Source organism: uncultured Pseudoteredinibacter sp., assembly GCF_947500695.1.
Classification (GTDB): Bacteria; Pseudomonadota; Gammaproteobacteria; order Pseudomonadales; family Cellvibrionaceae; genus Pseudoteredinibacter.
Window position 1 is genome coordinate 1 of record NZ_CANMSS010000011.1, and the last position, 57,671, is coordinate 57,671.

Genomic DNA, 57,671 nt, shown 5'->3' on the forward strand with positions numbered 1-57,671 from the left:
TTCTCTTTTTGGTCTGTCCCATACTATACCTCTTTCATTGACAAAATTACTGTCCATGAAAGTGGTTACAGATCAGATGGTTTGGAGCGCAGCGGAAAACCAGTCCGACAACATGCGCTTGTTATAGCCTTACCACGGTATTTTGCTTACGTGGTTTGAGCAACTTTCTTTCTTGATCTGTAAATTGATGCTCTGCATCAACTTTATCCGAAACGTTTCTGGCAATCTCATTCATGAGCTCCAGGCCACCACCAAAGTTGAATAAATAAAGAGGCAAATATTCATTAGCTGATAGTTTTAATGTCAGAGTGCAACTATACATCGCGTCAACCATAGCCTGCTCTTTCAGTCTATGCTTGCCACCATAAAAGAAATTATGCCATTTTGATTTGGGCAATCCCGGTATAACTTTTTCCAAGGCTGAAAGATCTACACTCAGGTTCACTGGTGCGCCTCTACTGAGTATGCCTCGATCCAGGCTCCATACCTCTTTTTCTTTATATTGCCTTAACCTGAAGTAACCAAAGGTCAATGCAGTCACTAGAACTATGCAACCAGCCATTATTTGACGAGTTCCAATGGCATATTCAAACCCCATATATTCAAAGAGTGTAATTAGTCCTCCTGAGAATACGACTGCACCGAAGAATATTGAAACTAGAACAAACTCTAATAAGAGAGAAATCCCAACTCTGAATGTGATTTTTGTTTTCATACTCTACTGCTATAACGCTCAAAGCAGAGGTGGCGGAGCCATCCTGCCCGCAGGGCTTTACTGCCTTTTCTTGTTAAGTATTTAAACGCCACTAACTGTCCTACGTAAATCTTCCATATATGCCCAATTGGCTAGAGGGAACTCTTCATCTACAAGGGTTAGGAATATCCTTGTTTCTGCTGTAGATAGCTGCTCGAAATTCCATCCCGTGTCTGCGTCATATCCATGATCTAAAAGATAGTTCCATCGATGCTTATCACACAAAACCTCACCTGGAAGCCCAATTTGTAGAAGATTCATGTGGTTCAGCCTTAGCCAAAACACCAATTCCTTTTCGCTTGTCTTATTCTTTATATAGCCCATATCAACCAACTATATACTTAACGCTTACAGCAGCGGGCTAATTTGGAGCAAGGCGGAAAATTGGTCCGCCTGCCTGTACTTGTTAAATATTGCCATCGCCGCTCTCAGTCGCCTTAAAAATATGGTACGCCCAAAATCCACCAACAAAAATACTACTGGCATAAATAGATAAGATTATTAGGTTATACTCTCGCTTTACGTCACCAAAAAAGTACCACCACAAATACCCACCACAAAAAAATGCTAGAGCAAATCCAATGTTGGCAACAACTATAGGCAGAGCTACAAAGATACTCTCATCATAAAGCTCACCCTTAAACGACATAAAGTTAAGCGCTACACCCACTGCCATCGCAACTAGCAGACCAGCAAGCCCTATTCGATTTAGAAGGTTAAGTTTCATCTATACCTTACCAACTCCGTAGTATTTAACGCTTTTAACAACGGTGGTTTTGGAGCTGCGAAGCAGCGGAAAAGCCGTCCGGCCCCAACGGGGCGAATTGCTTAAACTTGTTAGCTGCTACTTCCAGAATTGCCACCATTTTTTTGAACTGACGGCTCTCATTGCTTCACCTTCGGCTTTCAGCTCTTGCCAGTTGGATTGGCCATCCTCTCCATATACTTCACATTCATCTCCTTGTACCTTTGCATTGAGTGCAACAGCTATCTGATACATTTTTTTTATGATTTCATCGTCGGGGTTTTTAACTTTTATGTTGCCCTCAGAATAATCAAACCAAGCCATATTCCCATCTTTGTCATGACCAGAAAAACCAGTCCAGACAGCTAGGCCTTCGCTTTCCACTCTTAAAACCCCATTGGGAGTCTCTGCTTCTGCGTATCCGTCTAGCCTCATATCTGGTGAAGAATTTACAAAATTATTCCATTCATCAAGCGTTATCTGATCACCCTCTTCTTCAAACCATTCTTCTTTTCTGGTGATGTGTAGATCGTATCCCATGATTCTCCTCAGACAGCTAACGCCGCCAACAGCGGCCGAACGCTTTTCGTGAGGTCCAGCACAAGTGTTTTTTGCTTGTGCGCTGTTGCTTGGCCTTGTTATGTGACGCTATCAATGAACATGCCCCGGTTCCCAAAACCAGTGTTTATGAGACTGGCTATTAACCTTATCGCTTGTCGCATCATATCCGGATCCAACGTGTGAATATGGAGTAAACCCGATCCATATTGCCAAAACAACAGAAAGAGCATAAGAAAACCCACTCAAAATCAACTTCTTTCTGTATGACTCACAAAGTAATCTCGCAGAAACAACAAGGATCGTGAGTAGATACAAAAACGCTATTGGGCCACCAAATACTAATAGGATCATTGGCAACCAAATGATGATGACAAAGGGCAATGCCCAAGTTAAGGCCAGCCTTTTCATCGCCATTGCCTTGCTACTTTTACACATAACGCTCAAATTTGCGGCGAACGACAGTGAGTCCGAGCGCCTTAGCGCTGAACAACATTTTCTTGTTAAATGCCACGTTCTACCACCTTGTTGCTACCTATAAATTCTTGGGCCTTTTTGAGGGCTTTAACCACCTTAATACGCTTTGACTCTTCCCGAAGGTAGAGCGGAAGGCGCTCATGCCATCGTTGAACCTCCCAATGATCAGCCGCGCCTATATATTCACTTGTACTACCTGGGTGCTTAGTTTCGTAGTATGCCAGGCACTCTGAAAGTTGGTCAGTGTTTAAAAACTGAAAAGTGAACCCACAAGCTTCAACGAAGTACACCCAGTTATCTCGGATATTGTCAAAATCCGACCTAGATTCGTGGCAGGCAGCTTCGCAGCCATACATGGCATTACCATGATGTCCTTTAGTATATTTTTCCTTCCAGATTGCCATAGCATTTAACGCTCAAATTTGCGGCGAACGATAGTGAGTCCGAGCGCGACAGCGCTGAACAAGATTTTCTTGTTATGACTCATTTAATTTACAAATCTCCTGGCCTGCCTCAACAAATTGACCGCTTGAGACATAAATTTCTTCGATAGTGCCATCACAGGGCGCTACAACTTCAAATACATGTGAGGGTGTATCAATTTCAGCTATTATTTGGCCTGCCGATATGTAGGCCCCCGAGGTTATAAGCACTTTACATTCAGGTCCCATGTAAACTTCACCATGAGGATTTGCCGGCATTTCAAAGAAATCTGGCACTCGAACAATTCCCCCTTCTGGGAAGTACTGCTCCTCTTGCTGTATATCTACAGAGCCTTGCTGCCCTAAAGCTCCGCTTAACCATTTAAGTAGCTTATCTTTCACTTTTCACCATATTTAGAGTCATAACGCCGGTAGCAAAGGCGAGCGATAGCGAGTCCAGGCCGCGTTTTTTGCGGCCGATTTTGCCTACCCTTGTTAAATGTTTGCACTACTTTATACCTTGTAAGTAACTAATGACGTCCTCAGGGGTATTGAACAAACCGCGCCCTTCTACGTAGCCGATACTATCCGAGAATTCCAGTAAGGAAATTGATTCTGGGAAAGGTTTTAAATGATACTTACCAGAAACAACGGAAAATCTACCTCTCTCGTTTGGTACCGTAAACTCAACGGATAAACCGATACCATTTTCATCCCAGAAAACCCACAGCCCATCCTCTACGTCTATGCCTTCGCAATATGCGATTGCCGCCTCCCTTGTAGGGAAGATTTCTAAACCACGATCATCTGTTGAGAATGCGAATGTGATCATCTTGGACATTTAACGCCCAAAGCAGCGGCGCGCGATAGCGCGTCCAGCCCGCAGGGCGATGCTGCCTTTGCTTGTTAAGTTTTTGTATTTAGTTGAACTCATGGTCGCTATCTATTACTGCCTGGGCATCTTTGACTTTTGCGAGCATTTTGCACCTTGGGTAATTGACACTAGGGTCGTTTTTCGACCATGTTAAATGCACAAGCGCATACCCCATTTCCCTTACCTCAAAAATAACATCATCGTTACTCTCATTCTTTGCAACAGCTTTGAACTGGCCCTTGAACTTATACAAGTGGCTTGATGGATGAAGCTCTCGATCCAACTCCGTTTCCAAAGCATCTGAATTGACAGGGATATTCCACGGCTCTTTTAAATGCAACATCGATGCTCCGTAAACTTAACGCCCAGCACAATCGTCGGCTAAAGTGGCACGTAATTGCGCAGCAATTTGAGTGACACTTTCGACGGTCGGTTGCTGCTGCTTGTTAGGCATTTACGCCCTCAATAAATTCTTCGACTTTTAAAATGTCAGATCCCGATATTGTCTTAACTCCAAAATCATCTTCGCAAAGGATATCTGCAATATTAGAACCAGATAGGAATCTAAAATGCTTGATTTTACTTAATCTACCCTGAGTCCTAAATTCTCCAAATTCAGCAAGCCATTCGGATTCAATAACTTCAAGTGCTGGATAATATGATCCACTTTTAGTTTCCGGTGGCTTAGCCGTGTCTTTAGACTGATCCATTGTGGGATGAGAGAATTCATCATGTATCGAGTAAGCTAAGGCCCCGTAAAAAGAGATTTGAAGATGATCTTTGTCTTCCCCGCAATCACAGATTATCGTCAAATTATTATCACATAAAGACAGAACCATAATGCCAAAGAGCATATCTGGCATATCAAAATCGATCTCTAACTTTCTATAATGTTGGGCCAATACTTGCTCCTATGCCTAACGCCTTGCTCACCAGCACATACTGCAGAGAGCGTTTTTGTGTGAAGATGGAGCGCAGCGACAGACACAAAAACGAGCGTAGCAGTATATGTCAGTGTGCAGCAACTTGTTATATTCCTTTTACTCCAGAAACAAAGTTATGGTAGGCAGACCATTCAGGATCATTTTCCATCTCTATTTGTATCGGGTACACTTCATGCTCGGCTAAAAGCTCGTTAAGCTTACCCATCCATTCGTTGGAATCTTTAACGTACCATATCCATTCTTTGCGTCCGTTGCCAGTTACAACCAGCATCAAATGCGATGTGCCGTTTATGTCAAGTGATGCTATTGCATCTTCAAAGGTGACCTGTTTCTCGTTCGTATTTTTATCAGGCATACCATTATTTTCTTCCTTTTCAAATGGCCAATATATATTTATCAAAATAGGAAAATCTGATTCCTTTTCTCCATCGGGAACACTTTGCATACTCCTATAAATGACAGGCTTTCCTTCTTGCTCACCTTTTGCTGTGAAATATATGTTTTCGGCATCTGCACTAGACATAAAAAATAACCATATTAAAAGGGTACTAAAAATCTTCAATTTCCACTGCCCTCTCGATGGAATATAACGCCCGGCTTTGGGGCGCGCGTTTTTAGCGCGTCCTGCCGCGCAGTTCAGCGGCGAACAACAGCCACTTGTTATACAGTCACTTACTGCAACTGTAAGCATGACCAATGATGCTAGCGGTAGTACCACCTAGCTCGCTTTCACTCTGCGTTGCTTGCTGGACATGGACATACGTAGCTCCCAGATCAAAAGCTTTATTTCGAAGATCGTTACGAGAACCTTGAACAGCTGCATGGTTGGACGTGATATCATCTGTCCACCAATTGCCTTGACCTCCAACTACTTCTCCTAGGTAAGTGCACTCAGCTGATGGTTTTTCATTACTAATGAATACTACCGACGCGCCGGGCTTAATCGGCTTCGCCGAACAAGCCGACAGAAGCAGTACAATGATCGATAGTCTAAAATAATTCACTATATCTTCCTTGTGTATAACGCCCAAAGCAGCGGCGAGCGTTAGCGAGTCCAGCCCGCGCGCTTTTTGCGTGGGCGATGCTGCCTTTGCTTGTTATACGATTTTTTTGATTATTGCTCATACTTTATAGCCGTATTGGCTTGTAGCTAAACACTTTTTCGGCATAACCATCTATGTCGAAGCTACCATCCCTATTATTAAATTCATCAGAATGGTATATGTAGTCTGTGTACTCTGGGTCAGGAGAGATTAGATCAAGTCTCTCAAGGACTTCAGATTCCCGCTCCTCACTTGGAATTGCAAGAAGTTCTAAAATCAAAGCCTTGAATTCGTCCTTAACTTGTTTCATTCCACTCTCACTGAATTATTTGACTCGTATAACAGCTAAATAAACAGACAAGCAGAATTACAAGCAAAAAACAGACGCGTCTTATTAATACGGGGATATCAGAAATAATAGGATGGTGTCCGTTTTAATGCCTAGCTGCATTCCTTTGTCTAAAGCTCTAATTTATTGTTTTATCTGGGGTTTTACAAGTACTAGAAGAATCATACTTAATTAACGAGACCTGGCGCTTAAGTCGTTATTTATTGGCCGTTAAATTGCTTTTTCTCTTGTGTAGCGGATTAATAGAACGCAGCTAATTCTCGTATGTGGTTGATTAACTTATAGCTTTGAAAGGGTTAATTGTTAATTCCCCAATTAATAGGAAGGTGTACGGCTAATGGTTTTAAATTTAAACCGGTATTTCAATCCATAAACCGTGAGTTTCAAGGCGTTTGCTCGCTTGGGGAAAGCTTTAGATATGGCGTTGGTCTATGGTAAATACTAGGGGTTCAGGCACCTGGCACCTTTTTAAAAAGGCACCAAGTACAAGGCGATAGCTAATCAATAAAGCCAAACAACACTAAGCTGCCTGTGTTTTATTATCACTAAACTCATCGGCAATGCGCACAAACTCGGCTTCGCAATCTATAAAGGCTTGGATTACATCGGGGTCGAAGTGTTTGGCGCTGCCTTCTAGGATGATGCTTTTGGCTTTTTCGTGGCTAAAAGCGGGCTTGTAAACTCTGGCGCTGATTAGGGCGTCATAGACATCGGCCAGTGCCATTAGGCGGCCGGATACTGGGATGTCTTCACCGCTTAGGCCGGCTGGGTAGCCGCTGCCGTCCCATTTTTCGTGGTGGCTTAGGCTAATTTCTTTGGCGATTCTTAAGAAGGAGTTACTGCCCAGTTGGCGCTCGGCGACGGCTAGGGCCTCGGCACCGATCTGTGGGTGGCTTTTCATAACTTCAAATTCTTCATCGGTCAGCTTGCCGGGTTTTAGCAGGATATTATCGGGAATGCCTACCTTGCCTATATCGTGCAGCGGGGCCGATTTATAAAGCAGTTCTATGGTGTCGTCATCCAGTTGCTCGCGGTATTTTGGATTTTTGCGCAGCTCTAGTGCTAGGACTTTTACGTAGTTTTGGGTGCGCAGAATATGCCCGCCGGTTTCGTTGTCGCGGGTTTCGGCTAGGCTGGCTAAACCTAAGATGCTGGCATCGCGGGTGATGCTTAGCTCGCGGCTGCGCTCGGCCAGTGCGGCAATGGTTTTATTGGTGTGTAATGCCATAAGGCCAAATTCATCGTTGCTGCTTACTGGCACTTCGGCTTCTAAATCGCCTTGGGCGACAGCGGCTAGGGCGCTTTGCTCCATGGTGATAAACATTTTTAAATTATTGGCATAGGCAAAAATAATGCGCAGCACGTACACCATAATTACGGCCACGACAAAAGAGACCTCGGTAAGAATATAGCGCTGTGCGGTGGCCAGTGGCAGATCTTCACCTACCTGTTGCAGCCAATGTAAATCTTTATTGATCACCATAAACACTACGCCAATTACCGCGATAGCACAGGCGCAGGCAAAGTGACTGAATTTATGGGTAAGCGGGTAAGGGTCGCAATCTGGGGTGATATGCTCGCCGGCATCGGCTAGCTGCTCGGCAATTTTGCGCTCTTTCAGCAGGGCTTGATCGCAGGCGATAAAAAAGCCAAAGATCGCCATGCCGATAATAACCTTTAAGCCGCTTTCTAGGGGGGATTGGTGTAGCAGGCGAAAGTAGGCGGCTAGGGCAAGGCCGGTAAATAAGAATAGGCCCATATCCAGAATAAACTGGCGTTTAACCTGCTTTTTAAGCTCGGCATTACTAATTTGCCCATCGAGCAAGTAGCGCCCAAGGCCAATAACGGCAAAGCTCAGCATTATAGGAATCAGCAGTGCGCCCAGGCTCAGGCTGTCTAAAAAGGGGCACACTTGTACGCCGTATAGTCCAAATAGCGCGGCCGCGACCAGATAGTGTTGTCGGTAGCTTTGTGTCATTATTCAGCAAGCCTTTCAGGTATCAATACACAGTTTTAGATTATGTCGGCGGTTTTTAGGCAGTCTTGAAAACATTGTGTTCAGCTCAGTCAACCCATAGCGGTAATGCCGCAAGGAGTCAGCATGGCGAAGGTATTAGGTGTCGGTGGTATTTTTTTCTTCTGTGAGGATCCCAAGGCCCTGGCGGCTTGGTATCAAGAGCATCTGGGCTTGCCGATAGATCCAAGCTATGGCGGCTGCGCTTTGCAGCCTGCGGATATGCCCGAGCACGGCTACACCGTTTGGGCGCCCTTCAAACAGGGCAGCGATTATTTTAAGCCTTCCAGCAAAGAATTTATGATGAACCTGGTGGTGGATGATTTGCCCGCTGCACTTGAGCAGGTAAAGCAAGGCGGCGCGGAGCTTATCGGCGAGCCGGAATCTTTCGATTATGGCGATTTTGGCTGGTTTATGGATCCGGCCGGTAACAAGATCGAGCTTTGGCAGCCCAAGGGCTAGCTTATCTCTCTTAGCAGCTTCCACTAGGCGCCGCTAGTCTGGGCGGCGCTTGTTCAGGCTGTTTTCTAGGCCGCTTTCAGCTAGCGGCTGTAAAAGCCCCTAGCTTTACAGTTTTATGGCAGTTTTCATTGATTTTATCGCCTCTACACTCGTCTTAGCTCTATGAAGCGGCGGTAATGCAGTAATACCCATTGTTAATAAATATTGTTAAAAAATAACGATATGCCCAGATAATAAGAGAGAAACATGTCTGAATACCCCTTTATCCCATTAGATTTTCAACAGCAAAGCGAAGCCGAGATGGAAGCCAATGCCCTTAGCTTCTACGAGATGATCAAGCGCCGTCGCACCGTGCGCGATTTCTCGCCAGAGCCAGTGCCGCGCTCGGTAATTGAAAATGCTCTAAAAGCCGCAGGTACGGCGCCCAGTGGTGCTAATAAGCAACCGTGGCACTTTGTGGTGATTAGCGATGCGGAAACCAAAAAAGAGATTCGCCTAGCTGCCGAGGAAGAAGAGCGCCAGTTCTATTCCGAGCGTGCTACCGAAGAATGGCTAGATGATTTAGCACCTTTAGGCACCGATGATAAAAAGCCCTTCTTAGAAACAGCCCCTTATTTAATTGCCATCTTTTTGCAAAAGTTTGAATACGATGAAGAAGGCACCAAGCATAAAAACTATTACACGGCAGAATCGGTAGGTTTAGCTTCTGGCTTTTTAATTACCGCATTGCATCAGTCGGGCTTGGCGACTTTAACCCACACCCCAAGCCCAATGAAGTTTCTCAATAAAATCTGTAAACGCCCAGAATACGAGCGCCCTTATATTTTATTGGTGGTGGGCTATCCAGAAGAGGGTGCCCAGGTGCCAGATATTACTAAAAAGCCCCTAGCAGATTTTACAACGTTTATTGAGTAACACGGATTTTCTCACTTTTTAAAACACTACAAGACCAGCACTATGAAAATACTAAAATTTATCGCTTACGGTTTGCTGTCTATTATTATTCTGGGTGGCAGCTTTGCGGCCCACGAATGGTATGCCAAGCCATTTTTTATTAATAATTTCTTTAATCGCGAAATTCTTAAGCAGGCATTAAAAAGCCCAGAAATGCTAAGCCAGCTACATATGCTGGAAAACATTGGCATTCGAGGGCACAACAGTAAACTGGATGACGATAGTATTGCCGCTGGCGATGCCATGATTGCCGATCTAAAAGCTGCCAAGGCGGTGCTGGATGATTACGCAGTCGAAGATCTAAGCGAGGCCGAGCAGTTATCAAAAGCCATTGCCGATTATCTCTTTGCCTCGGTGGATGATTTCGAGCGTTATCGCTTTCATAACTACCCGGTAAACCAGTTATTTGGTGCGCAAAACGGCTACCCAAGTTTTATGGAATCTACCCATGAAATTAAAATAGCCGAAGATGCTGAGAACTATATTTCACGCTTATCGGCAGTGGGTAAAAAGTTTGATCAGGTGCTAGAAGGCCTAAAAGAAAGGGAAAATCGCAATATTCTGCCGCCACGCTTTGTAGTAGATCGTGTGCTAGAAGAAATGAATAACTTTGTTGGCACGGCCCCAAAAGAGAATATTCTTTATACCAATTTAGAAAAGAAATCGGCAGAAATCGAAGGCTACGATAATAGCCAAGTGCTGTCCGATGCTGAAAAAGCGATTCAGGCTGATGTGTACCCGGCCTACCAAAAGCTGATCGATTACTTTACCGCACTGCGCGATAAAACCACCGAAGATGATGGCTTCTGGAAATTACCGGAAGGCGAGGGCGCTTATAAAGCGGCGCTGCGTTTATTTACCACCACCGATTTAACCGCCGATGAAATTCACAATATTGGTTTATCGGAAGTTGCTCGCATCCAAGCTGAAATTTTGGCGATCTTAGCTGGCGAAGGCTACGATGTTAGCGCAGGCTTTAGCACCGCTATTGATGAGATGGCCAGCAAGGAAGAGTTTTATTACCCTGATACCGATGAAGGCCGCGAGCAAATTATTGCTGATTATCAGGTGATCCTAAACGAGATTGATAAGGGCTTGGGGCAGGCCTTTAGCTTGCGCCCAGATACTGGCGTGGAAGTAAAACGTATTCCGGCCTTTAAAGAAAAGACCGCACCTGGCGCCTACTATCAGCCGCCAGCTATCGATGGCTCACGCCCTGGGCAGTTCTTTGCCAATCTCTACGATATCAAAGCCACGCCTAAATACAGCATGCGCACCTTGGCTTACCACGAGGGCATTCCGGGGCATCACTTTCAGGTGGCCATTGCTATGCAGCTAGAAGGCATGCCTTTGTTCCGTCGCTTCTCGCCATTTACTGCCTATGTAGAAGGCTGGGCACTTTATGCCGAGCAAGTCGCTTGGGAGATGGGCTTTCAAAAAGATCCTTTCGATAATATTGGCCGCCTACAAGCGGAGCTATTCCGCGCAGTGCGCTTAGTAGTCGATACCGGTATTCACGCCAAGCGCTGGACTCGCCAAGAAGCCATCGATTATATGATCGCCAATACCGGTATGGCCGAATCCGATGTCGTTTCCGAGATTGAACGCTATATCGTCATGCCAGGCCAAGCGACCTCTTATAAGATTGGTATGATGAAAATCTTAGAGCTACGTGAAAAAGCCAAAACCGCGCTGGGCGATAAATTTAACCTCAGCGATTTCCACGATGTGGTGCTTAAGAACGGCGCTGTGCCGCTGGATATTCTTGAGCAGTTGGTGGATGAATATATCCAGGGGAATCAAGCCTAGCTCCATATTAGCAACTGTTTATCTACAGGCCGCCTTATGGGCGGCCTTTTTCGTTTCTGTATCCCTGGTTTTTTACATCTTGTTTCTGGTATTACCTGTTGCCGGTTTTGCCTGTCGCTGGCACCGCCCTTATCCCACACCATTTGAATCTTGTCGCGATCAACCTGGCCATTATCGTTTTCAGCCGCTTGAGTATGATTCGCTTGGCAGTTTGCTGGGGTAGGCTCTTGTTTGATAAATGATAATAATTAATAATTGCATTACTATTTAATAACCGTGTTTCTATCTAATAAATACACGCAGCCCTAAGCTGCTGCGATTCACTGATCAAGGCCGATTATGTTCTTCCATCTTATGCCCTTGGCGTTGGCAGCCCTGGCGCCACCGCTGTGTTATGGGCAGTTAGTTAGCAATAAGATTCCCCTTATTATTCAACGTTTGTTAGCACTTGCTTGCTCGCTGGTAGCTGTAAACTATTGGGCTGCCGCTCTTGGCTGGGAATGGGCGATTCCCTTTTTGCTGTGCTCGCTGATGCTGGCAGGCTTTGCTTGGGTGCTGATACTGCGTCGCTATGAGGGCTTTAAAACCCCTTATCAATGGCTATGCCTTGGCCTAGCGGCGGCGGGTTTGTTGCTCAATCTGGGAGGGCTTTGAGATGGGATTTTCAGCTAGAGCACTTACCGCGGCTATCGTTCTGGGCTTAATCTTTGCCTTGTTTGCAGCGGTTTTTATGGCGCAGTTCTTACCCTTAGAAAAACCTTTGCACCGTACCTTCTGGGCTGGCCTTTCGGTGCCTATCACTTGGGCTTGGGCTAGCTTGTGGCTATTTAGTCGCGAGCGATTTTCTCGCGGCGCATGGATTTTATTATCTGTAGCCTGTGGTCTGTTATTGCTAGCCATCGGAGGTATGCAGTTGTGAGCGATCAAAAAAACAAACAGCGTGCTTTCTTTCAAGGCTTAATGCGCAGCCACAAGCAGCTGGGCGCAGCCCTTGGTATTTTTATTTTTGTGCTGTGCTTTAGTGGCACAGTCAGTATCTTCCACGGCGAAATCGCCATTTGGGAAAGTGCTAAGCTTTCCAATGCTTATGGGCCCGTTGCTGGCCGTTTTGATGATGCGCCGATAGATAAAATTATGCAGCGTGCCATTGCCGATTTTGGTGGTGAAGATGGTCGCGATGTCGAGGTCTTCAACGTTCGCCAAGATACCCCTGGGCAGCGCTTCTTGGTGAGTAACACCCATACCGAAAGCGATGAGGCTTGGCATTTAAGTTATTGGGATGGCAGCACTGGTGAGCTTATTGCGCACCAACAAATGGGCATCAGTAAAATTGTGCGTGAGATCCACACAGATTTTTATCTGCCCAGCCCTTGGGGTCGCTACGCTATTGGTGTGTTGGGTGTCATTTTTATGATGATGGCTGTCGGTGGTATTTTGATTCACCGAAACTGGCGACGCGAATCCGATCAGTTACGCTTCGATCAAAAAGATCGTCACAAGTGGAGCGATCTCCATAAGCTATCTGGTTTTTGGGCGCTACCTTTCCATATCACTATTGGTTTCACTGGGGCCTTGCTGGGCTTGCTGGGTGTCATTTTAATTATGATGGCACTAGTGGCCTACGGTGGCGATCAAGATGCTGCCATTGCGGATATCTTTGGTAAAGATCCTAAAATGTCTCACGAGCAGGCGCCTATTCTGGCCATGCAACCTTTTGTGACGAAGGCCCGTGAGGATATGCAAGCAGGTTTTAATCCTCAGCGTGTTACGGCGGTTTATCCTGGCGATAAAAATATGTTCGTTTTAGTGTACGGCAGTTATCCGGAAACTTTGGGTATTGATAGCTTTGCAAAATACCGTGCCGATACTGGTGAGCCAATTAAGTTTGTAGATTACATTCACGATAATGTTGCTTTGCGAGTCTACTCAGCCTCTGTGCCTTTGCACTATGCAACTTTTGGTGGCCCTATGATGAAGTTTATTTACTTTGCTTTGGGTATTCTAAGTTGTTTGCTGCCGGCTACGGGTCTTTATTTGTGGTTGCGCCGTCGCCCATTCGATTGGCAGGCTCGTGTAGTTTATTGGGGTTTACTCGCGGTTCCAGTTGCCAGTGCCTTTGGTTTTGCGGGAGCTCTCTTCGTTAAGTGGCTACCGGCCTTTACGTCACTAAGTTTTGCGGCAAGCTCTATTTGGTATTCCGGAGCTGCTTTTGTACTAGGCCTTCTATTTGTCGCTTGGCAAGCTTGGCGTGGTGATAATATGCAAGCAGGCTTTGTTCAGTCGATGGCTCTGAGTGCTATGTTGCTAGCGCTTACGGCTGTGTTTGATATTGTGTTGCAAGCAAGTCAGGGCTTTTCTTTGTGGGCGCCACAAGCTTGGGGTACCGATGTGGTGTTGCTGTCAATGGCTGCATTGGCGTTTTATTTGAAGCAGCGTTTGCAGCTGAAGTCAGATGTTGCAGATGAGGCTGTAGTGTTGGCTGGTTAATGCCTGCAATTTTAAGTCATAAAAAGGCGTGGTTTATTCACGCCTTTTTTATATTTGTATTGTGCAGATTGGGCCGCCTGCCATGAGTCAGAGAGGCAGCGCAGGGTACGCAAAAAGCAGCATCCATGCTAGCTCGGATCCTCTTGGATTCGCACCGTCCAGGTGCTCAGCCTGCGGCCAAGCCCAAAATCCCTCCAAGGGATTTGGTCGAGTCGGAGACGCCCCTGCACAGCCTCTCTGACTCATGACATTCTACTATTGCGATATTTTTGAAAACGGATAAGTTTTTTAACTTTAAGGCGAACTGATTATTCAGCTTCAAGTGGTTTACAGAGCTATTCGAATATCGCTTTGTAGATTTCATGTCATAGGGTAACGGGTCAGGAACCGTAGAGCAGCATGACAAATCTCTCTGGAAGAGATTTGGGCTTGGCCGAAGGCTGAGCGCCCGGACGGCGCGAATCCACGCTGCGAAGTCGAGCGCCCCGGATGGTTTAAGCGTGTTCCAGGCCCGTTACCCTACGGCCTGAAATCGGTCAGTTCTAATTGATCTCTTAGAATCCCTATAGAAAATTCGATTGATTAAACTAGGATCCACTTTCTCTACTAGGCACCGTCACACCACAAACATCAACAACACCCGGTTGCTCTACAAACCAATCCTCAGGTCGGTTAGCTCGCGACAGAATCAGCTCCTTAAAATCTGCAGAATCGGTCTTCATAACTTGCCAATTCTTTTGCTCGGCCTTGCTTAGATCGGCTGCCACTTTCACAGAGCGGATAGGATTGTATTCCTTGCTTTCATCTTTCGGCTTATCACGCTGTAAAGATAACAAAGCCCCCATGCCGGAAATCACTCGACCAAAGACCGTCACATTTCTATCTAAATAACGAGGGGCATGGCCAAGAACAACGTAGAATTCCGTACCGCCACTATCAACCGGATTGTTTCTGGCCATCGCAAACGCACCCGGGCAATGTACCATCCAACTTTCACCTTTCGAATTCTTAGCCGCCGCAAAGCCCGTTACAAAACCCGTGTCCTCAGCAAAACTGTCTTTAAAGCGTAGCGGAGTAAAATCTACTTTATTGTTCGTGTAGCGCTCGCTCTTAATCGCACGCTTAGCGTTCTTGATAGCCTTCTCCTCAGAGGCATCACCACCCTGAGCAACAAAGCCTTCAACAAAACGGTAAATACTTAAACCATCGTAAAAGCCTTCACGTACCAAAGCCTTGGTGTTGCTAACATGGTTTGGCGCAAATTGCGGGGCTAGCTCAATCCAGACCGTGCCGGTATCAAGTTGCATGCGTAGCAGGTTTTCATTATCGATATCACGCCAGCTACTGTCCTTGGCTTGAGCGCTAATCTCGGAAGGGGATCTAGGTTTAGAAGTCTGCTTATCAGTGCTCTTATCAGCAAAAGAACTGGCGGCACCCAAGCATAAAGTGGCGGCAGTTAGAGAGCAGATTAGCTTCGCGGTAGTGTTCAACTTCGAGTATTTATTGTTTTTCATATTGGCTCCTGCGCTTGGCTAGAAGATGAGCTCGGTAAGCTCCTCAGATTGCCGATTGAGTCTTTGCTCGATAGTAACATTAATGCTAATGTTCGTATATTGTATACAATCTGTATTCTTAAGCGTGCAGCTAACTCTGTGTCGAAATGGAGCCCCTATGAAGAATTGTCTTTCCTTTCTAAAAAACGCTAGCCCAGTAAAAACGAAAGCCATAAAGCCCGTGGCCCTACTGGCGGCCTTTTGTGTGGCGCTGACTTTGAGCTGGCAAACGCAGGCCGAGACCAAACGTCGCCATGCCTATGCTATCAACAACGTTACCGTGATTGATGGCAATGGCGGCTCGCCCCTAAAGCGCCAGAGCGTATGGGTGGAGGATGGCGTGATTAAAGGCCTAGGGAATGCGGGCAGCTTGAGCTTGCCAGATTACGTACGAGTGATCGATGGTCGGGGTAAATATTTACTGCCGGGCTTTATCGATACCAATGTGCATGCCTCTATTTACGGCAATGCTCGCCGTAAAGAAACCGTTGTGAAATACGGCGAGCGTAATGATGAGCTAGTGCTGGAATTTGTGCAGCGTCAGCTTAAGCGCGGCGTTACTACCGTGCGTGATAGTTACGGCTCATTAATGCCACTAATGCAGGTGCGCGATGATATTGAAGCCGGTAAAGCCGTGGGGCCTCGTATGTTGGTGGCCGGGAATATTATTGGTTGGGGTGGGCCGTTTTCCTTAACCTTCTCGCTGATTAAAGAATCTGATCTGACCTTGTTCCAGCAAAAATGGAATGACAGCATTGCCCAAGGTGTTGGTGAAGAAACCATGGATATGGGGCCCGAAGAGCTGCGCAAAGCCATTAATGAATATTTGGATAAAGGGCCAAACTTTTTGAAGTATGGCGGTACCAGCCACTTCGGTTATCCGTCTTTGATTGGCTTCTCGCCGCGTACACAAAAAGTGATTGTTGAAGAAGCACACAAGCGTGGCTTGGTTGCCGAAACCCATGCGACTAGCCCAGAAGCTCTACGAATGGCGGTGGAAGCAGGCATCGACTTAATTCAGCACCCAGAAATTTTAAGCCGCCGCTACCCGCAAGATTTAATCGACATGATTGTGGAAAAAGATGTGATCTGTGCAATGCGCAGTAACACCTTTACTGGTGATATGTGGGAGAAGCATTTGAAGCGTCGTAATGCAGCGCTGAAAGCCTTAGAAAATGCACCCGCCCCATTGACCAGCGCCGAGCAGCGTGCACGTAATGGCCGCCTAGGTGAGTTTTATGAAATTGAGCGCGACAATGCTATTCGCCTAATCAAAGCCGGCTGCCGTGTTACCATCGCAACAGATAACTACCAAGGTAAAGCACCAGAGTTTCGTAAATCTCCAAAGAGCATCGATCAAGAAGCGGGTATTGGTAGCTTGCTCGCGATCGAAGGCTTGGTGGAGTTAGGCATGAGTGAAATGGAAGCTATTGTAGCGGCGACTAAAAACGGCGCTATCGCAGCACGCAGCCTAAAACAATTCGGCACGGTAGAAGTGGGTAAGTCCGCAGATCTACTATTGCTAGATGCTAACCCGCTAAAAGATATTCGCAATATTCGTAAGCAATCTATGGTGATGGCCAAAGGTAAAGTGATCAATACCGAGAAATTGCCCCAGCAGGTGATTTTCTATACCGGTGTTTAATATCGCTGCTCGAGCTAAAGCGAACTATAAAATAAGCCTGTAAGCAAACAGGCAGAAATACCCAAAAAATGGCAGCACTGACCTGTCTATTCAGGGTATATTGCGGCTTCTCTACTGTAACAAACATTCCAAAACTATAAGGAGAAGCCGCGATGCCAAAAGTGTATGGTGCAATTTTATCCCCCTATGTTCGCAAAGTGCTTTTGGTGCTAGAGGCCAAAGGTGTAGCCTACGAGAATGAGCAGGTTTTCCCTGGCGCCTTGCCAGAAGGCTATACCGACGTCAGTCCATTAGGAAAAATCCCAGCGTTGAGTGATGGCGATTTTAACCTATCTGATTCCACTGTAATCAACGAGTACCTTGAAGAGCGCTACCCAGAGCCTAGCCTGATGCCATCTTCTGTGGAGGCTCGCGCCGAAGCCCGTTGGCTAGAAGAGTTTGCAGATACTGCATTGGTAGAGGCCTTGTTAGTGCCTTTCTTTCAGCGTGTGGTTGCGCCAATGCGTGGCTTAGAAACCAATGAAGAAGCTATTGCCAAAGCCGAAGCGGGTAGCATTCCTAAAGCGCTGGACTATGTTGAAACGGTAGTGAATGGTGCCGAGTTCTTGGCCGATGGCAAATTAAGCATTGCCGATATCGCCATGGTTTCCCCGTTTATTAATGCCGAGATCGGTGGCTATAAATTGGATGCCTCGCGCTGGCCAAAAACAGCGGCCTATGTAGCTTTTGTACGCAGCCAGGAAGTTGTACAGCAGCGCGAAGCTCAAGAAAAAGCATTGCTTGGCGGCTAACCTCAATTTATTGATTGATAATAATTATGAAGTTAAGTGTTCTCGACCAATCTCCATTGCGCAAAGGCGGCAGTGCCGAGCAGGCCTTTAGTGAAACCTTACGTTTAGCCAAGTATGTAGAAGAGCTTGGCTATCATCGCTTTTGGGTTTCCGAGCACCACGGCACTGATGCTTTGGCCGGCAGTGCTCCAGAGGTTTTGCTAGGAGCATTGGGTGCGAGCACTGAGCGTATTCGAATTGGCAGTGGCGGCATTATGTTGCCTCACTATACGCCCTATAAGGTCGCCGAATTAGGGGCGAGCTTATCCGCTCTTAATCCAGGAAGAATCGATTTAGGTATTGGTCGCGCGCCGGGTACCGATATGGTAACGGCGCGTTTGCTGGCGCAAAATGGTCAGCCAGACTTCTCGCGTTTTCCTGAGCAGACAGCCAAGTTACAAGAAGTTCTTTACGATAAAAACTTTCAGCCCAAACTTAGACCTCAAGCTGAAAGTCCGCCTGATCTTTGGATGCTAGGTTCTAGCCCAGACAGCGCCGCCTTGGCCGGGCAGTTGGGTTTGCCTTATAACTTTGCTTTGTTTATCAACCCAGCAATGGATGGTCGCATTCTGGCTTACTATCGCCATTGTTTTCAAAATGAGGCTGGCCCTGGGCGCCTATCTATGCCTCATACATCTTTAACCGTCAATGTGTTGGTGGCGGATACCGAAGAGCAGGCCCATTATTTGGCCCGTAGTCGTTTGGTGTCCTATCTAAAGTTTATTGCAGGTAAAAGCGATACTGAAATCTGTTCGCCTGATGAAGCCGCAGCGTATCAGCTTAGTCCTCAAGAAGAGGCTTTTGCAAATCAGCGTATGCAAAGCTCAGCCATTGGTTCGCCTGAGCAAGTCAAAGCAAAGCTGCTTGCACTGGCCGATGAATATGGCGCTGATGAATTGATGACAGTGAGTATTTGTTACGATTTTAATGATCGTTTGAGGTCGCACAAATTACTAGCGGAAGCATTCGAGCTTGCTTGAGTTCTTGCCTGAAGTTTTTTGGCGCGCTAAGAAAAAAAAGCCTTTCAAAGAAAGGCTAAAGCGAACTGAACTTTGTAATCAGCGGAGTTAGTAATTCTGAGAATTTCTCTGGCTCTTCGAGCATCAAGAAATGATTGCTCCCCTCAACAACAGTAAGATCAATGCGCTCGGAGAAGGCGGGAATAAAGCGTTCTTTTTCAATGGCGTATTTGTTTCCATCAACAATAGCAGCAACTTTTCCCGGGTAATTGTCTAGAATGCTGCCCATATCGTAACTTAAAAACATCGCCAGAATTTTTATGCCGTCTTCTGGCTGGCTACTTCTAAACTCCCTCAATACTGACGATTTAATTGATGGGTGGCAGTTTTCAGTAAGATAGCTGCTCCCCAGCTCCATCAGCGCACCTTGATAATCAAGGCGGATGTACGCCAGCATTTCATCGATTTTTTCTTGGGCTTGCTGTGGATACAGATCCATGTGGATAAATGAATCGGCCCCAATGACAGCGCGCACCTGTTGTGGGCGAAGTTGGCCGATAGCAAGTGCTAATAAGCCGCCATAAGAGTGCCCGATGATAATGCACTGCTTTATATCTTCTTCATCTAGGATGAGACATAAGTCTTTAGCAAGCTGATCAACAGTGCGTGTACCCAGTGGTAAAGCCGAATGACCAAAACCAGGGAAATCAATATTTAAGGTTCTAAAGTTTTGTGCCCAGTACTCGGCATGGTAATCCCATACCCAGCGTGAGCCGCCCCAGCCGGGTAAAAAGCAAATGGCTATTTCACTGGCAGGGCCATTACGGGTGTAATGGATGTTACTGCCGCGCAATGCAATATGCTTTTCTATAGGGCGGTTGCTGGACATAGTCAGATACCTTAGAAGTTCATTTCAAATGTTAGGCCGTAAGTGCGCGGCGGTGCGAAAAATTGCACGGTACCGATTAGGCCATCTACGCGAATGGAAGATTGAACCACTTCTTTATCGGCAAGGTTGCGCCCCCAAAACGAGATGCGCATATCATCACTTAAATCATAACCCACGCGGGCGTTGATGATAGTGTTCTGATCACGTTCTACGGCATTGTCTTGGAATGGGTCTAAAAACTGCTCGCTCTCATGGCGAACATCGACTCTTGCTGTAAGTGGGCGATCAGCAACTTGCCATTCGTATTCGGCACTAAAGCTTAAGCTAAGCTCTGGAGCGCGAGGCATGCGCGCGCCTGAACGATCCACTTCACCCTTATCAACCTCATTTGGGTTGAGGGCTGAGAAATCTTCGAAAGTTGCGTCTAGGATTTGCGCCGAAAAGTTTAATTCCAACTCATCCACTGGAAAAATAGTAGAACTGAACTCAAAGCCCTGCACTTTGGCGGCGGCTGCATTAATCACAATCTGAAAAGTGCCAACCGCTGAGCCTGGTGGAATGGTGTTTAGCTGTAGATCATCGTAATCATAGTAAAACACGGCAGAGTTAAACTGCGCGCGCCCTTCCCATAGAGTCGACTTTAAGCCTAACTCATAAGCCCAAACATATTCAGAATCGAATGCGTTGGACTGAAAAGTGTTGGTGCTAAAACCGCCGGCTTTGTAACCGCGCGAGATCGAAGCGTAGGCTAGGGTGTCCTCGTCTGGCGTATATTCTAGAACTAAGCGAGGGGTTAGCGCTTCATAATCGGCATCCTGCTTTAGCTCATTGTTGGCTAAAACTTGTCTAGTGCTGGCCGTCATGATGGTTTGTAAAAAATCCAGTTCCCGTTCGTCTTTGCTGTAACGAAGGCCGGCACTCAAAGACCACTCATCCGTGAAGGTGTATTTAGCGTTACCAAAAATTCCAAATGACTTGGTGACAACATTGCCATCTGGTTGATCTAGCAAATCTGAAAGCCCGGGAACTGGGAAAGTAAGAGCAACGTTCAGCTGTTGGTCTGCCTGCTCTTTGAGGAGAAATATTCCTGTCACCCATTCTAAGTTACTGTCATTGTCTGAAATCCACTGCACTTCTTGGGTAATGGTTTCAGAGCCAAAGTTGGGTGAGTTAGAAGCATAATCGAGTTGCGAGCCATCTAAGTCCAAGTGTACTTCAGCTTCCGCATCGCGATAGGAAGTGATCGACTTAATAATACTGCCATCCAATTGCAACTCAGCGCTTAGATTAACGCCAAGAGATTCCGAGAAGTTTCTGCTGTTTTCGTTAATGGCGACTTTGTAGGGATCGTCGTAACGAATAGCACCAAAACCATCAGCAATGCTTGAGCCGCTGCTGGTATCTACATAGATGCCCAAATTACGAGTACTGTCTTCACGGCTGTAGTTAACGCTTAGAAGCAAGCTTAAGTCATCACTTGGGTAGAACTGTAGATGACTACGAAGGCCAATATAATCTTCATCATCCAGAGTGGTACCGCTGTGTAGGTTTTCCACATAACCATCACGACGGCTGGTCATACCGGCAATGCGCCAGTTCAGCTTATCTTCGATTAAAGGCACATTAAGCATGCCCTCGATACGTTGCTTGCTGTAGTTACCAAGGCCAACCGAAAGCTTACCTTCTAGCTCATCACTTGGTTTGTTGGAGTAGAAGCTAATGGCTCCACCAGCGGCGTTACGACCAAACAGCACACCTTGTGGGCCTTTAACCACGTCTACACGTTGAACATCAAAGAAATCCTGCAGCGAAGAGTAAGAACGCGATTGGTAAACATCATCGATAAAGGTCGCAATACTGGACTCAGCGCCAGGGGAGAAAATATCGGTACCCACACCGCGCAGATAGGGCTGGCCAACTACTGAGTTAGTGGTGAATACCAAGCTTGGATCAATCACTTGTAGATCCATGGTGTTCTCCACACCGGCTTGCTCAAGTTTATTACCTGAGTAGGCACTGATGGCGATGGGGATATCCTGTACGTTTTCGGCGCGTTACTGCGCGGTAACCACTACCTCTTCGATGAGATTGGCGGCTGGCGCTTGGCTGCTTATCGCTGTGGCCAAAGCCAATGCGCTGAGCTTAAAGCTTAAAGGGCGGCTATTGATCATGGTGCTTATCGTTCTCACAGGAATATCCTCCGATATTATCTTGCCAGCATTTCATGTTGATTAGGGCTGGCGGCTAAGTCGTCCTCGGGTATCTATTTCACAATAAATACCGTCCTGGATAATTATTATGCTTTACAATGTAAACTAATATAGTTTACTGTGTAAACAATAAATTTGAGAAAACAGAGATTTTCAGAAAAAGCACTTAAATGGCGAAGCTTCATCCTTCTTTATAATGGAAAGCTTGTTTTGAGGCTTAAACGCTATAAGTAGTAAAAATATAAAAACAAAATGTTATGAGCGACTGAATATGACAACAGAAGATCAGCTAAACCAGCAGCAGGATTTTGATATCGACAAGTACATCCCTTTTCAAATTGTTCTGACCGAAATGCTTATGTATCGGGTGGGCAAACCCAATCAGGCTAAGGATGTGGCCGCGGTAGAAGCGCTTTCTCAAGGTGAGTCTCGAATCTTGACCTTTATTTATTCGGGTAAGGCTTCATCACCCTCGGACCTTATCGAGCACTTGTATATCGATAAGGCATTGGTGACTCGCAATGTAAGTTCCTTGGTTAAGAAAGGCCTACTAGCTGTAGAGCAAGATAGTCAGGATCGCCGCCGAAAAAATTTGGCGGTCACCGCGAAAGGGGAAAAGGCGGCTCTAGCACTTGTCGATCGAATGCAGGATTTCGAGCGTCATTTGGATTCAGCTATTAGTGCTGAAGAAAAGCAAACCTTGATGAGCACACTGTCGAAATTAAATGATCTTTGCCACAGCTACAAAATCAAGGACTAAGTAGAAAGGTTTTGGATATGAAACTAGCCCAGAGTTACCAGGCTGCCCGCGAAGAATTTCTATCGCTTTGCCAAGAAAGAGAATTGTATGTAGAAAGCTATGTTATGCCTGATAGTTTGGGTATTAACGGAGAGAAGCTCGCTATCGATGTCGCTTTTTACGGGCGCTTTAGTGCGAATCGTTGCTTGCTGGTTTCTTCTGCAGTACATGGTATCGAGGGCTACTGCGGATCCGCAATTCAGTGTGCTCTGTTGCGCTCAGACTTTCTCGATAGCTGCCCAGAAAATACTGCGGTAGTGTTTGTACATGGTTTAAATCCTTACGGTTTTTCTTATGGTCGTCGGGTCAATGAAAGTAATATCGACTTAAATCGAAACTTCGCTGACTTTTCAGTCACTCCTGCTGTTAATGAAGCCTTTTTAGCTATGGCTCAGGAAGTTTTCCCTGGTAACTGGCAGGGCAGTGATCTAGACGCGATTCACAAAAAGGTAGAGGGTTACATTGCCGAGCACGGTAAGACAAATTTTCAGGCTGCAATGATGGGCGGGCAATACGATCGCAGTGATTGCACTTTTTATGGTGGCGCAGCCGAGAGTTGGTCGCGTGACAACTGGCACCATATTGTTAAATCACTCTCAGCTCGCTATAAGTTTGTTGTTCATTTGGATATGCACACTGGCTTAGGAGAGGCGGGTGAGTGCGAGGTTATTTATGCTGGTCGACCAGATGAAGCCGTGGTGGCATTGGCGCAAGCTTGGTTTGGAGATGTGTTTGTACCGGGCTCAGCGCAAAGTAATGCAGAGGCGATACAGGGTAATTTGGGGCAACACCTTGATGAGCAGGGGATCGCCAATGTCTCGGTAGCTTTAGAGTTTGGTACCCAACCTTTCGAAAAAGTCGCCCGTGCGCTGATTGATGATAACTGGCTCGGTTTTAATCCTCATTGTGATGCAGAATTAAGACAGGAAATTAGTAAACGATTGAGGGCAGCATTTGCAATTGATCACCCTGCTTGGGAAGCCGAGGTTTGGCAGCTTGCGCTGAAGCACTGTAAAAGAGCCGTGCGAGGACTTGGTGGAGTGAGTTTGGGTTAGCGTTTTAGCTTGCGGCTAAAATTGAAGATGTATCTGAAATAATCCGCCGCGACAGAGCGTCGCGGCGGTTGAAGAGGTTTGTCGACTTACTTATTTCTCAAAGTAAAAAGCTTCACGCTTATTGTCGCGATTACCGACTTCATCCATAGTCTCTGCATTGAACAAGCGACCATTAACCATCACCAAATCAACACGATCCGTTTGGCGAATGTCTTCCAATGGATTGCCATCGATTACAATCAAATCAGCAAGTTTGCCTTTCTTGATAGAACCAATGTGCTTATCTAAACCAAGAGATTTAGCCGGGTTGCTGGTAGCCGTTCGTAAAGCTTGCATAGGCTCCATGCCACCTTGAGCATACATCCAAAGCTCCCAGTGAGCAGCTAAGCCTTCACGTTGACCGTGTGCGCCAATATTGGTGAGGATGCCAATGTCGTTCAGTTCCTTAGCGGTTTTAGCAACCGTAATATGGTTGTAGTGATGATGAGGCGCGGTTGGTCGGCGCATGGCGCGCTTAGCTAAAACGTCGGCCGGTACATATTTGCTTAGGCGTGGGTGCTTCCAAACTTCGGTTTTATCGTACCAATAGTTTTCGCCCCAAATACCACCATAGGCAACCACCAAGGTCGGCGTGTATGCCATCTCGCCCGCTGTCCAGAATTGTTTAATATCGTCGTAAACTTTTTCTGTTGGGATAGAGTGCTCTAAGGTTGTGTGACCATCGGCTACCATGCTTAGGTTATGTTGCAGCAAAGACCCACCTTCAGGCACGACCATCATTTCTAATTCGCGCGCTGCTTGAATAACTTGCTGGCGTTGATTGCGACGTGGCTGGTTATAGCTCTTCACTGAGAAGGCGCCCGCTTTCTTTAAGCGCAGCAGGTGAAATTTGGCATCATCCAAACTATCCACATGGGAGGTGTAACCTGGGCCAGAGGCGCCGTACAAAATAGTACCGGTAGAATAGAGGCGCGGGCCTACAATCTTACCGGCTTTTTGTAATTCGCTAGCGCTGAAAAACTCGGTGGTGTCATTTGATGGGTCGTGGATTGTGGTTACACCCAATGCTAGGCCAGCGTAGTTCTTCCAGTTTTGCTGTGGAATGATTTCATTGCTGCCTTGTGAACCATGGGCGTGAGCATCGATCAAGCCTGGCATAATGGTTTTGCCAGAAATGTCGATAGTTTTTGCGTTATTAGGGATTTCCACTTCACCCGCTTTGCCAACCGCAACAATGTGATTGCCATCAACGAGTACCACACCATTGTCGATAACTTTATCGCCATCTTCCATAGTGAGTACTTGGCCGCCAACAAAGGCAATGCTACCGCTAGGAACATCAACCTTTTGATTAAAGCCAATGGCGGTAACGATAGGTTCTTTGTTTAAGGTCTCTTTGTTTTTAGCATCGGAGGAGCCTACATCAAACAAACCTTGTAGCTCGGCTTGGTAAAGGTCGGCACCTAGGCTCCAATATAGCTCATTGCTTTTGGCGTTCCAGCTGATGTTTTCGCCAGCGCGTACGGAGAGCTTTCTTACTGGAAGATTTTTCGCTTTCGGGCCAATGGTAATTAAGTGGCCACTTTCTACAAACGGCGTTACAAAGACTTTAAAGCGCTCAGCGAATGCCAAGTACTTACCATCAGGTGAAACTTTAAACTCGGTAGCGTATTTACCTTCGTATAAAGACTGCTCTTTTTTGTCTTTGATATTTACGCGAACCAGGGATGGCTTCTCGCCATGGCGCATGGCATAAATGCGATCATTGGCTGAACCGTACTGAGGTAATACGCCTTTTTCGGTAATTAACTCAGCTTTGCCGCCTTTGCTGCTTACACGATAAATGCCGGGGTTTAGGCCCCACTTAGGATCAGTAATGTAACCGCCTTTAGCTTTGCGATAGACGATATGCTTGCCGTCAGGTGAAAACGCGGCTTCAACATATTTGCCAGGCTCTTTAGTGACGAGCTTGGCTTTACCGCCACGGGCCGACATTACCCGAATACTGCCTTGCTCCTGGTCATCCCAAGTGCTAAATACAATCTTCTTACCATCGCGAGAAAAGCTCGGCTGCAATTCAAAGTGATCGCTTTGCTTGGTCAAACGGCTCGGTTTGCCATTTGGTAAATTGCGGCTGTAAATATGACCCAAGGCTTCAAAAATAACCTGCTTACCATTCGGTGAAATCTGCACATTGCGCAGCATATTCACGTCAAAGTTGTCTTGATCAATGTTCTGATCAAAGCGCACAGTGGTTTGCAGCTTTTTAGTGGCCTTAACATGGAATGGAATATTCTCAGCTTTTAGGCTGTCGATGTTGAGTTTATGCAGTTTGCCTTTGGCCCAAAACACGAGATTTTTATTGTCCGGTGTCCAAGCCATGCTTGGGTATACACCGTGAATGGCCCAGGTTTCTTGCATATCGCGCTCAAGCTTGTCATAAAGCTTACGCTTCTCACCGGTTTTTAAATCCAGTAAAAACAAAGTGGTCTGAAAATCTTCACGGGCAATATAGGCAAGATAGCGACCGTCTCTAGAAGGGGTTGGGCGAATAGCGCCACCACGACCAGAAAGAATCACTCTGATCTCGCCGGTTTCGCGATCATAGCGTTTTATTTTATAAATGCCTTTTTCAGAATCTTTGCTGTAGTGGAAGGTTTTTCCAGGGGTGGCATCTTGTGAAAAATAAACGTAACGGCCATCCGGTGAGAAGGCTGGCTCGCCTAAATCTTTTTGCTGATTTGGGCGCTTGGTAAGCATCAAGCCTTTGCCACCAGCTTTGTGATACATCCAGACTTCGCCGGCGCCCAATGAGCGTGTACCCGTAAAGTGCTTACGAGCCACTAGGTAGTCGCCATCTGGGCTCCACGCTGGGCTATTTAGCAAGCGGAAGGTTTCATCGGTAACGGCGGTTTGTCCGCTGCCATCGCTATTCATAATCCAGATATTGTCGCCACCGCCTTGGTCGGAGGTGAAGGCAATGTGTTTGCCATCTGGGCTGAATTTTGGCTGCATCTGCCAAGCGATGTCGGTCATTAGTGCAGTCGCTTCGCCACCGCCAATCGGTAAGGTATAGATATCTCCCAGCAGGTCGAAGGCAATGGTTTTACCATCGGGGCTGACATCGATGTTCATCCAGGTGCCTTCACGCACGTCGATATTGGCATCGATAAACTCACCTTGGGGGGCGTTAACGTCCCACTTGGCTTTCTCGTCTTCTTTGGCTTTGTCGGCCGCGTGGGCCAGAGGTAGGGTTAAGCTGCTGCACATCAGGGCTGCGCTAATGCCGGCAGCCAATAAGCGGAGTTTCATCATAGTCTTCTTATTGCTGTTAGAAAGTCGAGCTTATTATGGCGGCAGGGATAATGTGGCGTCCAGCCGCTTACCGAAGCCGTAGTTGCTGCTATGGTCTTCGGTTTGGCTGGTTGAATATTCTGTTTGGAGGGTTTTTGCCGAACTTTATGCTTCTGATCTTAAGGTCTTACGCCAAAGCTCTTTGCCAAGGCGGTTAAAGTGCTTCACTGTCATGGTATTCTCAAAGCCATCAATTTCAATCTCACCAAAGAACTGGTAGTTGTCTGATGGTGGCGAATTGGGCGGCATATCGTCGGGTATGCCTTTAAATATCAATTCTGGGCCGAAGGTGTTATCCAGCTCGCCGGGGCCAAAGCTGCCCGCATGAAGGGGGCCGCTGACAAATTCCCAGAAGGGCTTGAAGTTTTTGAACTGCGCTTTGTTGGGGTTGTAATAGTGGGAGGCACAATAATGCACGTCGGCGGTTATAAAGTGCACATTGTGAATATCTTTCTTGGCAATAAACTCCAGTAAGTGTGCTATCTCTAATTCGCGCCCTAGCGCTGGGCCATCGCCATTGGCAGCATTCTCGGCCACTTCACTTTGCCATTCTGTAACTCTCAGCCCGAGGGGCATGTCGCTGGCAATAATTTTCCAGCTGGCTTTTGAATCAGCTAGCGATTGCTCTAGCCACTGTAGCTGTTCTTCTCCTAAGAAGGCGGTTTCTGCTGAGGCTTTCTCTTGTCGGTTTAAGCTATTGGGGCCGCGATAACTGCGCATATCCAAGAAGAAGATATCTAACATAGGGCCGTGGCTAACCTTGCGATAAATTCGTCTTGGATCTTTGGCGTTTAGGCTTATGGGGTTACATTCTAATAATGCATGACGTGCGCGTTCGGCCAGTAGTGAGGCGCTTTTTACGGTGTAACGCTTATCATCGAGTAGTTGTTCGCCGGGGTACCAGTTGTTAACAACTTCGTGGTCATCCCATTGTTGGTAGCTAGCTACTTGCTGATGAAACTGGCGAAATTTGGGATCAAGAAAGTTGTAGTAATAGTTTTCCCGAAACTCTTGGGTAGTTTCGGCAACTTTGCTTTTGCCTTGGGTTTCTACATTCTTCCAAGTGCTGCCATCTTTTAAATTTATCTCGCTGGGGATGGGGCCGTCGGCATAAATTAAGTCACCACAATGCACTAAAAAATCGGGCTCGCGTTTTAACATTTCAGCATAGCTGTGCATGCCGCCTCGACTACTATCAATTCCGTAACCTTGCCCGGCGGTATCTCCTGACCAACAAAAGCGAATGCGGCCGGTATCTTTATGGGCTGTTTTAAATTGCCCTTGATGTATATCACCAAATAGGCCCGGTTTGTCTAGGCTTTCGAATTGCACGCGATAAAAATACTGCTGTGCCGGGTTTAAACCTCGTAGGTAGGTTTTGGCGTTAAAGTCAGTTTCCTTTAATGCAGCGGTGCCGGCGAAGCGTAGGCTCTGTTTGAAATCCGGATCTTTGCTAAGCTCTACCCACATTAATGATGGCTTTTCGGTACGCCCCCATATTACGGCACCATTCTGACTAACATCACCACTGCTGATGCCGGTTTGTATTTCCGGGCGCTGTGATAGGGCGCTAATGCTGGCGCTGGCCGGTACGCTGGCGATTCCAATACTACCAAGCTGCAGAAACTGTCGTCTTTTTATCATGTTGAGGCTCTTGTATCTTCAGGCTCTATAATCATCTTAATAACGGTATCTTACAGTAATATGTTGGGGATTGTTCTTTGTTGTGTGTTCCCTTCGAACCGGTAAAGAGTCCATATACCCATGCAAAACGCGCCGTGAACCCATCCCTGGGGGCTCTCCAAAAGCGTCCTTGCTTTTGAAGGTTTTGCATGGGTATATGGACTCTTTACCTACCTGTGTGGGTTTATATAGCCTAAGTAGATTTTAGTTCCTACAAGAGCTGATCTAGAACCGTAAAGCGGTATGGACACCGCGACCCGAGCGCCCGCGGATGGTTTAAGCGCGTTCTAGGGCAGCTCTTGTAGGGACTAAAAACGGTCAGGCCTCATTGCTGCTTGTTTCAAACATCTTGGCTAGTTATTGTTAAACTTGAAAATATATCAACATCACAACTCGGCGAGTAAATCAATGAAAATCAAAGAAGTCAGCGAATTTACCGGCATTAGCGCGCACACCATTCGTTACTATGAAAAGCAAGGCGTATTGGAACTGCCAAAAAAGGACAGCAGCGGCCATCGTAACTATTCAGATACCGACGTAGAGTTGATTAACTGGGTGGCTTGCATGAAAAATTCTGGTATGTCACTGCGAGATATCAAAGGCTACGTAACAGCCTCTATAGAAGGGCGCAACGAAGACGCCTTAGTGGCATTGAGAATACATCTAGAGAAATTAGAAGAACAAAAAAAGAATATCGACCACTATATCGACGTCACCGAAGAAAAAATAAATCGCCTGTCTAATTAAATGTATTACCAAAACCGCAAACTCAAACGACAAGTGAGCCCCTATCTGCAAAGATATGCAATTTAAGGCCTAAGTTTTATCAAGGCCTTTGACTTAGAGTATGCTCTAAGTTGCTAGTCTACAATGGCTCGTCAGCACTACTTCAAATACCACTGTTGATCAAACCGAATGGTGCTGGCGGGCACTTACTAGATCACCCGATGCTTGCTAAAAGGTAAAAAGCGAGTAAGTAAATTGTAGAGGAAACGCCCATGAATATTGATGTCTCGATTGTAAATGCCTTTGTAGTAGATGGGCGTGGCGGCAACCCAGCTGGGGTAGTCTTAGATGCGGATCGCTTTTCAAAGGAGCAGAAACTAGAAATCGCCGCACAAGTGGGCCTATCCGAAACGGCATTCGTCTCGCACTCGGATGTGGCCGACATCAAATTGGAATTCTTTACCCCTACCCGACAAATTGCCCACTGTGGTCATGCAACGGTTGCCACCTTTAGCTATCTGTCCCAGCAAGGCTTATTAAAAAATAGTGAAAGCTCCAAAGAAACCATTGATGGTAACAGGGCTGTTAAGCTGGTTTCCGGTGCCGCATTTATGGAGCAGATAGCCCCAATGTTTGTTTCGGTTAATAAAGACAGGCAAGAAATTCTTGCGGCTTTGAACATAGCTGAAACCAAGTTGTCTTCAGAGCCCTTGATCGTCAATACCGGAAATAGCTTTTTGATTGCCGAAGTGGATAGCCAGGGCACATTGGAACAACTGAATATCAATCAAGAGAAAGTTGAAGCACTATCAGAGAAATACGATTTAATCGGTTTTTATATCTTCAGTCGTGAAAGTTATACCGGTTCCGCAGATGCCACTGCAAGAATGTTTGCTCCGCGTTATGGAATTGAAGAAGAATCGGCAACCGGTATGGCGGCAGGGCCTTTGGCTTGCTACTTGTATGAGAAAAAGGCTATCGATAAAAGTGAGTTTTTGATCGAGCAAGGCTATGCCATGTCTCCGGCATCGCCCAGTCAAATCACCGTCAAACTCGAGTTACATCAAGGTAGTATTCAATCATTGATGGCTGGTGGTCATGCGGCCGTATCTGAAACGAGAAATCTCAATGTTCAGTAAAATTGATATAGTGCTCGCCTTTCGGGATTACAGTGCCTATGTGGGTGCTGTAATTATACCCTTGTTCTTTAAGCGAATTTATTAAGGCCTCAGATTTATCTGCAGAAACAGACATTAACAAACCACCGCTAGTTTGTGGGTCTGCCAATATTTCTGGGGCATTGCCAGCACAGTGTTTTGTTATCTCACGCATATTCTGGGGGTACAGACTGCTACGAACCCCTTGTTCAATAAGGCTGTGCGCACCTTCGAGATAGGGCAGTTTAGAGCTGTAAATATTTGCGCTAAGATTACTGCTGCTCAGCATTTCTAATAGGTGGCCGCCTAAACCAAAGCCGGTAATATCCGTGCAGGCTGATGCGCCGTATTCGATCGCGAGTTGGGCTGCATTAAAATTCGATTGCAGCATTTGCTCAATCGCTGCATCTAGCCATGGACCTTTGCTTGTTAGGCTTTGTTGGCCGGCAAAAATTAAACCGTGACCTAGGGCTTTACTTAGGATTAGTTGCTCGCCCTCGCGCAATTCTGATTTCAATAGCTTGTTGTTTTTTTCGGTATGGCCATTAACCACCAATCCTATTTGGCTGTTTTCTGCCAAACTACTGTGCCCGCCAATCAATAATGCCTTGTGTCTCTCTAATTCGTAAAGAACACCTTGCAGTATTCGCTTAAGGTCTCGATTTACAATATTCTCACCGGCATGGGCGATGCTGATTAAGGCTTGTACACTGTGCGCTCTGCCGCCCATAGCAAAGATGTCGCTCATGGCATGTAGGGTAGCGATTCGCCCCTGTTCAAAAGGATCGCTTACTAAACCGTGAAAGCTGTCGACACTCTGGAAGATTTGTTTTTCTGTGTTGATATTTAAATGTGCAGCATCTTCACCAAGGTTGCTTTGATCGAGTGCGGGGCTAGTTTTAAGTTGATTAAGAATCTTACTTAGGGCATCGCCGGCTACTTTGGCACCGCAGCCGCCGCAGTGCATATCGGGTAGTCGCTGGCTTTCAGGAATATTTATCTTATGTTTGCCCTTTTTCTTGTGGCTCGGCATCTGAGCTGGAAGCTTTTCAAACATCGCCATAAATTTTCGATCGATGCGGTTTTTCCATTGCCACACTAAAGATTCCGTCGTGCCTGGCTTGGATACAGATTTATCCCCACGGCTGGCAGCTGCTGATTTTTTACCTAGGCTGATCAGCTTTAAGAATTCTTTTTGGGGTTTGTGCTGCTTAAGTTTTTTCCCTTGGGCGATACGCTTTAAGTTTTTAAATAGAGTTGGGCCCTGACGTACGGCAAAGACTCCGGCCTGGGGCCTTGGGTGCTTAATTTGTTGGGCGGTGTCGCCCGCTGCGAATAACCAAGGGTGGCTGATCGACTGCAAACTATCGTTCAGTAAAATAAAACCTTCTTCGTCGCACTCTATACCAGATTCCTGTGCCCAATTCGCTGGTTTGGCTTGAGTGCATAGTAAGTGAAAATCTGAGGAGAGATTTGTTGTTTCGCCATTTAACGAGCATTCGATGCTTGATGCAGTAAAACGATTGACGCGATGATTAGGAAAACACTCTACTTGGTATTCTTGCAGCGCTTTTTGCAAATGTTTGCGTAGCTTGTCTGGTGCATTGGGCAGTAGCTGCTGCTGCGGATAAATCAGTTGCAGCTCGGCAGTCTTGTTTTCTTTTTTGAGCCGCTCCGCCATCGCTAAGCTAAGTTCAATACCCGCGATACCGGCACCAACAATGCTGATGACGCTGTGATCATATTGTAAAAGTTGCTGCCATTTCTGATAAAATTGACTGATCGGTTTTACCCCTATGGCATATTCTTTCGCCCCTTCGATATTGAGGTCTGGAGTAATACCCGTGTTAATTGAAAGGTAATCAAATTCGAGATCGGGTTGTGCTGCAAGGCTTAAGCTTTTCTCATCACAGTTAACGGCGAGAACCTGCTCATTGATATAACGTACATTGGCCCATTGGCAAAGGCGCCTTAAATCAATATGACTTTGCTCAAAGCTGTAATGCCCAGCAACCAAGCCTGGTAGCATTCCAGAGTAGGGGGTGTAACTGCTGGGGCTAATTAAGCTGAGCCGAACGCCGGGCACAGGCTTCATGCCCCACATTTTAATAACTTGGGCGTGGGCGTGACCGCCGCCGACGAGAATAATATCGATATAGTTTGCACTGTCCATGACTGGATTATACGACAGTGCAATCAATAAATGCTTGATCAAGACCGATTAGAACATCGGCCCTTGCTGATAGGCTGCTTAAGGTTTAAGCAATAGCGTATGCGCTCGGCAGCTCTTTAACGTCTTGGCTTGGAATGTCGAACAAATAGCTGTACAAAATATCAACCATGTTCTTGTTGATGTATTGCTCTAGGGCTTCTAGTGTTTGGAAGGGGGGAGAAACTTCTACACTGCTGATATCAAGATATTCGCGCGTACTTAATAAGTAGGCACCCGCTTGCACGACGATTTTGAAATCAAAATCTTGCTGCATGCGCAGTAACATTGGGTAAAGAGCTTCCTGCTGACTATTGAACGCGAATTCCGTTTCCGAGTTCCAACTTCTATCTAAAGTGCCCATCGATGGCCCCTTGTCATTTTTATCATTGGCGGATCGGTTAAGGCCGCAAATTACAACATGAGGCGGCAATTACTGACGTGACTAGCGTCACATAAAATCTAATACTTATTGATTTTCAATGAACTGGAGCTTAATGCTTAGTAACTAGCTTAATGCTCATTTGTTGATCAGTCAGCGGAATAAGTGTGCAGAATAGGACTGCTAAGGCATGAGCTGGAAATTAAGGTAGAAGAAAAAATCAGATCGAGGAAAGGGGTTTCGCGAGGGAACGACTCGTCCCCCGCTAGGATTGGTGCCTATTAAAACTTAGGCGACACTTTCTTGGGCTTCGGCCGGAAAACGCTCACGTAGGTAATCGATGATATCGTTGGATTCATACAGCCAAGTGCTGTTTTCACCTTCATCGATACGTAGGCAAGGCACTTTGATGCGGCCGCCGCCATGCTCTAGTTCAGAGCGGTAAAGCTCAGAGCCTTTGGCATCACGCAGTGGCAGCTCTAAATCAAGGCGTCGCAACTCGCGGCGTACTTTTACGCAGAATGGGCAGGCCGCAAATTGGTATAGCGCAAGATTGCCAGCTGCAGCTTGTTGAGCGGCTTTCGCCTCTGGGCTCAGTGGGCGCTTACTGGGGCGGAATATGGCATTCAATAATAGAATAATGCGACCTAAGATCCAGCGAATGAGGGCCATGTTTACTCCTGCTTATGTGCTTAACGTCTTGCTTGTGCCTTGCGGCGTTTAAAGGTTCTGCTCGCGACACCAATCAACCAGCTCTTGGCAGCGACCGCGGAATAGTACTTGTCCCTGCCGCTGTTGCAACTGGTATTTGTACATTGGGTCGTAATAATCGCGAAGTAACTGCTCAATGGGGCCATAAAAGGCGCTGGCTTCTTGCTGTTTAGACCAGCTTTGGCAGGCTTGTTCGAACTCTTTTTGCAGTGCCTGATAGCGTAAACCGCCTAGGCGCTTGCGGATACGGTACAAATTAGCACTCAAGTTGTGGCTAAATTCCTCTAGCGAGATATGTTGCAGCGGGCTTAGCACGTAATCTTCAATCACCCACTGGCAACGTTGCTCTAAAGGTTCCTCTATTTGGACTAGAGGGGCCTTTTGCATGGCGGCTTGTAGGTAATCCGGCAGGTTCAGGCGGCCAATTAAGCGACCTTCGTCCTCCATAAGCACCGCTCTCTCTCTGCCGAGCTTAAGCCAACGCTGGCTGATATTGTTTTCAAAGCTTATCTGAGCGGGTTGCTGAGCGTTAAGCAGTTGCCCAAAGGCAGAGCCTCGGTGACAAGCCTCAGCTTCTAAATCGATGCAGCGCTCGATTTGCTCTATCGCCTTAGTTTTACCGCTGCCCGTAGGGCCGGCAATAATGATTAAGGGTGCTTCTTGGCAAGCTTGTTTAAGCTCCTGTAGCAAAAATTGGCGCATCGCCTTATAGCCACCTTTAACGATCGGGTAGTCGATGCCATGTTGCTGGAGAAGTTGCTGACTAAAGCGCGAGCGTAGGCCTCCGCGAAAGCAATACAGGCAGCCTTCGGGGTTTGCTCGGGTAAACTCGGCCCAGTGATTGATACGCGCTTCAATAACTTCTTCGGTGGCCATCTGCCAGCCCATCTCAATGGCAGCGTCTTGTCCTTGCTCTTTGTAGCATAAGCCAATGCTCTGCCTCTGCTGGTTATCTAGCAAGGGCTTGTTTTGGGCGTGCTGGAAATGTCCTTGCTCGAACTCTATTGGCGCGCGAACGTCCAGCATGGGGCGATCCGATAGAAAAATCTTCTGATAATCATCAACAAACATAATGCGCTCGAGCCAAAAAGCGTAATTGTAACAAGGCTTGTACCAGACTCGCTAATGGGGCTGAATTGACTTCAAATGAGTAGTCTATGTTACACTTAATTTATTAATAGGATAAAAAGAGTAATAGGTGATGGTACGTATAGAAAAGAATGGCCCTGTCAGCACCATAATCATTGACCGCCTCCATGCTAAAAATGCTGTGGATGGTCCAACCGCTAGAGCATTGGCCGAAGCCTTTATGGCCTTTGAACAGGACGATGAGGCCAAGGTGGCCGTGTTCTATGGGGATGGTGGCTTCTGTGCTGGCGCTGATCTAAAAGCTGTAGCGAGTATGGACGGTTCTAACCCGATGGTAGATCCTGCGCCTATTAAGGGCGAAGCTGTCAGCTTAGATGATAGTGGCCCGATGGGACCTTCGCGTCTATTGCTTAGCAAGCCTGTTATTGCGGCCATCGAGGGGCATGCCGTGGCCGGTGGCATGGAGTTGGCGCTATGGTGTGATATGCGTGTTATGGAAGAAGACGCTGTCTTTGGTGTGTTCTGCCGCCGCTGGGGTGTTCCCCTTATTGATGGTGGTACCCAACGTTTACCGCGTCTTATTGGCTTAAGTCGCGCGATGGATTTAATTCTTACTGGCCGCCCAGTAGATGCTCAAGAATCCTTGCAAATGGGCTTGGCGAACCGGGTAGTGGCAAAGGGTACTGTGCGTGAAGAGGCTGAGAAATTAGCGCTGTCTATTTGTCAGTTTCCACAAGAGTGTCTGCGAGCTGATCGCCTGTCGGCTTATCAAGCATTCGATGGCAGTATTGAAGAAGGTTTAACTCTGGAGTTTAATCGTGGTCGCCCGGTGGTAGATCTTGGCTTGGCCAGCTCTGGTGCAGCGCGCTTTGCATCAGGTAAAGGTCGTGGTGGAGATTTCTCGGATATCTAAATTTGATATTTTAAGGAAAACCGCTCATCCCTGAGCGAATAGTGTTATTTGATAACTTGGTAATCCTGTTCGCTCAACAAGTCCACTCCGCATTTTAAATTGCTAATCCATTTTAAGAATTGTGCAATCATGGTACGGCCAACAAATGGTCGGCCATGCTGTGGCACGATCATTTGTACGTCTAACTGGCTGACCATTTTTGCCCACAGTCGGCAGGCTTTGTTGCTGGTCATATAACGGCGGTGAAAGCCTTCCATTAATTTAGTATGAGCGGCAAAGTCATCTACTGGCTCGGCAGCATCGCTATCGACCATTGACGCACCCATATCCCCAGAGAACAAAATTTTACTCACTGGGTCGTAAAAGTTTATGTTGCCCACTGAATGTAAAAAATGTGCAGGTAGACAAATAATTTCATTGCGCCCAAAAGGAATCTTTTGGCCTTCATCGGGCACGGCAATAATTCTATCGTCGACGGTGGAGCTGAGTTTGTCGGTAATAAAGCTAGATGCCAAGTGCGGTAAAAATCGCGACCAAAGTTTTGGTGTGACTACCTTACAGTGACTGTGCATCATCCAGCGTGGCAATGAGGCGATAATATCAGGGTCTTGGTGCGACGCAAAAATATAATCCAAGTCTTGTAGACTGACGTGTTTGCTGATTTCAATCGACAGCGGCGTATAGGTTAAATCGCCGCCGGGATCGATCAATGCGGTGTGGTTTTCATCAATAATCAAAAACTGGTTGGCCTGGACGCCATGACCTTCCACCAGATCTGAAAATACGATGCAGCTATGGTTATCTTTCCGGTAAAGAACCGTCGCTGCTTTACTAGAGATATTCATGTAAGAAGGCCTCTTTTGGGCTTTTAGCACTGGGTTTTATGATTGGGCCGTGCACATTAATGCTGAGGGCTCAAAGAGCATATGATCTGGATCAAGATCGTGGTGATAGTTAGCACAAAAGGACTAAAAACTGAGCGGGATTCAGGAGGAATACAGCTCAGCTTTTAAGTGGGGATGTTATTTGTCAATTTTTTTGACAAATACCTTGGAGTTTCGCTGGTAGTTATAAAATGACTGTTTTTCGTCGGGCAAGATCGCAACATTCGCCGCTTCAAAACCCTGCTCAATAAACCAGTGTGCGGTTTGTGTCGTGAGTGTGAAAAGCTGCTCGAAGCCTAATTTTTTGGCCTGACGTTCGATGTGCTTAAGCAGTTTTGCAGCTCGTCCACCACCTTGATATTCAGGCGATGTCACTACGCAGGCAAGCTCTCCAGAGCCGGCGGAGTTAAATGGATAAAGGGCTGCGCAAGCGATAATGGCACCGTCTTTTTCCATTACTGTAAAATGCTCAACTTCCATTTCTAAGCGCTCACGTGATCGGCGCACCAGAATGCCTTGTTTTTCGAGCGGGCGAATCAAATCCAGTATGCCGCCAACGTCACTAATGCGTGCCCGGCGAATCAGCTCATAGCTGTCGCGGTAAACCATGGTGCCAGCTCCATCGCGGGTAAAAATCTCTTTTAGTAGGGCGCCGTCGTCACCGTAGTTCAGTACGTGAGCGCGGGCAACGCCTTGCTCACAAGCGCGATAGCAAGCCTCTAATGCCAAGCGATGATCGTTTAAATCGCCATCGTGGCCCAGGGTCGCTTGGCATTCCAGTAAAGTTAACTCCCGATACAATTCGCCCTTGGCGTTGTAGGCGCCGTCTTCAGAGCAAAATGCGATTAACTTATCGGCTTTAAGATCAATAGCTACTCGCGTGGCCAGCTCGGCATAGGATAGATTAAAGGTTTCACCAGTAGGCGAATAACCCAGTGGTGAGATCAAAACCAGTTGGCGATTATCCAGCATGGTTTCGATGGCATCTGTGGCGAGCCGACGAACCTTGCCGGTATATTGTAAATCCACGCCACCAATCACACCGGTTGGCATCGCGGTGACGAGATTTCCGCCAACCACCTGTACATACTCGGCGCCTTTTGGGGCATTTAAGTGGCGGCTAAAAAATGCAGCTTCGATCTGGTTGCGAACTTCACCGACAGACTGACAAACCAAACCCATACTTTGCTGATCGGTAACGCGTTTGCCTTTGTGTATCTGGCTATCAAGGCCAGCCGCGGCAAAGCGAGATTCAATTTGTGGTCGGGCACCGTGAACTAAAACCAAACGCACACCTAAACTGCTTAGCAGATTGATGTCGCTGACAATGTTTAAAAAATTATCATGGGCGATAGCTGCACCTGGCAGCATTAATACAATGGTCTTGCCGCGTTGCGATTTTATATAGGGTGTGGTGTCGCGGAACCATTTTACGTAGTCTTGCTTGTTCACTTTGTTAGGCTCTTTTTAAAACAGGTCTTGAGTATAGCCCGTCAATCGGGCCAATTAAAAGCGAGAATGTACCCATGATAGGGCGGTTCTGGTCACTCTATACGGGGCTGCTATTTTTGCGGAATGCAGAAGCGATTAATCAGACCCGAGATAATATCGATGGCTGGCGCTATTTGCTCTTGCGCAATAAACTCATCCGGCTGGTGGGCTTGATCGATACTGCCTGGGCCAAGTACCAGGGTCTCAATACCCAACTGCTGAAGGAAGGGTGCTTCCGTGGCGTAGGCTACAGCTTCACTATCGTGCTGGCAAAGCTGTTCGGCGGCTTTTACCAGCTCGCTGCTTCTATCTTCGGCAAATGGCTCGACACCACCGAATAAGGTTTCCAGTTCAATAGTCACCTGGCGTCTTTGGGCAACGATGGCGATACGTTCTTTGATCGCTTGGCGCATCTCGTCATTGCTCATTCCCGGAATAGCTCGCAGATCAAATTGCATAGCGCAGTCGGCGCAAATTCTGTTGGGGTTATCGCCGCCGTGAATGCAGCCAAAGTTCATGGTGGGGGTGGGTACCGCAAAGCCCGGGTTCTGATAACGCTCTTGCAGCTCTTGGCGAAACAGCATCAGTTCGCTCATCACCTCGTGCATAGCTTCCATGGCGTTATTGCCTAGCGCAGGGTTTGAGGAGTGGCCGCTTTGGCCAGTAATACGAAGCTCCTCCATCATAATGCCTTTATGCATATAGATGGGCTTTAATCCTGTTGGCTCACCTACGACGGCATAGCGTGCCTGCCCCTGTTCATTAAAACCTTGTGCCGCTAAGGCATTCGCGCCACTCATGGAGCTTTCTTCGTCGGCCGTGGCAAGGATAATTAAAGGTTGCTGGAATTCGGCTTTTTCAAAGCGCTCGATGGCCGCGAGAGCAACCGGGAAAAACCCTTTCATGTCGGTCGCGCCTAAACCATAAAAACGCTCATTGCTATCGGTCAATACAAAAGGATCGCTTTGCCAGCGGCCTTCATCATAGGGCACAGTATCAGTATGACCGGCGAGAACCAGGCCGCCTTTACCTTTGCCGCGACTGGCAATTAGATTGGCCTTATTTTCGTGGCCGTCTACGGGAAGGATCTGTACATCAAATTGCAGCGCTTCAAGCCAGCCGGCTAGAGTATGGATGACTTTTATATTACCCATATCCCATTGGGCAGAGTGGCTGCTTACCGAAGGGATCTTTACCAGTTCGGCAAGACGTTGCGTGAAAAGCTTTTCGTTCATTGCGGCTCATCCATGGGTTTAGGATTGAAACAGTACAGGAGCGATATGGCCCTACTGTGGATGAAAGCTTGGGGATTTGCAATCGCTTGAACGGTGTTCTTGTTGTTTGTTGAAGGGCTTAGCCCGCTTCCCTGTGGGCTAAGTGAAAGCAAGGTATTACCCCCACTTTCTTTTTGACTGAGTTCTTAGAAGTTGGCCTCTAAGGTAAAGCTAAGCTGACGTGGTGCGCCAAGGAATAGTTCGCCACTGCCAGTGTCATTGCGGATTATGTACTCTTCATCCAGCAAGTTGTTGACTTGAACATAGGCTCCAAATTTATCCCACTCGTAACCCGCACGCATATTAACTACCCAGCGAGAATCGTTGTTTGGGTCATACTGTGGGGTGTCGGGCTGCGCTTGTGTCCAAGGCGTATTACTCGAAAGCGACTCATCGGTGTAGTTGGCATTGGCATTAAATCTAAAGCCATTGTCGCCGTTGTAAGTTACACCTAAGTTTCCTGTCCATTCAGGTGCGCCAGCAAACTCGCGCCCTGATAAGTCATAGGTATTGGTTGGCAGGATCAATTTGAATTCTTTGAATTCAGTTTTGGCGCGGCCAATAGAACCGTATAAGCTAATTTCATCAGAAAGCTCATAGCTGGTTTCTAACTCAATACCTTTAACCTCTGAGCTACCGGCGTTACGAGTTTCAGTGTCGTAACGGTTACCCGATAGCTGTACCGCAACTTGCTGATCGCTCCAGTCCAAGTAGAAAGCGTTAGCGTTCACGGTTAAACGTTTATCCAGCCACTGTGAGCGGAAAGAAAATTCATAGTTGTCAGTAAATTCTGGGTCAAACTGATAGTTGTAACCCTTGGCGATATTACTGCCCACACCACCTGAGCGATAACCTTTTTGGAAGGTGAAGCTGGTGGTGATGTCGTCATTCCAGTGATAGCTTACGCCGAGCTTTGGCAGTACTTCAGAAAAGTCAGCGTCAACTAGAGGTTGAACACCAGAGGCATCAGCAGCCATTTGAAAGAGCTGGGCGTTTAAGCCAGTAATCAGTGCCGCTAGAGTAGGGTTAGCTGCAAAATTTTCTGGCTTAGGCAGTGCATCGACATTATCAATAGTAATGCGCGTATCGCTGCTGTTCTCTTGGCTTTCTTTGTCCCAACGAATGCCAGCAAACAACTCCCACTGATCATTAATGTTGTAGCTAAAGTCAGCGAAAATAGCTTTGGTCGTAACAGCCTGGGTAAGATCGGCGTTACGGCCAAGAAGAACTGGATCGGCTGGTGCGTATAAGCCTAGAACCATATTGGCCAAGTTTTGTGGCAAGCCCAGGCCGCCAAACGCTGGAGGCGCAACTAACAGTGTTGGTACACCAAGAGATTGCAAAGTGATCTGCTGGTTGCCCGTTACCCGGTCATCAACATCCAGATCTGAATAGTAAGCGCCAATCAAGCCCTTGAAGTTTTCATAGTCAAAACTAAAACGAAACTCTTGGCTTAGGGTTTCATCAATACGTTTGTCATCGAGTATTGAGCCTGGAGTTGGGCCAGCATCGCCATCCCAAAGATAACCATAGTCAGCATCCGTATAAGTGCTGATCGATTTAAAGTTCCAATTTTCGCCGAGCTCATAGCTCAACTCTAAAGTAATAATATCGGTTTCGGTAAACTCAGTGATCGGGTCGTTATGGGCATTAATACGATGATCAAAAGGGCTTTTTCCCTCGCCTGGGTTGTCGGTATAACGAGTACCTTCATCGGCATCGGTATAGGAATAGCTCAGCAGTGCCGAAAATTCTGGTAATGCACTTGGCTCCCAAAGTAATTTGGCGCGCAGATTTTTCGAATCAAAAAAGTCAGGAGTGTCATTGCGGGTAGGATTGTGGTTATAACCGTCCCATTGGCGTTGCTCGCCGGCAATGCGAAAAGCCAGCTCGTCTTCTACGATACTGCCGCCAGTAGCAAAGGCCGCTTCACGTCGCCCATCTTGGCCGCCACCGATGCGAAATTTTGCATCCCATTCATGGCTTGGATTTTTGCTATTCATAACAATAGCACCGGCCAGAGCATTACGTCCCTGCAGGGTGGATTGTGGGCCACGTAATACTTCAACTTGTTGTAGGTCCCAAGTCGAAAAGGCACCTTGCTGGATCACGCGATAAGGCATTACCGCGCCATCGATATAAACACTGGTGAGGTAGCTATTACCGCTGCCAGAGACGTTAAAGGCGTCGATTCCGCGAATATTGAAGCCCACCCCTGGCTGAGCTGTGATATTGGCGGTGCGCTCCATAACTTCAAAAAAGTCACGAATACCTTGTTCTTCCATCGCAACATCGGTGACTACGGCTACCGATGCGACTGTGTCCTGCAATGAGCGGCTGGTCTTTTGGCCGGTAACAATAATTTCTTCTATTTCATTGGCTGAGGAGGCGTCGTCAGCATAAGAATTGGCACTTACGGCCAAGGGTAAAAGCAAGGCTGCAAAAGGCAGTTTGGGGTTAAATTTCATGGTTCTCCACCTATGGTACATATTGTTTTTGTGGTTACTAATAAAAATGGTTCGCATTATAGTTATCGTTTGTGCCTAAGTAAAATGTATGAAGTGAAGCTCAGTTAACCCTGTGTGGAGTGGGTGCTTGACTGGTCGGCATAGCTCGGTATGCTGCTGGGAATAACTTATAAATAGAAACAAGAGAAAATCAGAGAGATCAGAGGAAGATCCAGTGAAGCCTGCTATTAAAGCGCACCCTCATGTCGGCAGTGAATATGTAGACAATGAAACTGCCCCCTGCGTTATCGAGCTACAGCAGCTCAATAAAACCTATCAAAGCGGCGATTTACGCGTCGAGGCTATTAAATCAATCAGTTTGCAAATTCGAGAGAATGAATTTGTCGCCATCATGGGCTCTTCGGGCTCGGGCAAATCGACCTTGATGAATATTCTGGGTTGCTTAGATAAGCCCAGTGCCGGTTCCTATTTACTCAATAATCGCAATGTATCTGAATTAGAAGACAAAGAGTTGGCGGCCATTCGCAACCGTGAAATTGGTTTTGTATTCCAGACCTTTCATTTGTTGCCACGCTTAAGCGCTTTGCAAAACGTAATGCTGCCTTTGCGCTATGCCGATGTGGAGCGCGCTGAAGCCAGCGCTCGAGCAAAAGAAATGTTGCAAACCGTTGGGTTGGCAGATCGAGTAGATCACTTGCCCTATGAGCTTTCAGGTGGGCAGCGGCAGCGGGTGGCGATAGCCCGAGCCTTAATTAACAAACCCAAAATTATTTTTGCCGATGAGCCAACAGGCAACTTGGATAGCAAAACATCCTTGGAAATTATGGCCCTGCTACAAGATCTGCATAAGCAAGGGCAAACGATTGTATTGATTACCCATGAAGCGGAAATCGCTGAATTTTCTCAACGATTACTATTAATGAAGGATGGGGAGTTACAGGATGTATAAGCTCAACACTATTATTGCCCGGCTACTATTGGGTACTTCGCTTATTGTTGCTAACTTTGCCTCCGCTCAATCATTGCTAATCAGTGGCTTTGTGGAAGCTCGTTTTAAGCAACAATTTAGCACGCCAGATTCTGATTCTTGGCAATTACAGATCAAATGGTTGGAGCAGGAAGGCAAGCAAGTAAAGGCTGGCGACACCGTGGTGGTGTTTGATGCGGCGGCCTTGGAGTCGGAAGTAGAGGCCGAAGAAGCAAAATTGAGAAAGACAGAAGCTGAAGCTAAAAAGACGGAGCAGAAACTAAGGCTCGAGCGTTTGGAGGCGGAATCTTTAATGAAAATCGCACGCTTAGAGCTTGAGAAGGCCGATTTGGACGCCTCGATTCCAGCCAGCCATTTAACAAAAATTACATTCGAGAAATATCAGTTAGAAAAGAAAAAGAAGCAGTTAGCTCTGAAGGAGCAAGAGCAGGCGCTTGCCCAAAAAGAAGTGGAACTGGAAAATCAAATCGCGACCGCGAAAATTCAATATAAATCTGCCCAGGCTGAACTTGGCCGTAAGCAGGTCATGCTAAAAGGACTAACTCAGAAGGCTGAACGCAGCGGTGCGGTGGTATATGTACGACACCCGTGGACAGGGCAAACCATTAAGGCCGGCGATACCGTACAAAAAGGATTTGTGGTGCTTGAAATTCCAGATACTAGTCAGCTTTATATCAAGGCGTGGCTGAATGAGGTCGACATCGCTAGGGTGAAAACCGGGCCGGTTGAATTGTATGTAGATGCTCTAAACAAGGCGGGCATCAAAGGCCAGTTAAAGCATATTAGTCAGCAAGGTGAATCTCGCCCAGTTTGGGGGGAGGCCTATTATCATGCATTAGAAGTTGAACTTGATGATAGCAGTTTTGATGCCAGCCAATTATTGCCAGGTATGAGCGTGATGGTAAGGCTCTCGGGTAATGAGCAGCAATTGGCGGGAGAAATTTAATGAAAAGAATTCTGCTAGTGCTGTTGATTGCTACATTAACGGCTTGTGTAGAGTCAGATCAAAGTTCTTATCGAGTTAAGCTTGAAGCGATTGATCTTAGTATCGATTCAACTGGAGAGTTAATTTCTTCCGATTCAATTAAAGTCAGTGCGCCATTTATTAAACGAACTTGGCAGTACAAAATCACTTATCTAGCTGCAGAGGGGGCAGAGATAAAAGAAGGCGAAAGACTGCTGGAATATGATACTCAACAACAGATGCAACGCTTGCAAAAAAGCAGCGCGGCATTACAGGCCGAGCAAAAAAAGTTAGAAAGTGAAAGTCTAGTTAACGAGCAGGCGTCAGAAGATTTAAAACTGTCGCTTTCAGAAACCAGAATGCAACTCAAAAAAGCTCAGCGTAAGGCTTCTCAGGATGGAGACTATGCCGCTAAGTTGGATGTTAAGCGCCTAATCGTGGAGTTGAAGATTGCTGAGCAAGAGCTTCTGCTTGAAAAGGCTCGCTTGGAAAGTCAGTTAGCCGAAGCGAAAATGCAGAAAGAGATCACTGAGTCGGAGATAGCGCGCTTGAGTGCTGAGGTGCAGGGGCATCAAAAAGGATTGGGCAACCTGCATCAGAAGGCTAGGAAATCGGGCGTCGTCGTACATCTAAAAGATTATCAAGGCAATAGATTCTCAGTGGGTGACACTGTTTATCTTTCCCAGAATATCCTAGAGATACCCAACCTCAATAAAATGCAGGTAAAAACGACCATTCAAGAGCATCATTTTTCTGATCTAAAGCTGGGTAAAGAGGTGAAAATAAGATTGGATGCTCTGCCTGATCGAGTCTTTCAAGGGCGCCTACTTAAAATCGGTAAGATTGTTCGTATGAAAGCCCATGATGACCCCAGCATGGTTTATGACGCCATTGTAGAGCTGGAGGAGTCTGACCCAGAGATAATGCGCCCAGGTATGGCTGTTCGCTTAGAGGTGCTCAAGCAGCGACTCGAAAATGTGGCCGCATTACCAAAGCGATATGTGAAGTACGATGGCGAGCAAGCCTATGTGGAGCTGGATTCTTGGTTGGGTATTAGTCGAAAGGATATCCATGTTGCAGGCTTTGTGGGAGATAGAGTGGTCGTTGATAAAGGCCTTAATGGAGGAGAGCAATTATTATGAAGCGATGGATTGCACTGCCTCTTATTCTGAGCTTGCTCGCTTGTGCCGAAGTAGAGCAGGAAAAAACCATATCAGTAACAGTGGAGCGTGCCGACTTTAATGTAGTTTTGAAAGCGAAGGGTGAGCTACAGGCCAAAGAGAATAAAACCATTTCAGCCCCGATGAGTTCTATGAATGCGCTGCGTTTAGATTGGTTAAAGCCAGAAAACAGTACCGTAAAAAAAGGTGATCTGTTAGCGAAATTTGATGCTAGTCGTTACCAGTTGAGTTTGCAAAAAGCACAGTGGGCATTACAGCAGCATGCTTTAGCGAAGAATAATACCCAGTCGCAACTCAGATTAAATGAGATGTCGGTACAGAGCGAAAGTCATGTGGTTGATGAAGAACTAGCACTAAGTGAGCGTTTTTCAGTGGATGATTTGCTGGTCTATAGTAAAAACGAAATTGCCGACCAAATGCTGGATAAGGAGTATCTGGGCTCGAAGCGCGAATATCTGGACTGGCGAAAAGAGACCTCTGTTGCTCAAGGCAAGGCGCAAGTGGCGGTCCACGAAGTCAAAGAGCAGGCTGAGCAAAGCACTATTGATCGCAACGATAAAGTCTTGCAGCAGCTAGAAGTATTTGCTCCGCAAGACGGTATTTTTATCTACCATAAAAATTGGCGCGGCGACAAAGTTCAAATTGGGCAACAGCTTTGGTCGGGCAGTCGCATCGGCAATATTCCTAATCTTGAAGCTCTGCAAGCTAAATTGTTTGTCTTGGAGAGCGAGGCCTTAGGCATCGAGCCTGGTCAGGCAGTTGAACTGCATTTGGATGCTTTCCCCGATAAGCTTATTAAAGGCGAGCTTTTATCGATCTCCTCCGTCGCGGCGCCGCGTTCTAGAAAAAGCCCCATCAATTATTTTGAAGTTATTGTCGACATTAAAAATACGGATTCCAGCTTTATGCGTCCTGGACAGCGTTTGCAGGGCGATATATCCATCGTTAGCAAAGCTGATACTTTGACAGTGCCGCGACAAAGTTTGTTTAGCAAAGATGGCGTTCATTGGGTCTATGTTAAAAGCTCAGCGGGCTTTGAGAAGAGGCTGGTTGGCTTGGGATTGAGAAGCTTGAGTCGTGTGGAAATTAGTCGCGGTTTGGAATCTGGTGAGCAGGTAGCGCTGAGCTTGCCCGGTAATTTGGTGGAAATCTAATGGCACTTAGAGATGATTTTTATGATGCGGTCGATCAGCTCTGGCATCACAAGCTGAGAACGCTGCTTACCCTGCTGGGAATTGTGTTTGGAGTGGGTGCAGTTATCGCCATGATCAGTGTGGGTGAGGGTGCTGAAGAGGAAGCTCTTAGCTTGATCGATTCCATGGGGGTTAGAAATCTAATCGTGGAAGAGCGGGATATCGATAAGGAGCGATTAAAAGAGCTGCGCAAACATTCTATAGGGCTAGCGCTTTCTGATGTGGAATCGGCTCTGGATACCATGCCTTTTGTTCTTAATTACTCTGCGGAAAAAGATTTAGATGTGCATACCTTGTTTAGTGCATATGCGCAGGGCGATAGCAGTGTACAAGGGGTGAGCGAAAGTCACTTTGAGCTATCCAGGAGTGCTATGTATGAGGGGCGTTGGATTAGTGAGCGAGACGATCGCTTATTTGCCCAGGTGGCTGTTTTAAGTGAAGAGGCCGCTGCCCAGCTTTTTCCCCAGCGCAGTGCTGTTGGAGAGATATTCAAAGTAAACCATGTCTGGCTGGAAGTGATTGGTGTGCTTAAAAATAAACACTTATCGAAAGACAGCTTTCAGGGGGTAGAGCTATCGGTCAATGGCAATACGATATTTCTTCCTCTGAGTACAGCGCAAAAGCGTTTTAAGCATGCTGAATTAAGTAGTGAGCTGGATAGGTTTAAGCTGGAGTTGAAAGAGGATATTCCAGCGGTGGCTGCCGCTAAAAGCTTAGAGCATTTGTTGCTCAAGCGTCATGGCCAAGAGAAAGACTTTGATGTATTGGTTCCGGCAGCGCTACTGCAACAACATAAAGCTACTCAAAGAATTTTTAATATTATCATGTCCTGTGTTGCCGGTATTTCGCTGCTGGTTGGTGGCATTGGTATTATGAATATTATGCTGGCCAGTGTTTTAGAACGTACTAAAGAAATTGGTTTACTGCGAGCTGTAGGTGCTACCCAAGAAGATATTCGCAATCAATTTATGGTGGAGAGCTTTACTATCTCGGTTATTGGGGGCTTGTTGGGTATTGCTTTGGGCTTTGCGTTGGCGGCAGTTATTTCACTGTTTTCGGGTTGGCCGGTAGCATGGTCTCCCGTAGCGATTGTGATTTCGGTGGTGTTTTGTTGTGGGGTTGGTTTGTTGTTTGGCATCTATCCAGCAATTAAGGCTTCCAAGCTCGACCCCATCACTGCATTACAGCGAGAGTGATCAGGCTTGGTGGGCTAATTTTACGATCTTGTTTGTTAACGTTCGCTACTGGCGAGTTTGATGGCCAGTGCGACAAATACAGTTCCGGCTATACGATTTAAAATAATTTGAGCTTTAGGTGAGCGACGCAATAGTTGGCTAAGAAACCCAGATAGAATCGCTATTAGCGAGAAGCAGACGAAAGCTACCGCCATAAATACCGCGCCTAAACTAACAATCTGAAGGCTGACATTGCCCGCGCTTGGATCGGTGAATTGGGGTAGGAAGGCCAAGAAGAAAATCGCCACCTTGGGGTTGGTGATATTCATAATGATGCCGCGTCGGAAAAGCGTGAAGGCCGATAGATTATTACTTTCACCGGCCTCAATATCTTCGGCGCCAGCTCTAAAGGCGCCCCAAGCGAGATAGAGCAGATAGGCTGCGCCCACTGCTTTTAGCGCAGTAAAGGCAACTGCACTCACCTGAAATATAGCAGCCACTCCTGCAGCGACAGCAACAGTGTGCGCAATTAGGCCGGTGCAAAGGCCGAGTGTGACCATGATGCCAGCTTTACGACCACTGAGAGCCGACTGGGTTAACACAAAAATATTATCAGGACCTGGTGCGAAGGCGAGCAGGGCTGATGCGGCAATAAAGGCAAGGAGAATATCTATACTAATCATGGGCGAAGCATACCACTAATGCCCGCTTTAGAGAGCAGTGAATTATGCTGAATTAGTGACGCTTTAGTTTGTGTCCCTGCATGGGGATGCAGACAAAGTACAGAAAGCCGCTGAACAGTAAAGTGCCCAGTAAAATATCCTGCAAGCCGCCGGCTGCGCTTATTTGCATGAGCGCGAAGATGGTCGCAACCAGAAGCGCAGCGCGGCTATGGCTATCGAACCTAAAACTCCACAGCGTATACCAGCTGGTTTTGAGGGGGGTGATAAACAATCCAATGCAACGCCGGCCTAATTCTATCGAGGTAAACAACAATATCGCTGCGACTAGCACATCACCAAAATTTTGGCCTAGGCCAGACGCCAAATAAACACTCAGCAACAAGCTTAGCAATGCGACTAGAGATAAAGCTACAATGGTATGAGATTTTTCATTCTTGAAATAATGGGGGGCTTTAAACATATCCTTGATCTCCCAGTTGATTCAATTGCGAAGCAAACTCCTTGTTATTACTTCACTGTTGAGTGTAGACCAGTTGAGAAAGGCGAATGTTAAAGTTTTTTGAAGGGTCAATTATTGCTGTGCTACTAGGTCGTTTCCGCTCTCTGGCGTATGGAAGGCAAGCAGGAGTATTGGGAAGGTGCGGCAGGGGCTGGCCCCTGCCTGAAAAACCCGGCTGTTTAGCCGAAGATTCCTTTAAATAGGAAGAAGAACACAATGGCCAAGCCGGCACCTGCCGGTAGGGTAATAACCCAAGACATGGCGATGGTGCCAATAACGCGTAGGTTCAATGCACCGATGCCGCGAGCCAGGCCAACACCCAAGATAGCGCCTACTAAGGTGTGTGTGGTTGAGATCGGCAGGCCTGTGCCAGATGCCAATACTACTGTGCCGGCAGCACCTAACTCGGCAGCAAACCCACGGCTTGGAGTAAGCTCGGTAATCTTTTTACCAACCGTAGCAATCACCTTAAAGCCGTAAGTCGCCAAGCCTAAAACAATACCTACGCCACCGAGTAAAAGGATCCAGCTAGGCATCATGGATTTAGCTGCAACACCGCCGCTCTGGATTACATTAACAACAGCAGCTAGTGGGCCAACGGCGTTAGCAACATCGTTAGAACCATGGGCAAAGGCCATCGCACAAGCGGTAAATACCATCAGAATGGCGAACACTTTTTCTACACTGGCGAAGCGATTGTTCTCGTCTTCTTGGTACTTGACCTTGTTGAGCAAGAAGATACCAAAGGCCGCAACGGCTAAACCAATAATGGCAGCGATACCGATAGACTCGATAAAGCTGAGTTTAAAGCCAGCATCTTTAAAGACGTGTTTAAGGCCTTTAAGAATGGTCACCATGGCAATCAAAAAGCCTACTGCAAACATATACATTGGGATATAGCGTTTGGCATTGGCAAAGGGATTATCGGTATCAAGAATCAATCTCTGTACGCTGCGGAACAACATAAAGGAGATGGTGCCTGCCAGCACGGGCGAAACGACCCAACTGGCAACAATCTTCATGACTTTGCCCCAAGAAACGGCGTCTACCGAAATACCAACAGCGGCAAAACCAACAATCGCACCGACGATAGAGTGAGTCGTAGAAACCGGCCAACCCATGATACTGGCAATCAATAGCCAGGTGCCGGCGGCCAATAAGGCCGAGAGCATCCCGTAGACTAGTAACTCGGGCGTATCGTTAAATAAATTGGGGTCGATAATTCCTTTACGAATGGTGGAGGTTACCTCACCACCGGCCAAATAGGCCCCTAAAAATTCAAATACCATGGCGATGATAATCGCCTGCTTAATGGTTAAAGCTTTAGAACCTACAGAGGTTCCCATGGCATTGGCAACATCGTTAGCGCCGACACCCCAAGCCATAAAGAGGCCAAAGATACAGGCCATAATTAATAGCACATTGCCGTATTCTGCGAGCACGGTCATAGTTAACTCCACATCTTCTTATGCTCCCCTTAATATCTGTGGGGAGGTTTTATTAATTATTCGTTACTGGGCTTGTTATCGGGCAAGTAAAAGCTGTAAGCGAGAGCCTACTTTTTCTGCACGATCAGCTAAATCACCAATCCATTCGATTACGCGATAAAGGAACATCACCTGTACAGGCGGTAGATCTTCTTCAATTTTGAAGAGCGCAAGACGCATTTGGATCTCTAGTCTGTCGGTATGGCTTTCTTGGGCATCAAGGTCTTCGATAAGCTTTTCAACCAAATCCATTTCCCGGCCGGAGAAGCCGGTTTCCAATAACTCGTCTAGTTCATTGATGGCTTTGTGAGCTAGACGTGCGGTATCAACAGCAGCCTGTACAAAGGCGGTAAGCTCTGGTGCGATTGCCGCAGGTGGTACCATTTGGCGACCCAGCATAATGCCTGCAATATCTTTGGCGCGATTAGCAATCTTATCTTGCATCGCCAGCAGCTCTAAAAGATCCGTACGGGGTACAGGTAAGAACAGACTTTTTGGCAGATGACGGCGTAGTTCGCGCTTTAGCTCATCGGCTTGATTTTCTTTTTCTGAGATATCTTGTTGTATTTGCTCGGCTTTTTTCCAGTCGTTCTCAAGGGCGGCCGAAAAGAAGTCTAATAGCAATTCAGCGGCACTGGTGGCCACTTTCATATGCTCCTGCATAGGGGTAATGGGTGACTTACCAAATAGGCTCGTCAGGGGGTTACCAATAACCATAGGAAGCTCCCAATTTAGGGTGTTGATTTGGGCTTGCCGAGGGTCGGCAAAGTGGGCGCAGTATAGTGCTAGCGGGCCTAGCCGTCATCACAAATATGACAAAAAAATGAACTTTATTTGACAGTGCCTGATCTAGCTCTAATGGGCGCCAAACATGGCCTTCAGTCAACAGTAAATGAGGGGCTGTAAGCCCTTGATTTATGGTGTTATTTAAGGTGATATATCCAGCGACTATGCTAAGCTAGCTGCTAAGCACAATCTAAGCGAGAGCCCATTATGAATGCCGTTTCAGATCGAATACTCAGTTTGCGTAGTGTCCTTGATGACCTTCGCGCAGATGGCCGGCTAAGTGCCGCTGATGCCAACGTGCTGATCGGCTCTAGTCGCAGTAAAGATGAAGCGTCGATGCACCCCATAACCTATGTCGCCAATCAGCGTTTAGATGATCAAAGCCAAGAGGGGCAGATCCTCAATGCCGATGTCCTGAGTCAGTGGATGGCCGATAAGGCGGGCTTGCCGGTGTTTCATTTAGATAGCTTAAAACTGCGGGCGGCGGAAGTAACGAAGGTGATGTCCTTTGCCTTCGCCAAGCGCCACGACATTCTTTGTGTTGAGGTGAGTTCTGACCATATTACGGTAGCTAGCAACCAGCCCTTCAATAACGCTTGGGTTGAACAACTCGAGCATGTTGCACGCAAGAAAGTGCGCCGTGTTTTTGCCTTCCCTGGCGATGTGGATAAAGCACGTGCAGAGATTTATACCTTATCTCGATCTATTTCTGGTGCTAAAGGCCTGCAGGGTGGCACCTCGGTCAGTAACTTTGAGCAATTATTAGAACTCGGCAAGCTGAAGGATCCAGAAGCCAATGATCAGCACATTATTAATATTGTTGATTGGTTGCTGCAGTATGCTTTCGATCAGCGCGCTAGTGATATTCACTTAGAGCCGCGCCGTGAAACTGGCAAGCTGCGCTTTCGTATTGACGGCATCCTACACGCGGTTTATGAGCTGCCGAAGGGGGTCTCCACCGCCGTTCTGAGTCGAATGAAGATTCTTGGTCGCATGGATATTGCTGAAAAGCGAAAGCCTCAAGATGGCCGAGTGAAAACCAAACGTCCAGACGGCAGCGAAGTAGAGCTTCGCCTTTCGACCTTGCCGACGGCTTTTGGTGAAAAACTGGTGATGCGAATTTTTGATCCTGATGTGCTGTTGCGCAGCTTTGAGGATTTGGGCTTACTTGGAGATGACCTTGATCGCTGGCAGGAAATGGTTGGCCGTCCAAACGGTATTGTGTTGGTTACCGGGCCGACTGGCTCCGGTAAAACCACCACGCTTTATACCAGTCTTAAGAGCTTGGCCACTAGCGAGGTAAATGTTAGCACCATCGAAGATCCCATCGAAATGGTTGAAGACAGTTTTAACCAAACCCAGGTGCAAAATAATATTGGTTTGGATTTCGCTGCCGGTGTAAGAACCCTGATGCGACAAGACCCAGATATTATTATGGTAGGAGAGATTCGAGATCAAGAAACAGCGCAGATGGCCTCGCAGGCTGCCTTAACTGGCCATCTGGTTTTGAGCACTTTGCATACCAATGATGCCGCCGGTGCCTTGAGTCGACTGTTGGATTTAGGTTTACCGGCTTATATGATTCGCTCTACCTTAAGTGGAGTGGTTGCGCAGCGTTTGGTAAGAACCCTCTGCCCGCATTGTAAACAAGAAACGCCTGTAGATTTGGATTTATGGAACAGTTTGGTTGCGCCTTGGAAGGTGACGCCGCCGAAGCATGTTTATAAGCCAACTGGCTGTAATGAGTGCCGCCACACTGGTTATCTAGGCCGCCAGGGCATCTACGAGATCCTACTGTTAAGTGAACATTTGCGTGGCTTGATCGATGATCAATTAGATTTGCAGGCTATGCGAAAAGAAGCAATGCGAGAAGGTATGCGGACTTTGCGTTTATCCGGTGCGCAAAAAGTGTCTGCCGGTACGACCACTATCGAAGAGGTTATCCGTGTGGCTCCGCCGCCGGAAAAATAATTTTATAGCGCCTTGATTTGGTATTTATTGAGTAACGCTTTAAATGCTGGACTTTTTTTAAATTCCTGCATGGCCGATGAAAAGTTTACCGCTTGTTGTCGGCTAGTGGCGGCTTTTGAAAACGCTATAAACTCTGTGGCGCCTATTATCTTCTCTTCCAGGCAGCACAGTTCTTTTTTTCTTGGGTGAAAATCTAATGTCGATTGTTCGATTAGAATTGCTTCGAGCCGCCTTCCTAGTAGTAATGAAATTAAGTGGGGCTCGCTGCGCCCAATCGCCTGAGTGTTTAAGCTGATATCTTGTCTAGCAGAAAAAGCATAATCGTAGCCATCAACAGTATTGATGGTTAACTTTTCTGGTAATTCTGTTATTCGTTTATTTTTGTCGATTGCTGGATGTTCTTTTAAGGTGCAAATTGTGTAGCTGGTTGTGCCTAGCTCGTTACCGGGAATAATCCAAAAGTTGCGTCGGTTTTCTGGAATATCGTAGGCGATCAGCAAAACATCTATCTTGCCTTGACGTGCTAGGGCGCTCGCTCTTCGCCAAGGTAGTGCATAAAAACTCACTTCTTGTTCCAGTGATTGTGCCACTTGCTTGGCTAGCTCAACATAAATGCCTGACGCTTGGCCGTTTTTATCGGTGTAGGTATAAGGGGGGTAGTCTTCATCAGTGGTCACAAAGCTAAGGCTTTGGCTTGCCACAATGGAAGCGTTTGTTATCAACACAATAAATTTCAGCAAAACAAAAATTTTGAACATGAGATGGCAATAGGTTTATGGGTTGTCGATAAATGTTCTTAGTTACGGATATTGAAATGTTTCAATATCAGGGTGCACTCGAAAGTATAAAACTATTTGCTGAAAATACGCTCAGACTTTTGACTGTTTTGCTTGGATGGTAAAGCCGGGGGATTTTATAAGTGAGGTGGCGCGGGGGCGCTTTTAGGATTTGGGTGAGATAAGGCAGAGGCTACAGGAGCCTCCGCCTGAAAGCTTCTTATAGGCGGTGCATTGCACAGATTTTGTTGCCTGAAGGGTCACGCAAATAAGCTAAGTATAGCTTCATGCCATTACCTTCACGTACGCCTGGATCATCTTCAATAGCTACGCCGCCGGCCGCTAAACCCGCAGCATGCCATGCGTCGGCTGCTTCGGTAGTTGCGGCTGCAAAACCAATGGTGCTGCCGTTGCCGCCAGTGGCTGGCTGGCCATCGATAGGCTTGCTCAAAGCGAAAATGCCGGCATCAGTAAAGTAAAAGCAGCGACCTTTAGGGTCGATTACACCTGGGCCGTGTCCTAGGGCACCCAGTACCGCATCATAAAATGCTTTAGATTCTTCGATATCGTTCGCGCCGATCATAATATGGCTAAACATGTTGTCGCTCCTCGCTCGTTTTTTGTACTGGCCTTATGGCCGAAGCTTGTGAATGCCCAAGATTTGCAGACTTTAGCCTTCGGTTCAATGCAATTTAGCGCTTCTTAGCATTTATTGGTCGCGCTTGTCTCAATTGGCTGCTTGATTGTCACCTTATGGCTCGCGGCTAAGGCTATAGCGGTTGGCTTTTGTTTGATCTTGGCCCTACAACTCTCTGGGCTTTTAAGCTAGGGTTAGCCATAGAAATAGCAATAGCCATAGCAATTTAAGACAAGTAAAAAGAGACTATCGTGTTAGCGTCCTATGTACCGAACCAGGCGAATTTCCATACCATCCTTGAGCAATACAGCCAGCAATGGCAAGAGCGTGCCAGTACAGAACAGCAGGCCAGCCTAGCAAGTCTACTTGCCGATCAGGGGCTAGCTAAGCAGCTGGCCAAAGCATGGCTGGGTAGCGAGTTCATTTTTCATTGTTGCCGCGATCAGCCGCAGTTGCTGATTGATGTTCTGGGCAGCGGTGAGTTGCAAAGTGCTTGGTCAGTTGATGACTTTACCGAGGCTTTAAAAAATCTAAGTGCCTCCGCCGAAAAAGACACGGAGCTGGATAGGGCGCTAAGACTATTTCGTCGCCGTGCGATGTTGCGCATTATTTGGCGTGACCTTAATCAGTTGGCTCCACTAGAAGAAACCACCGCCGATATGAGCGCCTTGGCTGAATGCAGTAGTCAGCTAGCTTTGGAGTTTCATTATCGTGCCTTGGTGAAGCGGTATGGTTTGCCGATAGGGAAGGAGAGCGGCAAGGTACAATCCTTGGTGATTTTGGGGATGGGCAAGCTGGGCGCCCGTGAGCTCAATGTTTCTTCCGATATCGATTTAATCTTTGCTTACCCAGAATCCGGTGAGACAGAACATCGCAACCTAGAGCCGGGCGCTCGCCCGAAAAAAACCACCAGCAACCAAGAATTTTTTAACCGGTTAGGTCAAAAAATTATTAAGAGCCTAGATGCACAAACCGTTGATGGCTTTGTTTTTCGTGTGGATATGCGCTTGCGCCCTTACGGTGAGAGCGGTTCATTGGTGATGAACTTTGGCTCCATGGAGGAGTACTACCAAACCCAAGGGCGCGAGTGGGAACGCTACGCCATGATCAAGGCGCGAGTCATTGCCGAAGGCGGCCCAAGCCAAGAAGATCTAGCCGAAGGTTCTGCTGGCGATGAGCTAATGGAGCTACTGCGGCCGTTTAGTTACCGTCGTTATATTGATTTTTCTGCTATCGAAGCCTTGCGTGACATGAAGCGCATGATCAATCGCGAGGTGCATCGCAAAGGCATGGCCACAGATGTAAAACTTGGCTTCGGTGGTATTCGCGAAGTGGAATTTGTGGTGCAGGTTTTCCAGCTGATTCGCGGTGGGCGTGATCAGCGTTTGCAAGAACGCCGAGTGCTAAAACTATTACCTTTATTGCAAGAAGATGGTTATCTACCTGAAGGTGCTGGTGATCGTTTGGCGAAAGCCTATCGTCTATTAAGGCATGTCGAGCACGCCATTCAAGGTCACCAAGACAAACAGACTCAAGCATTGCCGGTGGATGAAAACGATTTAGAGCGCCTGGCTTGGGTACTGAATTATAGGAACTGGGCAGAGTTAGATGCTGTATTGCAGTCGCATCGTGAGCAAGTCAACGCAGAGTTCCAAGCCGTAATTGCCGAACCTGAGGAAGAATCCAAAGAAGAGGATGAATCGGAAGCGTTTTTGCCACTTTGGCTGGGCGAGTTAGAAAAAGATGGCGCCATCGAGTTGCTAGAGCAGCGCGGTTACCAGCAATGTGAAAAACTGATTCAGCAGCTTAATGACTTGCGCCAGAGTCGAGCGATTTTAGCCATGCAGGCCGAAGGCCGCGATCGCTTAGATAAATTTATGCCGCGCTTGTTGCACACCTTAAGCTTGGGGCGCAACCCAGAAGAAGATATTGCCGAAACCCTGAGTCGTGTTTTGGGTTTGGTGAGCTCGGTGGCACGCCGAACTATCTACTTGGTGTTGCTGACTGAAAACCCCGTTGCCCTAGCGCAGTTGGTTCGTCTTTGTGCGGCCAGCCCTTGGATTGCCGATCAGCTATCGCGACATCCCGCCTTACTTGATGAGTTGCTAGATCATCGTAGTTTGTATTCACCGCCTAGTCGCCAAGAGTTGGCCGATCAGCTAAGGCAGGAATGTTTGCGTATTGAATGGGATGACCTAGAAGGCTATATGGAGGCTCTGCGTTATTTCCGTATGGCCAATGTGTTGCGTATTGCGGCCTGTGAAGTAACCGGTGCCATGCCTTTGATGAAAGTCAGCGATCACTTAACGGATATTGCCGAGCTGCTGTTGGAAAAGGTCATTGAAGTTGCCTGGAAGCAAATGGTGGATCGCCATGGCCAGCCTCGAGATGCCGAGGGGGAGTCTGTTTCCCGCCCTGAGTTTTTGGTCTTGGGCTATGGCAAGGTGGGCGGTATTGAGTTGGGGCACAGCTCTGATTTGGATCTGGTTTTTATTCATGGTGGTGCCCAAGGGCAAGGCACAACAGGTAAAGATGATACAGGTGAGCGCAGTCTCGACAACTTGATCTTTTATACTCGCATGGCTCAAAAAGTTATCCATATCATGAATACGCAAACCGTGTCTGGGCAGCTGTACGAGGTGGATATGCGCCTGCGGCCCAATGGCAACTCTGGAATGCTGGTCACAACGGTTGAGGCATATGGGCAATATTTACAGCAAGAAGCATGGACTTGGGAGAAGCAAGCTCTAGTTCGTGCGCGTGCAATTTCGGGCTGTCGTTCACTGGCAGAACAATTTGATAAGGTTCGCCAAAATATCCTCTGTCAGCCCCGTGAATTGGCAGCATTGCGTGAAGATGTTGTACAAATGCGCGAAAAAATGCGCAAACATTTGGCCACGCAGGGTTCAGACGACGAAAAAGCCCAGCGCTTCGATATCAAGCAGGATGTCGGAGGTATCGTGGATATTGAATTTATGGTTCAATACAGCGTACTTGCCTGGGCTCATGAACAGCCCTCTCTGGCGAAGTGGACGGATAATATTCGTATCCTGGGTTGCCTTGAGCAAACAGGGTTTATATCGGCAGAAGACACTGCCCAACTTATCGAAGCTTACAAGGCCTATCGATCCGCCGGACACCGACTCGCGCTACAGCGC

The 57,671-nt window shown here is 47.0% G+C and carries 53 protein-coding genes (1 of these 53 running past the window's edge); 21 read left to right on the forward strand and 32 right to left on the reverse strand.

From position 1 onward, the window contains the following. Positions 1-121: 121 nt before the first annotated feature. The 12 genes from Q1A08_RS17265 to Q1A08_RS17320 form a co-directional block, all read right to left on the reverse strand. Complete coding sequence (locus tag Q1A08_RS17265; protein WP_299775210.1) at positions 122-715, reverse strand: hypothetical protein; 594 nt, start codon at positions 713-715, stop codon at positions 122-124. Between the two features lie 445 nt (positions 716-1,160). After that, a complete protein-coding gene (locus tag Q1A08_RS17270) occupies positions 1,161-1,481 on the reverse strand; it encodes a hypothetical protein (RefSeq protein ID WP_299775212.1) in 321 nt (106 codons plus the stop codon). A gap of 117 nt (positions 1,482-1,598) precedes the next feature. Further along, positions 1,599-2,039, reverse strand: coding sequence for a hypothetical protein (locus Q1A08_RS17275; protein WP_299775214.1), 441 nt, complete (start codon positions 2,037-2,039; stop codon positions 1,599-1,601). A gap of 521 nt (positions 2,040-2,560) precedes the next feature. Then, on the reverse strand, positions 2,561-2,938 hold the full coding sequence (locus tag Q1A08_RS17280; protein WP_299775216.1) for a hypothetical protein: 378 nt from the start codon (positions 2,936-2,938) through the stop codon (positions 2,561-2,563). A gap of 72 nt (positions 2,939-3,010) precedes the next feature. Then, on the reverse strand, positions 3,011-3,358 hold the full coding sequence (locus tag Q1A08_RS17285) for a biotin/lipoyl-containing protein (protein ID WP_299775218.1): 348 nt from the start codon (positions 3,356-3,358) through the stop codon (positions 3,011-3,013). Positions 3,359-3,464: 106 nt separating this feature from the next. After that, complete coding sequence (locus tag Q1A08_RS17290; protein ID WP_299775220.1) at positions 3,465-3,788, reverse strand: hypothetical protein; 324 nt, start codon at positions 3,786-3,788, stop codon at positions 3,465-3,467. Positions 3,789-3,876: 88 nt separating this feature from the next. Next, positions 3,877-4,173, reverse strand: a complete 297-nt coding sequence (locus Q1A08_RS17295; RefSeq protein WP_299775222.1) for a hypothetical protein — start codon at positions 4,171-4,173, stop codon at positions 3,877-3,879. 103 nt (positions 4,174-4,276) lie between these two features. After that, complete coding sequence (locus Q1A08_RS17300; protein WP_299775224.1) at positions 4,277-4,732, reverse strand: hypothetical protein; 456 nt, start codon at positions 4,730-4,732, stop codon at positions 4,277-4,279. Between the two features lie 127 nt (positions 4,733-4,859). Next, positions 4,860-5,297, reverse strand: coding sequence for a DUF695 domain-containing protein (locus Q1A08_RS17305; protein ID WP_299775226.1), 438 nt, complete (start codon positions 5,295-5,297; stop codon positions 4,860-4,862). A gap of 145 nt (positions 5,298-5,442) precedes the next feature. Then, positions 5,443-5,778 (reverse strand): DUF4156 domain-containing protein, encoded by a 336-nt coding sequence (locus Q1A08_RS17310; RefSeq protein WP_299775228.1) that lies wholly within the window; start codon positions 5,776-5,778, stop codon positions 5,443-5,445. 124 nt (positions 5,779-5,902) lie between these two features. Continuing rightward, positions 5,903-6,127, reverse strand: a complete 225-nt coding sequence (locus tag Q1A08_RS17315) for a hypothetical protein (protein ID WP_299775230.1) — start codon at positions 6,125-6,127, stop codon at positions 5,903-5,905. Positions 6,128-6,686: 559 nt separating this feature from the next. After that, a complete protein-coding gene (locus tag Q1A08_RS17320; RefSeq protein ID WP_299775231.1) occupies positions 6,687-8,144 on the reverse strand; it encodes an HD domain-containing phosphohydrolase in 1,458 nt (485 codons plus the stop codon). 123 nt (positions 8,145-8,267) lie between these two features. Here Q1A08_RS17320 and Q1A08_RS17325 point away from each other — a divergent pair, with 123 nt between their 5' ends. From Q1A08_RS17325 to Q1A08_RS17350, 6 genes are all read left to right on the forward strand, one after another. After that, the gene (locus Q1A08_RS17325; RefSeq protein ID WP_299775233.1) at positions 8,268-8,642 is read left to right on the forward strand and encodes a VOC family protein; all 375 of its coding nucleotides are present in this window, start codon (positions 8,268-8,270) and stop codon (positions 8,640-8,642) included. A gap of 246 nt (positions 8,643-8,888) precedes the next feature. Then, complete coding sequence (locus tag Q1A08_RS17330) at positions 8,889-9,557, forward strand: nitroreductase family protein (RefSeq protein ID WP_299775235.1); 669 nt, start codon at positions 8,889-8,891, stop codon at positions 9,555-9,557. 42 nt (positions 9,558-9,599) lie between these two features. Then, positions 9,600-11,405 (forward strand): DUF885 domain-containing protein, encoded by a 1,806-nt coding sequence (locus tag Q1A08_RS17335; RefSeq protein ID WP_299775237.1) that lies wholly within the window; start codon positions 9,600-9,602, stop codon positions 11,403-11,405. A gap of 339 nt (positions 11,406-11,744) precedes the next feature. Beyond that, complete coding sequence (locus Q1A08_RS17340; protein ID WP_299775238.1) at positions 11,745-12,059, forward strand: hypothetical protein; 315 nt, start codon at positions 11,745-11,747, stop codon at positions 12,057-12,059. A 1-nt stretch (position 12,060) separates the two neighbouring features. Further along, positions 12,061-12,324, forward strand: coding sequence for a hypothetical protein (locus Q1A08_RS17345; RefSeq protein ID WP_299775240.1), 264 nt, complete (start codon positions 12,061-12,063; stop codon positions 12,322-12,324). Then, positions 12,321-13,892 carry a PepSY-associated TM helix domain-containing protein gene (locus Q1A08_RS17350; RefSeq protein WP_299775242.1) on the forward strand — a complete coding sequence of 524 codons (1,572 nt, stop codon included), beginning with the start codon at positions 12,321-12,323 and terminating at the stop codon, positions 13,890-13,892. Before Q1A08_RS17345 ends, Q1A08_RS17350 begins: the two co-directional genes overlap by 4 nt. 587 nt (positions 13,893-14,479) lie before the next feature. Here the strand turns inward: Q1A08_RS17350 and Q1A08_RS17355 are convergent. After that, positions 14,480-15,406, reverse strand: a complete 927-nt coding sequence (locus Q1A08_RS17355; RefSeq protein WP_299775244.1) for a peptidylprolyl isomerase — start codon at positions 15,404-15,406, stop codon at positions 14,480-14,482. Positions 15,407-15,563: 157 nt separating this feature from the next. Between Q1A08_RS17355 and Q1A08_RS17360 the strand changes: the two genes are divergently transcribed. From Q1A08_RS17360 to Q1A08_RS17370, 3 genes are all read left to right on the forward strand, one after another. Then, entirely contained in the window at positions 15,564-17,090 is a 1,527-nt protein-coding gene (locus Q1A08_RS17360; RefSeq protein ID WP_299775246.1) for an amidohydrolase family protein, read from the forward strand. A 152-nt stretch (positions 17,091-17,242) separates the two neighbouring features. Next, positions 17,243-17,881: a glutathione S-transferase family protein gene (locus Q1A08_RS17365; RefSeq protein WP_299775248.1), complete on the forward strand. Its 639-nt coding sequence runs from the start codon at positions 17,243-17,245 to the stop codon at positions 17,879-17,881. 26 nt (positions 17,882-17,907) lie between these two features. After that, positions 17,908-18,900: an LLM class flavin-dependent oxidoreductase gene (locus Q1A08_RS17370; RefSeq protein WP_299775250.1), complete on the forward strand. Its 993-nt coding sequence runs from the start codon at positions 17,908-17,910 to the stop codon at positions 18,898-18,900. A gap of 55 nt (positions 18,901-18,955) precedes the next feature. On the opposite strand, the gene Q1A08_RS17375 is transcribed toward Q1A08_RS17370, so the two are convergent. From Q1A08_RS17375 to Q1A08_RS17385, 3 genes are read right to left on the reverse strand one after another with little or no spacing between them, the layout of a single operon-like run. Next, positions 18,956-19,768, reverse strand: a complete 813-nt coding sequence (locus tag Q1A08_RS17375) for an alpha/beta hydrolase (protein WP_299775252.1) — start codon at positions 19,766-19,768, stop codon at positions 18,956-18,958. An 11-nt stretch (positions 19,769-19,779) separates the two neighbouring features. Beyond that, positions 19,780-21,801 carry a TonB-dependent receptor gene (locus Q1A08_RS17380; RefSeq protein ID WP_299775505.1) on the reverse strand — a complete coding sequence of 674 codons (2,022 nt, stop codon included), beginning with the start codon at positions 21,799-21,801 and terminating at the stop codon, positions 19,780-19,782. Positions 21,802-21,822: 21 nt separating this feature from the next. Continuing rightward, entirely contained in the window at positions 21,823-21,957 is a 135-nt protein-coding gene (locus Q1A08_RS17385) for a hypothetical protein (RefSeq protein WP_299775254.1), read from the reverse strand. 292 nt (positions 21,958-22,249) lie between these two features. Here Q1A08_RS17385 and Q1A08_RS17390 point away from each other — a divergent pair, with 292 nt between their 5' ends. Together Q1A08_RS17390 and Q1A08_RS17395 are read left to right on the forward strand one after the other, a co-directional pair. Further along, on the forward strand, positions 22,250-22,738 hold the full coding sequence (locus Q1A08_RS17390) for a MarR family winged helix-turn-helix transcriptional regulator (protein WP_299775256.1): 489 nt from the start codon (positions 22,250-22,252) through the stop codon (positions 22,736-22,738). 17 nt (positions 22,739-22,755) lie between these two features. Beyond that, positions 22,756-23,832: a DUF2817 domain-containing protein gene (locus Q1A08_RS17395; RefSeq protein WP_299775258.1), complete on the forward strand. Its 1,077-nt coding sequence runs from the start codon at positions 22,756-22,758 to the stop codon at positions 23,830-23,832. Positions 23,833-23,922: 90 nt separating this feature from the next. Here the strand turns inward: Q1A08_RS17395 and Q1A08_RS17400 are convergent, their stop codons facing one another. Together Q1A08_RS17400 and Q1A08_RS17405 are read right to left on the reverse strand one after the other, a co-directional pair. After that, on the reverse strand, positions 23,923-27,147 hold the full coding sequence (locus tag Q1A08_RS17400) for an amidohydrolase family protein (protein ID WP_299775260.1): 3,225 nt from the start codon (positions 27,145-27,147) through the stop codon (positions 23,923-23,925). 144 nt (positions 27,148-27,291) lie between these two features. Next, positions 27,292-28,830, reverse strand: a complete 1,539-nt coding sequence (locus Q1A08_RS17405; protein ID WP_299775261.1) for an alkaline phosphatase D family protein — start codon at positions 28,828-28,830, stop codon at positions 27,292-27,294. Between the two features lie 447 nt (positions 28,831-29,277). Between Q1A08_RS17405 and Q1A08_RS17410 the strand changes: the two genes are divergently transcribed. Together Q1A08_RS17410 and Q1A08_RS17415 are read left to right on the forward strand one after the other, a co-directional pair. Continuing rightward, complete coding sequence (locus tag Q1A08_RS17410) at positions 29,278-29,616, forward strand: MerR family transcriptional regulator (protein WP_299775263.1); 339 nt, start codon at positions 29,278-29,280, stop codon at positions 29,614-29,616. A 251-nt stretch (positions 29,617-29,867) separates the two neighbouring features. Then, the gene (locus Q1A08_RS17415) at positions 29,868-30,734 is read left to right on the forward strand and encodes a PhzF family phenazine biosynthesis protein (RefSeq protein ID WP_299775265.1); all 867 of its coding nucleotides are present in this window, start codon (positions 29,868-29,870) and stop codon (positions 30,732-30,734) included. Here Q1A08_RS17415 and selD read toward each other — a convergent pair. The 4 genes from selD to mnmH form a co-directional block, all read right to left on the reverse strand. Then, positions 30,721-32,925, reverse strand: a complete 2,205-nt coding sequence (gene selD, locus Q1A08_RS17420) for a selenide, water dikinase SelD (RefSeq protein ID WP_299775267.1) — start codon at positions 32,923-32,925, stop codon at positions 30,721-30,723. The genes Q1A08_RS17415 and selD overlap by 14 nt on opposite strands. Before the next feature lie 85 nt (positions 32,926-33,010). Next, positions 33,011-33,325, reverse strand: coding sequence for a hypothetical protein (locus Q1A08_RS17425; protein ID WP_299775269.1), 315 nt, complete (start codon positions 33,323-33,325; stop codon positions 33,011-33,013). A gap of 306 nt (positions 33,326-33,631) precedes the next feature. Then, on the reverse strand, positions 33,632-34,015 hold the full coding sequence (locus Q1A08_RS17430; protein ID WP_299775271.1) for a glutathione S-transferase N-terminal domain-containing protein: 384 nt from the start codon (positions 34,013-34,015) through the stop codon (positions 33,632-33,634). Between the two features lie 48 nt (positions 34,016-34,063). After that, entirely contained in the window at positions 34,064-35,125 is a 1,062-nt protein-coding gene (gene mnmH / locus Q1A08_RS17435; RefSeq protein WP_299775273.1) for a tRNA 2-selenouridine(34) synthase MnmH, read from the reverse strand. A gap of 130 nt (positions 35,126-35,255) precedes the next feature. Here mnmH and Q1A08_RS17440 point away from each other — a divergent pair, with 130 nt between their 5' ends. Next, a complete protein-coding gene (locus Q1A08_RS17440; RefSeq protein ID WP_299775507.1) occupies positions 35,256-36,056 on the forward strand; it encodes a crotonase/enoyl-CoA hydratase family protein in 801 nt (266 codons plus the stop codon). 44 nt (positions 36,057-36,100) lie between these two features. Here the strand turns inward: Q1A08_RS17440 and Q1A08_RS17445 are convergent, their stop codons facing one another. From Q1A08_RS17445 to Q1A08_RS17460, 4 genes are all read right to left on the reverse strand, one after another. Continuing rightward, positions 36,101-36,901: an MBL fold metallo-hydrolase gene (locus tag Q1A08_RS17445; RefSeq protein ID WP_299775275.1), complete on the reverse strand. Its 801-nt coding sequence runs from the start codon at positions 36,899-36,901 to the stop codon at positions 36,101-36,103. 177 nt (positions 36,902-37,078) lie between these two features. Further along, on the reverse strand, positions 37,079-38,392 hold the full coding sequence (gene argA, locus Q1A08_RS17450) for an amino-acid N-acetyltransferase (RefSeq protein ID WP_299775276.1): 1,314 nt from the start codon (positions 38,390-38,392) through the stop codon (positions 37,079-37,081). 110 nt (positions 38,393-38,502) lie between these two features. Next, positions 38,503-39,666: an acetylornithine deacetylase gene (argE, locus tag Q1A08_RS17455; protein ID WP_299775278.1), complete on the reverse strand. Its 1,164-nt coding sequence runs from the start codon at positions 39,664-39,666 to the stop codon at positions 38,503-38,505. A gap of 185 nt (positions 39,667-39,851) precedes the next feature. Then, a complete protein-coding gene (locus Q1A08_RS17460; RefSeq protein WP_299775280.1) occupies positions 39,852-42,173 on the reverse strand; it encodes a TonB-dependent receptor in 2,322 nt (773 codons plus the stop codon). A gap of 214 nt (positions 42,174-42,387) precedes the next feature. Here Q1A08_RS17460 and Q1A08_RS17465 point away from each other — a divergent pair, with 214 nt between their 5' ends. Genes Q1A08_RS17465 through Q1A08_RS17485 form a run of 5 tightly spaced genes read left to right on the forward strand, consistent with a single transcriptional unit; the run spans position 42,388 to position 47,695 of the window. Then, positions 42,388-43,122 (forward strand): ABC transporter ATP-binding protein, encoded by a 735-nt coding sequence (locus Q1A08_RS17465; RefSeq protein ID WP_363323549.1) that lies wholly within the window; start codon positions 42,388-42,390, stop codon positions 43,120-43,122. Beyond that, positions 43,115-44,107: an HlyD family efflux transporter periplasmic adaptor subunit gene (locus Q1A08_RS17470; RefSeq protein WP_299775282.1), complete on the forward strand. Its 993-nt coding sequence runs from the start codon at positions 43,115-43,117 to the stop codon at positions 44,105-44,107. Before Q1A08_RS17465 ends, Q1A08_RS17470 begins: the two co-directional genes overlap by 8 nt. Continuing rightward, positions 44,107-45,267 (forward strand): efflux RND transporter periplasmic adaptor subunit, encoded by a 1,161-nt coding sequence (locus Q1A08_RS17475; protein WP_299775284.1) that lies wholly within the window; start codon positions 44,107-44,109, stop codon positions 45,265-45,267. Before Q1A08_RS17470 ends, Q1A08_RS17475 begins: the two co-directional genes overlap by 1 nt. Continuing rightward, positions 45,264-46,460: an efflux RND transporter periplasmic adaptor subunit gene (locus Q1A08_RS17480; protein ID WP_299775286.1), complete on the forward strand. Its 1,197-nt coding sequence runs from the start codon at positions 45,264-45,266 to the stop codon at positions 46,458-46,460. Before Q1A08_RS17475 ends, Q1A08_RS17480 begins: the two co-directional genes overlap by 4 nt. Continuing rightward, positions 46,460-47,695, forward strand: coding sequence for an ABC transporter permease (locus Q1A08_RS17485; protein WP_299775287.1), 1,236 nt, complete (start codon positions 46,460-46,462; stop codon positions 47,693-47,695). The genes Q1A08_RS17480 and Q1A08_RS17485 overlap by 1 nt, the downstream gene beginning before the upstream one ends. 35 nt (positions 47,696-47,730) lie before the next feature. On the opposite strand, the gene Q1A08_RS17490 is transcribed toward Q1A08_RS17485, so the two are convergent. The 4 genes from Q1A08_RS17490 to Q1A08_RS17505 form a co-directional block, all read right to left on the reverse strand. Then, positions 47,731-48,357 (reverse strand): LysE family translocator, encoded by a 627-nt coding sequence (locus Q1A08_RS17490; protein ID WP_299775289.1) that lies wholly within the window; start codon positions 48,355-48,357, stop codon positions 47,731-47,733. A 52-nt stretch (positions 48,358-48,409) separates the two neighbouring features. Continuing rightward, the gene (locus Q1A08_RS17495; RefSeq protein ID WP_299775291.1) at positions 48,410-48,817 is read right to left on the reverse strand and encodes a hypothetical protein; all 408 of its coding nucleotides are present in this window, start codon (positions 48,815-48,817) and stop codon (positions 48,410-48,412) included. Positions 48,818-49,035: 218 nt separating this feature from the next. After that, positions 49,036-50,304, reverse strand: a complete 1,269-nt coding sequence (locus tag Q1A08_RS17500; protein ID WP_299775293.1) for an inorganic phosphate transporter — start codon at positions 50,302-50,304, stop codon at positions 49,036-49,038. A 75-nt stretch (positions 50,305-50,379) separates the two neighbouring features. After that, on the reverse strand, positions 50,380-51,060 hold the full coding sequence (locus tag Q1A08_RS17505; RefSeq protein ID WP_299775294.1) for a TIGR00153 family protein: 681 nt from the start codon (positions 51,058-51,060) through the stop codon (positions 50,380-50,382). Positions 51,061-51,336: 276 nt separating this feature from the next. Between Q1A08_RS17505 and Q1A08_RS17510 the strand changes: the two genes are divergently transcribed. Further along, positions 51,337-53,100 carry a GspE/PulE family protein gene (locus Q1A08_RS17510; protein WP_299775296.1) on the forward strand — a complete coding sequence of 588 codons (1,764 nt, stop codon included), beginning with the start codon at positions 51,337-51,339 and terminating at the stop codon, positions 53,098-53,100. A 2-nt stretch (positions 53,101-53,102) separates the two neighbouring features. Here Q1A08_RS17510 and Q1A08_RS17515 read toward each other — a convergent pair whose 3' ends face one another. Both Q1A08_RS17515 and Q1A08_RS17520 read right to left on the reverse strand, forming a co-directional pair. Further along, positions 53,103-53,825, reverse strand: coding sequence for a transporter substrate-binding domain-containing protein (locus Q1A08_RS17515; RefSeq protein WP_299775298.1), 723 nt, complete (start codon positions 53,823-53,825; stop codon positions 53,103-53,105). A 271-nt stretch (positions 53,826-54,096) separates the two neighbouring features. Continuing rightward, positions 54,097-54,474, reverse strand: a complete 378-nt coding sequence (locus tag Q1A08_RS17520) for a VOC family protein (RefSeq protein ID WP_299775300.1) — start codon at positions 54,472-54,474, stop codon at positions 54,097-54,099. 290 nt (positions 54,475-54,764) lie between these two features. Here Q1A08_RS17520 and glnE point away from each other — a divergent pair, with 290 nt between their 5' ends. Beyond that, positions 54,765-57,671: the 5' portion of a bifunctional [glutamate--ammonia ligase]-adenylyl-L-tyrosine phosphorylase/[glutamate--ammonia-ligase] adenylyltransferase gene (gene glnE, locus Q1A08_RS17525; protein ID WP_299775302.1), read on the forward strand. The gene runs 93 nt beyond the window's last position; 2,907 of the gene's 3,000 nt are visible here — the first part of the coding sequence; its start codon is at positions 54,765-54,767; its stop codon lies beyond the right edge, outside the window.

Coding starts and splice junctions, on each gene's coding strand:
- Q1A08_RS17375 (WP_299775252.1), bottom strand. CDS start 19,768: ATGTCCAGCAACCGCCCTATAGAAAAGCATATTGCATTGCGCGGCAGT.
- Q1A08_RS17315 (WP_299775230.1), bottom strand. CDS start 6,127: ATGAAACAAGTTAAGGACGAATTCAAGGCTTTGATTTTAGAACTTCTT.
- Q1A08_RS17495 (WP_299775291.1), bottom strand. CDS start 48,817: ATGTTTAAAGCCCCCCATTATTTCAAGAATGAAAAATCTCATACCATT.
- Q1A08_RS17505 (WP_299775294.1), bottom strand. CDS start 51,060: ATGGTTATTGGTAACCCCCTGACGAGCCTATTTGGTAAGTCACCCATT.
- Q1A08_RS17290 (WP_299775220.1), bottom strand. CDS start 3,788: ATGATCACATTCGCATTCTCAACAGATGATCGTGGTTTAGAAATCTTC.
- Q1A08_RS17405 (WP_299775261.1), bottom strand. CDS start 28,830: ATGATAAAAAGACGACAGTTTCTGCAGCTTGGTAGTATTGGAATCGCC.
- Q1A08_RS17470 (WP_299775282.1), top strand. CDS start 43,115: ATGTATAAGCTCAACACTATTATTGCCCGGCTACTATTGGGTACTTCG.
- Q1A08_RS17480 (WP_299775286.1), top strand. CDS start 45,264: ATGAAGCGATGGATTGCACTGCCTCTTATTCTGAGCTTGCTCGCTTGT.
- Q1A08_RS17445 (WP_299775275.1), bottom strand. CDS start 36,901: ATGAATATCTCTAGTAAAGCAGCGACGGTTCTTTACCGGAAAGATAAC.
- argE (WP_299775278.1), bottom strand. CDS start 39,666: ATGAACGAAAAGCTTTTCACGCAACGTCTTGCCGAACTGGTAAAGATC.
- selD (WP_299775267.1), bottom strand. CDS start 32,925: ATGGACAGTGCAAACTATATCGATATTATTCTCGTCGGCGGCGGTCAC.
- Q1A08_RS17325 (WP_299775233.1), top strand. CDS start 8,268: ATGGCGAAGGTATTAGGTGTCGGTGGTATTTTTTTCTTCTGTGAGGAT.
- Q1A08_RS17305 (WP_299775226.1), bottom strand. CDS start 5,297: ATGTCTAGTGCAGATGCCGAAAACATATATTTCACAGCAAAAGGTGAG.
- Q1A08_RS17490 (WP_299775289.1), bottom strand. CDS start 48,357: ATGATTAGTATAGATATTCTCCTTGCCTTTATTGCCGCATCAGCCCTG.
- Q1A08_RS17330 (WP_299775235.1), top strand. CDS start 8,889: ATGTCTGAATACCCCTTTATCCCATTAGATTTTCAACAGCAAAGCGAA.
- Q1A08_RS17280 (WP_299775216.1), bottom strand. CDS start 2,938: ATGGCAATCTGGAAGGAAAAATATACTAAAGGACATCATGGTAATGCC.
- Q1A08_RS17360 (WP_299775246.1), top strand. CDS start 15,564: ATGAAGAATTGTCTTTCCTTTCTAAAAAACGCTAGCCCAGTAAAAACG.
- Q1A08_RS17345 (WP_299775240.1), top strand. CDS start 12,061: ATGGGATTTTCAGCTAGAGCACTTACCGCGGCTATCGTTCTGGGCTTA.
- Q1A08_RS17320 (WP_299775231.1), bottom strand. CDS start 8,144: ATGACACAAAGCTACCGACAACACTATCTGGTCGCGGCCGCGCTATTT.
- Q1A08_RS17295 (WP_299775222.1), bottom strand. CDS start 4,173: ATGTTGCATTTAAAAGAGCCGTGGAATATCCCTGTCAATTCAGATGCT.
- Q1A08_RS17485 (WP_299775287.1), top strand. CDS start 46,460: ATGGCACTTAGAGATGATTTTTATGATGCGGTCGATCAGCTCTGGCAT.
- Q1A08_RS17335 (WP_299775237.1), top strand. CDS start 9,600: ATGAAAATACTAAAATTTATCGCTTACGGTTTGCTGTCTATTATTATT.
- Q1A08_RS17390 (WP_299775256.1), top strand. CDS start 22,250: ATGACAACAGAAGATCAGCTAAACCAGCAGCAGGATTTTGATATCGAC.
- Q1A08_RS17410 (WP_299775263.1), top strand. CDS start 29,278: ATGAAAATCAAAGAAGTCAGCGAATTTACCGGCATTAGCGCGCACACC.
- Q1A08_RS17440 (WP_299775507.1), top strand. CDS start 35,256: ATGGTACGTATAGAAAAGAATGGCCCTGTCAGCACCATAATCATTGAC.
- Q1A08_RS17510 (WP_299775296.1), top strand. CDS start 51,337: ATGAATGCCGTTTCAGATCGAATACTCAGTTTGCGTAGTGTCCTTGAT.
- Q1A08_RS17430 (WP_299775271.1), bottom strand. CDS start 34,015: ATGGCCCTCATTCGCTGGATCTTAGGTCGCATTATTCTATTATTGAAT.
- Q1A08_RS17500 (WP_299775293.1), bottom strand. CDS start 50,304: ATGACCGTGCTCGCAGAATACGGCAATGTGCTATTAATTATGGCCTGT.
- Q1A08_RS17520 (WP_299775300.1), bottom strand. CDS start 54,474: ATGTTTAGCCATATTATGATCGGCGCGAACGATATCGAAGAATCTAAA.
- Q1A08_RS17415 (WP_299775265.1), top strand. CDS start 29,868: ATGAATATTGATGTCTCGATTGTAAATGCCTTTGTAGTAGATGGGCGT.
- Q1A08_RS17355 (WP_299775244.1), bottom strand. CDS start 15,406: ATGAAAAACAATAAATACTCGAAGTTGAACACTACCGCGAAGCTAATC.
- Q1A08_RS17275 (WP_299775214.1), bottom strand. CDS start 2,039: ATGGGATACGATCTACACATCACCAGAAAAGAAGAATGGTTTGAAGAA.
- Q1A08_RS17365 (WP_299775248.1), top strand. CDS start 17,243: ATGCCAAAAGTGTATGGTGCAATTTTATCCCCCTATGTTCGCAAAGTG.
- Q1A08_RS17265 (WP_299775210.1), bottom strand. CDS start 715: ATGAAAACAAAAATCACATTCAGAGTTGGGATTTCTCTCTTATTAGAG.
- mnmH (WP_299775273.1), bottom strand. CDS start 35,125: ATGTTTGTTGATGATTATCAGAAGATTTTTCTATCGGATCGCCCCATG.
- Q1A08_RS17340 (WP_299775238.1), top strand. CDS start 11,745: ATGTTCTTCCATCTTATGCCCTTGGCGTTGGCAGCCCTGGCGCCACCG.
- Q1A08_RS17270 (WP_299775212.1), bottom strand. CDS start 1,481: ATGAAACTTAACCTTCTAAATCGAATAGGGCTTGCTGGTCTGCTAGTT.
- Q1A08_RS17395 (WP_299775258.1), top strand. CDS start 22,756: ATGAAACTAGCCCAGAGTTACCAGGCTGCCCGCGAAGAATTTCTATCG.
- Q1A08_RS17460 (WP_299775280.1), bottom strand. CDS start 42,173: ATGAAATTTAACCCCAAACTGCCTTTTGCAGCCTTGCTTTTACCCTTG.
- Q1A08_RS17475 (WP_299775284.1), top strand. CDS start 44,107: ATGAAAAGAATTCTGCTAGTGCTGTTGATTGCTACATTAACGGCTTGT.
- Q1A08_RS17400 (WP_299775260.1), bottom strand. CDS start 27,147: ATGATGAAACTCCGCTTATTGGCTGCCGGCATTAGCGCAGCCCTGATG.
- Q1A08_RS17370 (WP_299775250.1), top strand. CDS start 17,908: ATGAAGTTAAGTGTTCTCGACCAATCTCCATTGCGCAAAGGCGGCAGT.
- Q1A08_RS17425 (WP_299775269.1), bottom strand. CDS start 33,325: ATGGGCACTTTAGATAGAAGTTGGAACTCGGAAACGGAATTCGCGTTC.